Source organism: Treponema sp. (assembly GCF_051883275.1).
Lineage (GTDB): Bacteria > Spirochaetota > Spirochaetia > Treponematales > Treponemataceae > Treponema_D.
Genome location: NZ_JBJETK010000051.1, coordinates 1 through 48,456 on the forward strand (window position 1 = coordinate 1; position 48,456 = coordinate 48,456).

The 48,456-nt window shown below is 41.9% G+C and carries 40 protein-coding genes and 1 tRNA gene; 21 read left to right on the top strand and 20 right to left on the bottom strand.

Going from position 1 to position 48,456, the window contains the following annotated elements:
- Positions 1 to 312: 312 nt before the first annotated feature.
- Positions 313 to 876: a 6-pyruvoyl trahydropterin synthase family protein gene (locus ACI4L0_RS08340; protein ID WP_439799708.1), complete on the top strand. Its 564-nt coding sequence runs from the start codon at positions 313 to 315 to the stop codon at positions 874 to 876.
- A 166-nt stretch (positions 877 to 1,042) separates the two neighbouring features.
- Here ACI4L0_RS08340 and ACI4L0_RS08345 read toward each other — a convergent pair whose 3' ends face one another.
- From ACI4L0_RS08345 to ACI4L0_RS08355, 3 genes are all read right to left on the bottom strand, one after another.
- Entirely contained in the window at positions 1,043 to 1,426 is a 384-nt protein-coding gene (locus ACI4L0_RS08345) for a PIN domain-containing protein (RefSeq protein ID WP_439799709.1), read from the bottom strand.
- The gene (locus ACI4L0_RS08350; protein WP_439799710.1) at positions 1,416 to 1,634 is read right to left on the bottom strand and encodes a hypothetical protein; all 219 of its coding nucleotides are present in this window, start codon (positions 1,632 to 1,634) and stop codon (positions 1,416 to 1,418) included. Before ACI4L0_RS08350 ends, ACI4L0_RS08345 begins: the two co-directional genes overlap by 11 nt.
- A 75-nt stretch (positions 1,635 to 1,709) precedes the next feature.
- Positions 1,710 to 2,060 (bottom strand): helix-turn-helix domain-containing protein, encoded by a 351-nt coding sequence (locus tag ACI4L0_RS08355; protein WP_439799711.1) that lies wholly within the window; start codon positions 2,058 to 2,060, stop codon positions 1,710 to 1,712.
- Between the two features lie 308 nt (positions 2,061 to 2,368).
- Between ACI4L0_RS08355 and ACI4L0_RS08360 the strand changes: the two genes are divergently transcribed.
- The 5 genes from ACI4L0_RS08360 to ACI4L0_RS08380 all read left to right on the top strand — a co-directional run bounded on the left by ACI4L0_RS08360 (position 2,369) and on the right by ACI4L0_RS08380 (position 4,724).
- Positions 2,369 to 3,100 (top strand): DUF4417 domain-containing protein, encoded by a 732-nt coding sequence (locus ACI4L0_RS08360; RefSeq protein WP_439799712.1) that lies wholly within the window; start codon positions 2,369 to 2,371, stop codon positions 3,098 to 3,100.
- Complete coding sequence (locus ACI4L0_RS08365; protein WP_439799713.1) at positions 3,087 to 3,434, top strand: hypothetical protein; 348 nt, start codon at positions 3,087 to 3,089, stop codon at positions 3,432 to 3,434. The genes ACI4L0_RS08360 and ACI4L0_RS08365 overlap by 14 nt, the downstream gene beginning before the upstream one ends.
- On the top strand, positions 3,431 to 3,775 hold the full coding sequence (locus ACI4L0_RS08370; protein ID WP_439799714.1) for a hypothetical protein: 345 nt from the start codon (positions 3,431 to 3,433) through the stop codon (positions 3,773 to 3,775). Before ACI4L0_RS08365 ends, ACI4L0_RS08370 begins: the two co-directional genes overlap by 4 nt.
- 230 nt (positions 3,776 to 4,005) lie before the next feature.
- Positions 4,006 to 4,290: a type II toxin-antitoxin system RelB/DinJ family antitoxin gene (locus ACI4L0_RS08375; RefSeq protein ID WP_439799715.1), complete on the top strand. Its 285-nt coding sequence runs from the start codon at positions 4,006 to 4,008 to the stop codon at positions 4,288 to 4,290.
- 2 nt (positions 4,291 to 4,292) lie between these two features.
- A complete protein-coding gene (locus tag ACI4L0_RS08380) occupies positions 4,293 to 4,724 on the top strand; it encodes a putative toxin-antitoxin system toxin component, PIN family (protein ID WP_439799716.1) in 432 nt (143 codons plus the stop codon).
- Between the two features lie 17 nt (positions 4,725 to 4,741).
- Here ACI4L0_RS08380 and ACI4L0_RS08385 read toward each other — a convergent pair whose 3' ends face one another.
- Positions 4,742 to 5,083, bottom strand: coding sequence for a helix-turn-helix domain-containing protein (locus ACI4L0_RS08385; protein WP_439799717.1), 342 nt, complete (start codon positions 5,081 to 5,083; stop codon positions 4,742 to 4,744).
- Positions 5,084 to 5,217: 134 nt separating this feature from the next.
- On the opposite strand from ACI4L0_RS08385, the gene ACI4L0_RS08390 reads away from it, so the two are divergent.
- The 3 genes from ACI4L0_RS08390 (at position 5,218) to ACI4L0_RS08400 (ending at position 9,800) form a co-directional block, all read left to right on the top strand.
- Positions 5,218 to 6,810: a site-specific DNA-methyltransferase gene (locus ACI4L0_RS08390; RefSeq protein WP_439799718.1), complete on the top strand. Its 1,593-nt coding sequence runs from the start codon at positions 5,218 to 5,220 to the stop codon at positions 6,808 to 6,810.
- A 1-nt stretch (position 6,811) separates the two neighbouring features.
- Positions 6,812 to 8,845 (top strand): DEAD/DEAH box helicase, encoded by a 2,034-nt coding sequence (locus tag ACI4L0_RS08395; protein WP_439799719.1) that lies wholly within the window; start codon positions 6,812 to 6,814, stop codon positions 8,843 to 8,845.
- Between the two features lie 394 nt (positions 8,846 to 9,239).
- On the top strand, positions 9,240 to 9,800 hold the full coding sequence (locus tag ACI4L0_RS08400) for a rubrerythrin family protein (RefSeq protein ID WP_439799720.1): 561 nt from the start codon (positions 9,240 to 9,242) through the stop codon (positions 9,798 to 9,800).
- A gap of 71 nt (positions 9,801 to 9,871) precedes the next feature.
- Here ACI4L0_RS08400 and ACI4L0_RS08405 read toward each other — a convergent pair whose 3' ends face one another.
- The 3 genes from ACI4L0_RS08405 to ACI4L0_RS08415 form a co-directional block, all read right to left on the bottom strand.
- A complete protein-coding gene (locus ACI4L0_RS08405; RefSeq protein WP_439799721.1) occupies positions 9,872 to 11,038 on the bottom strand; it encodes an FprA family A-type flavoprotein in 1,167 nt (388 codons plus the stop codon).
- A gap of 88 nt (positions 11,039 to 11,126) precedes the next feature.
- Positions 11,127 to 11,990 carry an AraC family transcriptional regulator gene (locus ACI4L0_RS08410; RefSeq protein WP_439799722.1) on the bottom strand — a complete coding sequence of 288 codons (864 nt, stop codon included), beginning with the start codon at positions 11,988 to 11,990 and terminating at the stop codon, positions 11,127 to 11,129.
- A gap of 15 nt (positions 11,991 to 12,005) precedes the next feature.
- Positions 12,006 to 13,346: an MATE family efflux transporter gene (locus ACI4L0_RS08415; RefSeq protein WP_439799723.1), complete on the bottom strand. Its 1,341-nt coding sequence runs from the start codon at positions 13,344 to 13,346 to the stop codon at positions 12,006 to 12,008.
- A gap of 306 nt (positions 13,347 to 13,652) precedes the next feature.
- On the opposite strand from ACI4L0_RS08415, the gene ACI4L0_RS08420 reads away from it, so the two are divergent.
- Positions 13,653 to 14,930 (top strand): lipid II:glycine glycyltransferase FemX, encoded by a 1,278-nt coding sequence (locus ACI4L0_RS08420; RefSeq protein ID WP_439799724.1) that lies wholly within the window; start codon positions 13,653 to 13,655, stop codon positions 14,928 to 14,930.
- Between the two features lie 251 nt (positions 14,931 to 15,181).
- Here the strand turns inward: ACI4L0_RS08420 and ACI4L0_RS08425 are convergent, their stop codons facing one another.
- From ACI4L0_RS08425 to ACI4L0_RS08440, 4 genes are all read right to left on the bottom strand, one after another.
- On the bottom strand, positions 15,182 to 15,466 hold the full coding sequence (locus tag ACI4L0_RS08425) for a PG0541 family transporter-associated protein (protein WP_439799725.1): 285 nt from the start codon (positions 15,464 to 15,466) through the stop codon (positions 15,182 to 15,184).
- Positions 15,459 to 18,602, bottom strand: coding sequence for an efflux RND transporter permease subunit (locus tag ACI4L0_RS08430; RefSeq protein ID WP_439799726.1), 3,144 nt, complete (start codon positions 18,600 to 18,602; stop codon positions 15,459 to 15,461). The genes ACI4L0_RS08425 and ACI4L0_RS08430 overlap by 8 nt, the downstream gene beginning before the upstream one ends.
- Before the next feature lie 2 nt (positions 18,603 to 18,604).
- Entirely contained in the window at positions 18,605 to 19,510 is a 906-nt protein-coding gene (locus ACI4L0_RS08435; protein WP_439799727.1) for an efflux RND transporter periplasmic adaptor subunit, read from the bottom strand.
- Between the two features lie 216 nt (positions 19,511 to 19,726).
- Positions 19,727 to 21,088, bottom strand: a complete 1,362-nt coding sequence (locus tag ACI4L0_RS08440) for a TolC family protein (protein ID WP_439799728.1) — start codon at positions 21,086 to 21,088, stop codon at positions 19,727 to 19,729.
- Between the two features lie 211 nt (positions 21,089 to 21,299).
- Here ACI4L0_RS08440 and ACI4L0_RS08445 point away from each other — a divergent pair, with 211 nt between their 5' ends.
- Positions 21,300 to 21,746, top strand: coding sequence for a MarR family winged helix-turn-helix transcriptional regulator (locus ACI4L0_RS08445; protein WP_439799729.1), 447 nt, complete (start codon positions 21,300 to 21,302; stop codon positions 21,744 to 21,746).
- A 44-nt stretch (positions 21,747 to 21,790) separates the two neighbouring features.
- Here the strand turns inward: ACI4L0_RS08445 and ACI4L0_RS08450 are convergent, their stop codons facing one another.
- Both ACI4L0_RS08450 and pepF read right to left on the bottom strand, forming a co-directional pair.
- Positions 21,791 to 22,438: a hypothetical protein gene (locus tag ACI4L0_RS08450; protein WP_439799730.1), complete on the bottom strand. Its 648-nt coding sequence runs from the start codon at positions 22,436 to 22,438 to the stop codon at positions 21,791 to 21,793.
- Positions 22,439 to 22,509: 71 nt separating this feature from the next.
- Entirely contained in the window at positions 22,510 to 24,309 is a 1,800-nt protein-coding gene (gene pepF / locus ACI4L0_RS08455) for an oligoendopeptidase F (protein WP_439799731.1), read from the bottom strand.
- Between the two features lie 133 nt (positions 24,310 to 24,442).
- Between pepF and ACI4L0_RS08460 the strand changes: the two genes are divergently transcribed.
- The 4 genes from ACI4L0_RS08460 (at position 24,443) to ACI4L0_RS08475 (ending at position 30,270) form a co-directional block, all read left to right on the top strand.
- Positions 24,443 to 25,768: an SH3 domain-containing protein gene (locus tag ACI4L0_RS08460; protein WP_439799732.1), complete on the top strand. Its 1,326-nt coding sequence runs from the start codon at positions 24,443 to 24,445 to the stop codon at positions 25,766 to 25,768.
- A gap of 95 nt (positions 25,769 to 25,863) precedes the next feature.
- Complete coding sequence (locus ACI4L0_RS08465) at positions 25,864 to 27,798, top strand: ABC-F family ATP-binding cassette domain-containing protein (protein WP_439799733.1); 1,935 nt, start codon at positions 25,864 to 25,866, stop codon at positions 27,796 to 27,798.
- Positions 27,799 to 27,938: 140 nt separating this feature from the next.
- Positions 27,939 to 28,919, top strand: a complete 981-nt coding sequence (gene galE, locus ACI4L0_RS08470) for a UDP-glucose 4-epimerase GalE (RefSeq protein ID WP_439799734.1) — start codon at positions 27,939 to 27,941, stop codon at positions 28,917 to 28,919.
- Positions 28,920 to 29,043: 124 nt separating this feature from the next.
- Positions 29,044 to 30,270 (top strand): M20 family metallo-hydrolase, encoded by a 1,227-nt coding sequence (locus ACI4L0_RS08475; RefSeq protein WP_439799735.1) that lies wholly within the window; start codon positions 29,044 to 29,046, stop codon positions 30,268 to 30,270.
- 30 nt (positions 30,271 to 30,300) lie between these two features.
- On the opposite strand, the gene ACI4L0_RS08480 is transcribed toward ACI4L0_RS08475, so the two are convergent.
- Positions 30,301 to 30,372 (bottom strand) — tRNA-Val (locus ACI4L0_RS08480).
- 156 nt (positions 30,373 to 30,528) lie between these two features.
- On the opposite strand from ACI4L0_RS08480, the gene ACI4L0_RS08485 reads away from it, so the two are divergent.
- Complete coding sequence (locus ACI4L0_RS08485; protein ID WP_439799736.1) at positions 30,529 to 33,405, top strand: PD-(D/E)XK nuclease family protein; 2,877 nt, start codon at positions 30,529 to 30,531, stop codon at positions 33,403 to 33,405.
- Positions 33,402 to 37,181 carry a UvrD-helicase domain-containing protein gene (locus tag ACI4L0_RS08490; RefSeq protein ID WP_439799737.1) on the top strand — a complete coding sequence of 1,260 codons (3,780 nt, stop codon included), beginning with the start codon at positions 33,402 to 33,404 and terminating at the stop codon, positions 37,179 to 37,181. Before ACI4L0_RS08485 ends, ACI4L0_RS08490 begins: the two co-directional genes overlap by 4 nt.
- Positions 37,182 to 37,300: 119 nt before the next feature.
- Here ACI4L0_RS08490 and ACI4L0_RS08495 read toward each other — a convergent pair whose 3' ends face one another.
- The gene (locus ACI4L0_RS08495) at positions 37,301 to 38,047 is read right to left on the bottom strand and encodes an acyl-[acyl-carrier-protein] thioesterase (RefSeq protein WP_439799738.1); all 747 of its coding nucleotides are present in this window, start codon (positions 38,045 to 38,047) and stop codon (positions 37,301 to 37,303) included.
- A 144-nt stretch (positions 38,048 to 38,191) separates the two neighbouring features.
- On the opposite strand from ACI4L0_RS08495, the gene ACI4L0_RS08500 reads away from it, so the two are divergent.
- On the top strand, positions 38,192 to 39,340 hold the full coding sequence (locus tag ACI4L0_RS08500; RefSeq protein WP_439799739.1) for a hypothetical protein: 1,149 nt from the start codon (positions 38,192 to 38,194) through the stop codon (positions 39,338 to 39,340).
- 40 nt (positions 39,341 to 39,380) lie between these two features.
- On the opposite strand, the gene ACI4L0_RS08505 is transcribed toward ACI4L0_RS08500, so the two are convergent.
- The 5 genes from ACI4L0_RS08505 to ACI4L0_RS08525 form a co-directional block, all read right to left on the bottom strand.
- On the bottom strand, positions 39,381 to 40,097 hold the full coding sequence (locus ACI4L0_RS08505) for a tRNA-uridine aminocarboxypropyltransferase (protein WP_439799740.1): 717 nt from the start codon (positions 40,095 to 40,097) through the stop codon (positions 39,381 to 39,383).
- 65 nt (positions 40,098 to 40,162) lie between these two features.
- Positions 40,163 to 40,375: a 30S ribosomal protein S21 gene (rpsU, locus tag ACI4L0_RS08510; RefSeq protein ID WP_439799741.1), complete on the bottom strand. Its 213-nt coding sequence runs from the start codon at positions 40,373 to 40,375 to the stop codon at positions 40,163 to 40,165.
- 122 nt (positions 40,376 to 40,497) lie between these two features.
- Positions 40,498 to 41,193 (bottom strand): helix-turn-helix transcriptional regulator, encoded by a 696-nt coding sequence (locus ACI4L0_RS08515; protein ID WP_439799742.1) that lies wholly within the window; start codon positions 41,191 to 41,193, stop codon positions 40,498 to 40,500.
- On the bottom strand, positions 41,190 to 42,230 hold the full coding sequence (locus tag ACI4L0_RS08520) for an HD domain-containing protein (protein WP_439799743.1): 1,041 nt from the start codon (positions 42,228 to 42,230) through the stop codon (positions 41,190 to 41,192). The genes ACI4L0_RS08515 and ACI4L0_RS08520 overlap by 4 nt, the downstream gene beginning before the upstream one ends.
- A 147-nt stretch (positions 42,231 to 42,377) precedes the next feature.
- On the bottom strand, positions 42,378 to 43,604 hold the full coding sequence (locus ACI4L0_RS08525; protein WP_439799744.1) for a CobW family GTP-binding protein: 1,227 nt from the start codon (positions 43,602 to 43,604) through the stop codon (positions 42,378 to 42,380).
- A gap of 292 nt (positions 43,605 to 43,896) precedes the next feature.
- Between ACI4L0_RS08525 and ACI4L0_RS08530 the strand changes: the two genes are divergently transcribed.
- The 3 genes from ACI4L0_RS08530 to ACI4L0_RS08540 all read left to right on the top strand — a co-directional run bounded on the left by ACI4L0_RS08530 (position 43,897) and on the right by ACI4L0_RS08540 (position 48,019).
- Positions 43,897 to 45,957, top strand: coding sequence for a methyl-accepting chemotaxis protein (locus tag ACI4L0_RS08530; RefSeq protein ID WP_439799745.1), 2,061 nt, complete (start codon positions 43,897 to 43,899; stop codon positions 45,955 to 45,957).
- A gap of 107 nt (positions 45,958 to 46,064) precedes the next feature.
- Positions 46,065 to 46,493 carry an RrF2 family transcriptional regulator gene (locus ACI4L0_RS08535; RefSeq protein ID WP_439799746.1) on the top strand — a complete coding sequence of 143 codons (429 nt, stop codon included), beginning with the start codon at positions 46,065 to 46,067 and terminating at the stop codon, positions 46,491 to 46,493.
- 182 nt (positions 46,494 to 46,675) lie between these two features.
- Complete coding sequence (locus ACI4L0_RS08540) at positions 46,676 to 48,019, top strand: MATE family efflux transporter (RefSeq protein WP_439799747.1); 1,344 nt, start codon at positions 46,676 to 46,678, stop codon at positions 48,017 to 48,019.
- Positions 48,020 to 48,456: the final 437 nt, after the last annotated feature.

A 48,456-nucleotide genomic window follows, 5' to 3' on the forward strand; every position in this document is an offset into this window, starting at 1 on the left:
GAGTTCCCTACTGTATTGTCCTTAAAACAAACAGCACTTCCGGGAAAGCCACAAGGAAAACATATTCGCTTGCATGCAGCAATCCTGTTACTATTGCCGGATAAGGGCAGATGTTTTTAAACCGAACACAGGCAGCCTTGATTTAACTATCAGGGCTGCCTGTGTTGCAAGGAAAAGCTCCGGTCTTTTTTTTATAAAAAACGCAAAAAAAAGATTTGAAAATTAAAAAAAACGCTTATATACTTTTATCAGCAGGTTTTGTTTTGTTAAAATCTGCGATTTATTCCATACATATTGAATGAGGAGGAAATTATGAGAAGCATTACGACTTTGGATTTGCAGTATGCACACCGTTTTTACGGTTTTAAAGGTGAGGCTCAGTATCTGCACGGACACACAGGTAAGCTTACTATCGAAGTTGAAGATTCGGTAGAATCCGGTGTAAATATGGTTTTTCCGTGCAATGAAATTCAAAAAACAGCATGGGAAGTCCTCAAGAACTTTGACCACGCTTTGATTTTGCGCGAAGACGACCCGCTTTTGCCTGCAATTTTAAAGGTTTACGAGGAACAGGGAATAAAAAACGGCGCGCCGACCAACAAGATGAAAGGCCCTGCGTTCAAAACGGAACTTGCAACCGCTTACCCGGACTGCCGGCTTGTAGTTACAAAAGAAACGATGACAGTAGAGGGAATGATTAAAATCGTCTATGACCTCTTAAAAGACAAGCTGAACATTGCAAAGCTCACTTTCACAAGCGGAGTAAACGCCGCCTCGCAGGAATACGACGTAACAGGAACAAAAGACAGATGCCCTCTATGCGGCATCGCCCTGAACGAAAACGGCGTATGCCCTAAGTGCGGATATAAAAAATAGTTCCCTACACTGCCGTGCTCTTCTGCGGATTTTCTGAAGCTCCCTTTAGGGCACGGGTAAGAGTATGGCATAAAAATCTGGCTGAATAGATTTTTTCTTGACTTTGCCTTAAACTTTCCATTCGCTCATTTTTGATACGATTGTCTTTACGAGTTCTTTTTGGTTATTATCTGTTTTCGAGTAAAAGCCCTTTTATAAACGAAAAATGTTTATCTGCTGTAACAAGAGTCAAATTATACGCCATTGCACAGGCAGCAATCCATATGTCATTTTCTGGAATTGGATGTCCTTCTTGTTTTAATTGGTTTTTTATTTTTGCATAAAAAGGAGTCACAAAGGAATCTGGTTTTATTTCTTCAAGTTCGCTGCAAAATTCCTTGTAGACCTCAGCATTCTCTATTTTTCGAGAGGAACATTCTGCACCAAAAAGAAGTTCTCCAAGCGTTGTGGAAGAAAAATACAAGTTTTCCTCTTCAAAAATATCATCAAGGTTATCTTCATCTTTGATATAGCGGATAATTACATTTGTATCAACAAGTTTACCATTCACTTTTATCCACCTTGCGACCTTCAGTTATGGCTTTTTCTATCAATTCGGAATCCGATTTACTGACTTTGCCTACAAATTTTTTTAAGTTTCGCTTGGGACTGTTAAATTCATCAAGAAAAGTGATGATTACACGCTGGTCTTTTTTTACTGCAACATTACCTTCCGTTATGTAATTCTGTCCGTCAAAATAACCTTTTACAGAAACCATAGAACCACCTCCTGAGTTTTTATTTAGTATAGCATATTTACAAAGAAAAATCAGTGCTTTTTGTTTGTGTCCAGTTTACTTTTTATCCAAAGCATCAGCAAGTTTTATAAGTAAAGACAGATTCTCGGGAGAAAGATTTTCACACTTTTTGATTAATTTATGATATTTTCGATACAGGCGGATTTGTTCTGAATTTTCAATCTTTGAAGAGTCTTCATTAACATTGGTTTTACCTGTTAGCAAATAATCAATAGATACTCCTAATATACTCGCTATACGCATTGCAAGTATAACAGAAGGTTCACAGTTTATTTTATTGCCTTTTGTAAAAATACTTACAGAACACTCTGCTTTTTCAGCAAGTTCTTTTCTTGTCATTCCTTGGTAGGCTAATTCCGTATCAACATTTTGCCAAAAATAACTCATAGCTCAACTATAAAAGAAAATATTCAAATAGTCAATTTATATTTGAAATATTTCAAATAATTGTATATACTCCTTTTCATAAGGACTAAAACAAAAAGGTTCTTAAAAAGTAAAAAACCTTTGTACGGTACGATTCTAGAAAAAAAGTACCGATACAAAGGTTGGTTCTCAAAAAAGGATTTCTTGAGAGGATTATAGTTACCAGCCATAAATCCTTCTCATAGAATACCGCCTTTTTTGAGAATATTCAAATGTTATTTACATAGATCCGCCATACACGGAGATGTGTAAAAAAATGGAGGTATGCTATGCATATTGATTCAATAATTGATGACGGCTTTAACGCTGAACTTGTTGAAAATGCCGTCTTCTGTGGTTTTTTGGAGATACCTGCAATAAAAAAACCGGCAGAGTTTATTCTTCCAAAAAAAATGATTCCTTTTAGTCAGTGTAGAAAGTCTAAAGATTTTTCTGAATTTGTATGTTTTTACGAACATGATATTAATTTCAGAAAAATCCTAACAAAGACAAAGGAAGAAATATCATTTTTGAAAAAGTTCCAAGGTGTCGTTTCTCCTGATTGTTCTCTCTATTTTGATATGCCGCTTGTATTGCAAATGACAAATGTTTATTTAAACAGACAGGTTGCACACTATATGCAGGAACAAGGAATTTATGTCATTCCAAATGTTCGATGGGGTGATGAACGGTCTTATATGAGAAAAATTCCAGGCGAACTTCCATTTGCTTTTTTAGGAATTGAAAAGCAAAGTATTGTTTCCATTGGAACTTACGGATGTATTCAAGGAACGCAAAAGCGTTTTTATTTTAAGGAAGGTCTTCGTGCTCTTATTGTTGAATTACAACCTGAATATGTAATTGTTTACGGTCCGATGCCATTAAACATATTTGGAGATTTCAAATATCTGACAAGATTTATTCATATTCCTGATTGGACTTCTACTATGCATAAGAAGCAAGTTAGTTCTTATAATTATGCAGATATACTATGTTTAGGAGAGAAAAATGGGAACTGGTAATTCTGGAAGATATTATAATACCCATGGTGCAAGAAATTCCTTGCCACGAAAAAAAGCTCAGATTAATCACATATTTGCAGTAAGACCAGGTCATCTTGCCAATACAAGCAAAAACCGGAAGACTTTGCTAAATCTGATAAATACAAAGTCTGCCTATAAAGGTACTGATAAAGATGGCTGTAGATGGTATATTAAAAGTGCAAAAAATGGCGGACAATATTGGGCAAAAGTTTATAAAGGTGTTTTGAGCGATGGTGGTTATAACCGTACTCCAAAACACTGGGATAATGATACTGGACTATTTAAAAATCCATTTAAGCGAGGTAACAAATGACAGATTTTGAATTATTTTCATTGATTTATTTTGCACTTGATTCGCAATATGATGAACAGAAAACGAAAGATGAAGAATTAGGGCAGTTTTTGAGTGAAATCAATCCTTTTTTATGGAAAGAGGAATCTTCGGCAGACCCGGCATATTTTGTGGAATTTCAGCAATTTATGAAAGATAAACAAATCGGAGACGATTATGGCTATGCACTTGCTTTGGAATACCTGATGACCGAACAGTTTTATGAAGGAATCCCGCAATATCTTTCCAAAGTTTCTCAAGAAGAATGGATTGAATCTGCAAAATCTTATTTACAAGAACCGCACAAGGGTGACGGAAAATAATTTTGTAGCAAAGCGATGTTATTTTTTGTCTTAAACTTTTCATTTGATTGAAAGACTTACCAGAAGAAAAAAAACAAACGGATTTGTTCGCATCTAACGATGCTCACGAAAAAGCGAAGAATGTTAGTTCTGAGCAAATCCGTTTGTTTATCATTAAAATATTTTTAATAGAATAAAATCTAAAAGTATGTTAAAGTAATACTAATAAATACTTTTTTGGAGGTATTGCTATGGCAAATTCAAGTTTGGTGCAGGTAAAAATTGATGCTGAAACAAAAACAGATGTTACAAATATATATGAATCTCTTGGTTTGGATTTACCGACTGCAATAAGAATATTTTTCAAAAAAAGCATCGCCGTAGGTGGTCTTCCCTTTGACTTGAGAAATGATTCCTTATCTGAAAGATGGAATGTTTACAATGAAGCACGAAAATCCATACAGAAAAACAATGTTCCCGAAATGTCAATTGATGAGATAAATGCAGAAATTGAAGCTGTTAGGGCAGAAAAATAAATATGAAAAAGTATGTCGTAATAGATACTAATGTACTTGTTTCCGCTTTGATTACCAAAAATGAAAATTCTCCAGTTGTAAGAATTTTGCGTTTTCTTGCAGTTGGAAATATAATTCCTGTTTTTTCTGAGGAAATCATAAGGGAATATAATGATGTATTAAGACGCAAAAAATTTAAACTTCCTGAAAATATAATCATAAATCTGTTAAAAGACATTATGGATAATGGTCTTGAAATTACAGAAATATCAGAAGTAGAAGAGCAAATGCCTGACCCAAAGGATGTTGTATTCTATGCAGTAACTTTGTCAGCTCAAGACAGGGAGGCATTTCTTGTAACCGGGAACGGCAAACATTTTCCCAAAAAACCTTTTGTTGTAACACCAACAGAATTAGTAGAAATAATGCAAAGTGAAAACGAATCTCTACAATAAATTTGCATGTCTTTACCTTAAACTTTCCACCCGCTCATTTGCGTTATGATTGTTTTTACGAGTTGTTTCTGATTTTCGCCAAGGGTGTCGAGTTTTGCAATCAGGTCTGAATATTCTTTGTATTTTTTGATGTCGATGCCTTCGTTTTTTAGTGTCTGGCTTTGTCCTGTTACAAGGTATTCCACGGAAACGTTAAGGACTTTTGCGATTTTTACGGCGGTGTCGGCGGAAGGGGAGGAACCTAACTGAATTCCTTTTCCGATATTTGCAAGATTAAAACCAACTTCTGTAGCAAGGGCTTTTCTGTTCATTCCCTTGTATTCTAATTCTTCATCAACGCGTTCCCAAAAATTACTCATATTTTTCATTTTTAGGAAATTGCCAACTTTTTCACTTTAAATTAGGTAAATACCACAATTTTCTCTAAAGGTAGGTAATTACCAATCCGATTTAAAAAAGTAGGTAATAATCTTAATCCATTCCGAGAAAAAATATGAACGAAATCAAACAATCACTTATTGAAGAAATCAACAGGCGCGTGCAGGATAAAATTCTTGAACCGTCAAATGCCAGTCTTCTTATAAAACTTATTCAAAATGCAGAATCAAAAGACGAGGCGATAAACATTGCGGCATTGGGAACAACATACAAGCGTACGGGTCTTCATTTTGACAAACGGCTTGAAAAAATGTCTGAAAGCATTCGTTATTTCCGCAAAAACGAAAAACTTTCTTTTTATACTGACGGCGCAAAACCTGTAAACAAGCTGATTATCGGCGACAACTACGAGGTGCTCCAAAACCTTTTGATTCAGTACAGGAGCGCAATTGATGTGATTTACATTGACCCGCCTTACGGAAAAGACAGCATGGGCGATTTTGCCAGAACGAACTATGAAAACGCCATTACCCGCGACAATCTTCTTTCCATGCTTTATCCGCGGCTCATTCTTGCAAAACAGCTTTTGTCTGACGAGGGCGTAATTTTTTGCAGTATAGATGATAAAAATCAAGCTTATGTTAAGTGCCTGTTTGATGAAGTTTTCGGGGAGGAGAATTTTGTATGTTCTGCTCCTAGAAAAACTGGTGCAGGAGCTGCGGCTGTTAATGCAGACTATGAATTAAGAAAGCCGTATGATTATGTTTTATGTTATTTGAAAAATAAATTTTCTTTTAAATTTCAAAAAGAAGTTGTTGGAGAAAAAGAATATAATTATAGCGATGAGAAAGGAAGATATATGACAGGTTCTTTGCAAGCAACTGGTTCAGATGCAACGAGAAAAGCAAGACCAAAATTATATTATCCAATATATCTGCTTAATGATGAAACTTTATCAATTAAAGAAAGCGCAAATGTTAAAAAAGTTTTCCTGCCGAACAAAGTGAATGGAGAAGATGGTCGTTGGATGTGGAGTAAAGAAAAATTTGAAATATCAAATAAAGATTTGTTTGTAAAAAATGATAAAATTCATAGAAAAATTTATTTTGATGAATCAAAAGACCAAACTATATATAAAGTACATAAAGCATATTTTGATGAAACAAAATATCAAAATTCAGTAGGAACAAAATTGCTAAAAGAAATTTTCCCAGAAAAAGTTCCTTTTGCAAATCCAAAGCCTGTAGATTTAGTAAGTCATCTTATAAAAATATCTTCCAAATCTTCTTCCACAATCCTCGACTTCTTCGCAGGCAGCGGAACTACAGGGCACGCAGTCCTCGACTTGAACAGGCAGGACGGCGGGAACAGGACTTTTATTCTCTGCCAGCTCAACGAAAAAACTGACATTAATCCAAACGGAATTGCTTACGATGTAACGGCAAAACGACTCAAGCGAATCATGACTGGCGAATGTTATGACGGCACAAAAGATTTTCCGTGGATAAAAGACAACACTCCTTACGGCGGAAATCTTGATGTTTACGAAATCGGCTCGGTTGCAAATTTTGAAACGGCAGAAGGAAATACTGCTTTTGACGTAATCGACGAAACACTTTATGGAAAAGAGAAATTTAACTCGCTCAAAGAAAAAATTGACTGGGTATGCCAGAATTTTGAAAAAACACAGAAAAAGGTGGAAGAATAAAATGCTGCAGGAAGCAAAAGATTTACAGAAAAATGCCGTAACAAAACTTACAAAAATCCTTATGAATGTGGCAGGCAGCAAAAAAGAAATCACATTTAAAGCACCCACAGGTTCTGGCAAAACTTACATGATGGCAGATTTTATGAACCGCGTAATTTCTGCAAATAAGGACGCTGTTTTTATAGTTTCAACGCTTTCAAAAAGCAACCTTGCAGCCCAGAATTTTAATTCATTCAAGGAACTTTCAGAAAACGGAACTTTTACAGCTATCAATCCGTTTTTGATAAATTCAGACTCAAGCGGAGAAGGAAGTCTTTTTATTCCTCTGGAATACAATGTTTATGTTCTGCCCCGCGACTTGTACAAAGATTCAAGCAAGCTCAAAAAAGAAGGAACTTTTGTCAATTTTCTTTCTTCGCTTACAGGTGACACTTTTATGAAAAGTCCTCTAAAAAAAATCTACCTTATAAAAGATGAATGTCACATTGCAACAAGCAACCTTGACGAACTGAAAGAATATTTTGGTGCCGTTATCAATTTTTCTGCAACGCCAAAACTTTCAAGAAAGCAGGAACCTGATGTAGAAATTTCAAATACTGATGCAGAAAATGCAAAACTCATAAAAAAAGTTGAAGAGTGCGATAAAAACGATTCCCTTGATTCTGCGCTTCAAAAGTTTGAAGCAATCCGCAGTGATTACATAAATCTGCTTGATGTAAATCCGTGCTTTATAATTCAGATTTCAAACAAGGAAAAGGCAGAAGAGGAACTTAAAAACACGATAATGCCTGCACTGCAAAATCATCAGGAATTGAAATGGGTTTATATAAACGATAAAGGCGGCGAAACAAACGATTCAGGATTAAAAAAACTTCCGCTTTTTAAATGGAAAGATTATATGAAGGGAAAAGCATCTTCTGTTTCCGTAATCATATTTAAAATGGTAATTTCAGAAGGCTGGGATATCCCGAGGGCGTGCATGCTTTATCAGATTCGAGATTCAAAAAGCAAACAGCTTGATGAACAGGTTATGGGACGCGTAAGAAGAAATCCACGGCTGCCTGATTTTGAAAACTTGAGCGAAGAAGCAAAACACCTTGCCTGTACCGCCTGGATCTGGGGAATTCTTCCAAAAAAAGAAAATCTCCCGCGACAGGTAAGGCTTTGTACAGATTATGAAATTGAAGAAAACTTCCGCATAACGCCTGTAAAATTACAGGGGCTAAAAAAAGCACAGAATCCGGACTTGAAAAAAATTTTGGATAATTTGAAAGACGACAGTCTGACACACCCTTCAATTTTTGAAATGTACCGAAATTTGCAAAAACAGGAAAATGACATCCAGTCACTTTGCTACGAGTATTCAGACAGCTACAAAAAATGGACTGTTTTTGTCGAACATTTGGGCGAAATAAAATCATCATACGAGAAATACATCTGCGATTACGAAAAAAGCATGGTCACCTGCGATGAAGTTTGTTTCCCGCTTGAAAGCTGCTTTGTGGAAAATCAGAACAGCCTGACGCTTGACGACTGGATTTGGTACAGAAAAGATTTTTGTACTGATTTTTCATTTGACAGCGAAGCCGAAAAAAAATGGGCGGAAGTACTCAAGGACATTCGTTCATCTTCAATCGGAACTTGCACAAAAAAACAGTCTGAACTTTTTGAAACGAGCCGCTTTTTGTGGGGCAAGAATTTTCCTCTGAATTCCCAGATAAAATTTGAATATTATCTTGACGGCATTCATTCTTCATATCCTGATTTTGTAATGAAAGATAAAAGCGGAAAAATTCACATTTTTGAAGTAAAAAGCGTAAACAAATCGTCCTCTCTGAATATAGACGAAGAAGAATACAAAAATAAAGTGAATGCCCTCAAAGCCTGTTATAGGGAAGCATCAAAAAAGACAGGACATATTTTTTACCTTCCTGTTCTGGACAAAGCACAATGGCAGATTACGCGTTTTTCCGACGGCAAGGGCGAAACAATTACAAAAGACGAATTTATAAAATCTTTCCTAAGGAAACACTGAATAAATCCTACCCGAGGATTTTTCAGTGTTAACCTTGCATGTTGCTAATTGTCCGTAAGTCAATGACTTACGGCAATTTGACGGGAAGTGCTGAGTAATCGCTTCAAGTGTTAATCAGCACTTTCCTAAAATCATAAACCTGAAGAAAGATTTCTCTTTAAAAACCCTGTGATTCGTCCGCACAAAATTACCCAAGTAATTGCGACAATTTAAACTTCTCATATACATAACAAAATATACAGAATATTCCTTTATTTACCTTTATTTATTCCTTTATTTTTATCATCAAATTCATTATAATCAGAGTTTGTAAAAATAACTTTTTATTCACAAAGTTTGCGTTGCAAACTGGAATAGTTAAACTTCCTGATTGACTTTTTATAGGAGTATACAAATGGGTAAATACACGGGAACTGAATCAGAAAAAAACATTCTGGCAGCCTTTGCAGGCGAATCACAGGCCAGAAATAAGTACACATACTTTGCGCAGGTTGCAAAGGCAGAAGGCAACGACAAAATTGCCGATGTTTTTACAAAGACTGCCGTAAACGAAGAAAACCATGCAAAAATGTGGCTTAAGGAACTTGAAGGAATCGGAGATTCAAAGGCAAACCTTACGGCTGCGGCTGAGGGCGAAAATTACGAATGGACTGATATGTATGTAAAATTTGCGGAAACTGCTGACAAAGAAGGCTTCCCTGAACTTGCAAAAAAATTCCGCGCAGTCGCTGCCATTGAAAAACGCCACGAAGAACGCTACCGCTCACTTTTAAAAGAAGAAGATGCCGCATCTGCACAGCTTAAAGACAGTTCTGTAAAAGTATGGGAATGTCTCAAATGCGGTCACATCGTAGTAGGTCCTTCTGCTCCTGAATACTGCCCGACTTGTGACGAATACAACGCATACATTCAGGTTACGGAAGATAACTACGACTTAGTCCGCACCTGGGGCTAGATGCTAAGGAAACACTGAATAAATCCTATAGAGGATTTTTCAGTGTTAACCTTGAATGTAACTTTTTTTTATCACAGGCTGTCAGTCAGTTTTTCTGCAAGGACTTCAAGCTGTCTGACAGTTTCATCTGTTACGGCAATTTTGACAGTCACTTTTTCGTCAATGATTTTAATGTCTTTGAGCGGTTCAAGCATTGCCGTCATTCCTTTTACGGCAGCCGGTGCCCAGGAACAGTTTTCTATTAAGGCAACCGTCCGCTTCTGGAAATTCCGTTCTGCAAGATGAGAGATAAATTCACGCATCTTCGGGAAAATACCGCCGCAGTATGTTGTAGTCGCAAGAACAAGCTTGCTGTACCGGAATGCGTCTTCTACACATTCATAAGTATCTTCGCGTGCAAGATCGGCAATAGCAACCTTAGGACAGCCTTTTGCTTTAAGGAGTTCCGCAAGTTTTTCTGCTGCCTGTTTTGTGTTTCCGTATACCGAAGTGTAAGCGATGAAAACGCCTTCTGTTTCTGCATCGTATGATGACCAGGTGCTGTAATAGTCGATGTAAGTTTTGATTTCAGAATCAAGTACAGGCCCGTGCAGGGAACAGATTTTCTGTATTTCCAGATTTGAAGCCTTTTTAAGAAGTGCCTGAACGCTGCTCCCGAATTTTCCGACTATTCCAAAATAATAACGGCGAGCCTCGCATGCCCAGCCTTCCGGGTCTTCCTTGTCATTTGCCCCGAACTTTCCGAAAGCATCTGCGCTGAACAAAATTTTTTCTGAAGATTCATAAGTCATTATTACTTCCGGCCAGTGAACGTTTGGCGCGGTAATGAAATTCAATGTGTGGTTTCCAAGTTCAATTTTAGAGCCTTCTGCAATTACAATCTGACGGTCTGAAAAATCTGTGCCGAACATATTTTTCATCATTGTAAATGCCATTTTGGAAGCGGCTATTTTTGCCTCCGGGAATTTCTGCATAAATGAAAGGACGTTTGCAGAATGATCCATTTCCATGTGCTGAACAATCAGGTAATCAGGCGTTTTTCCTTCAAGAACGCCGTCAATGTTTTTAAGCCATTCATCGCCAAAGTTCCGGTCAACGCTGTCCATTACTGCAATCTTGTCGTCAATGATTACATAAGAATTGTAAGCCATTCCAAGCGGAACTTCAAACTGTCCTTCAAACAAATCTATTTCGTGGTCATTCACGCCGACATACTTTACTGAATCTGAAATTTTCATATTGCCCTCATCAAAAAAAGTGTATTAAGAAGTTTTTTATTATAAAATCATTCTATAACTATTTTTGATGAGTGTACAGGCTGCCTTTTTATTTAAGCGGAAAACAAATGTCAATTTCCATATATCCGTCTTCCCGTACATTCCGGTATATGTCGAATATCGGCCTGTCATCAAGCTGATTGCCTGTTTTTGAAAGCCATCTGCAAAAAATTTCCTGATAGACCATAAACAGAAACTGCGGAAATCCCTTAAAGTGATATACTGCATATTTTCCGCCTTCAAATGTATGAGTTAAAAGTCCGCTGTTTTCTTTTTGCGTAAGGCACTCGGGAGAAATTGTCTGGCACAGTTCATACATACATCTGTTTTCATCAGTAATGCTCGGGTCATCAATGGTCGCTTCAATATAGAGCGTACTGTCAGAACAAAGATGTTCATACTTTTTGATGAAGCGGCACCATTCTTCCGGAAGGTCATGATAATTGCCTTTCTTTCGCTCGTACACAACAAGATATTCTGGAAGCTGCTCGATTGTTATCAGTTTTTCCGCTTCTTCAAGTTCGTCCATTGATATGCCGTGAGAAAAAGAGCTTTGCTGAACCATCTGTTCGCTTTTCTTTCTGAAATCCGCCGGCGATAAATTAAGATGCTTCTTGAATGCCGTTGCAAAATTTGACGAAGAATATCCATAGTCTGCGCCTATTTCCGATATGCTCTTTCCCTTTTCGACTTTGAGCCTCCAGGCACTTCTTTCAAGACGGACGCGCTTTATAAACTGATACAGAGCCTCGTCAGTGTGCTCTTTAAACATTCGCATAAGATGATACTTTGAATAGCAGCAGTGATTAGCAACATCATCAACGGTAATCTCTTCTTCTATGTGGTCAAAAATATAGCTTATCGCTTTATTGATGACCGCACTTCTTATTACATCATTATCTTTTTCTTCCATTCGTATCACCTCGTATCACCTTCCGTTTTTGTCACCTGCTTTCAAAATTTTCTTTTCCCTTGCAATAAGGTAAACAGAAACAGCGGCAGTTAAAACTTCTGTTGCAGGGGCTGTAAGCCATATTCCCGTCATTCCCCATAAAGCAGAGAAAATGAATGTAAATGCAAGCAGAAGCACAATACCGCGCAGGGACGATATAAGCGCAGAACTCTTTGCATCACCGCAGCTTGTAAAATACATTGAGTTTATAACATCATAACCCATAACTAAAAAAGTAACAGCATAAATCTTAAATCCGTCTGATACCATCTCTGCAACAGTATCACTGCAGCCGAATACTGCGGCATAGTTTTTTCCAAAGAAGATAAAGAATGCTGCAAATACTGCACCGAGCACAAGAAGTATCTTATTCGTTATTCTGCGAATCTGTATTGCACATTCATATTCTCCTGCGCCCCAACAAATGCTTACAAGCGGTGATATTCCCTGCCCGAAGCCGATAGTTATCATATTAAATCCGTAGACTGCAAAGCCAAGTATCGTAAATGCGGCAACACCCTCTGCACCAGCATATTTCATAAGTACATAGTTGAATGCAAACATTGATACAGCCCCTGCCATTTCGCCGATAAATTCTGATGAACCGTTTATAATCGTTTCCCTGTTTACGTCCTTATCAAAACTGAAATGCCTGAATTTTATGCTTACTGACGGTTTTATAAAGTACGCAAGCTGAACGATTACTGCAAATATCTGAACTATAAGAGAAGCTACGGCACTTCCCTTTACTCCCATTGATAATTTTCCCACAAGAATATAATCAAGTACGACATTCAGAATGCAGCTTGCAATGCTTACAAGCATACATACCTGCGGTTTTCCATCTGTCCTGATAAACATTCCGAGTATTGTTCCCATAATCATCAGGGGATAGTTAAAAAGCATTATCCTGTAATACTCGTTGAAATAACCTGACAGTTCGCCGTCCGCTTTTAGCACATTCAGAATCGGATTGAACAGCAGAAAAACCGCAAACGATGTTAATATGCAGATAATCAGGGCCGTAACGACAGTCTGCGAAAAAACTTCGGAAGCCTTGTCTTTATCTTTTGCACCGAGAAGCCTTCCGCATATAACAGAACCGCCCACGCCTATGCACAGTCCTACGCCCAGGTAAAAATACAGTACCGGAAGTCCAAGGTTTATAGCCGCCAGTGCGTTTTCACCAACATAGTTTCCGGTAAAATAGCCGTCTGTTATTGTTATTGCAGTCTGCAAAAGCATTGCAATAATGCTTGGAACAGAAAACATAAGTATTGTTTTAAGCTTGTTTTCTTTGATTGTACTTGTTTCCATAGTTACATTTCTCCATTAAAAAGTCAAAAAGATTGTTTCAACAAACTTTTTGACTTTTTACGCTGTTCTGTAATGTAATGAAGAACAGCAGTTGATAAGGAAGTTTGCAACGCAAACTTGTGAATAAAAACTTTGACGCTATTTCAGGCAAAGTTTTTATTACACTCTCCATTAAAAAGTCAAAAAGATTGTTTCAACTTCCGATTACACACATTATAGAAATGCAGTTGATAATTTTCTTCTGAATTTGTGCTGTCTTTGTATATGTTGATTATTTCTTCCTTTATTGTTATAGTCGGAAACATTATGGTTACAATTCAAAGCGTCCGTCAGGAAGATTTCCCTGAACAGGACAATTTATTTCAGACTGCCTTCTGGGGCAGATTTAAGACAGCTTGCGGACAGCAGGCTGTATTTTTTTTGTGCGGATATGAGCGCGACGATGCAGACAGCACAGCCGCTGCACGAATTGACTTTCCGCTTATGGTTCTCCTTAGAAAAACAGCCGCAGGATTATACGCGTATGCACCTAAAGCACCGTCCGTAAAAATCCCCGAAGGAGAATACGGAATTCTTCTGGAACAGACCGCTCTTGCCGTCCGTCAGTTTTTACCGGAAGAAACAGTCTGCATCAGGTTTGACACACAGTGGAAATCGCCCTACGGAAACGCCGCAGACTTTCCTGAACTTCCCCGGAACGAAATGCGTGAACTTCGGATGAATTACAATACCCGGACACATTCGCTTCGCAAAACACGGCGCGATCACCTTTGCCCTGATACAGTCATCATAAACTTAAAGCTTTCTCCCGAACAGCTGCTCAGGAATATGAGGCAGACAACGCGAAACTGCATACGCCGCGCCTACAAAGAAAACGTAATCTTCAGCGAAAAGCCGAAAGCCTTTCTGCCTGAATGGCACAAACTGTACCGTTCTACCGGAAAGAGAAAACAGTTCTACACTGAAAATCTTGAATATTTTATACAACTCATAAACCGCCCGGAAGGACCTGGACGTCTTTTCTTTAAGCCGGTTGCAAGTCCGCACGAAGACAGCGGAAAAGGACCTCCCTCAGACGCTTTCTCACACAATAATTTTTTTGCATACAGTCAGAATCAAAACGGCGCATTAAAAAACAATCAGAACAAGACAAATGAAATCCTTTCTTCAAATCCGTCTTCAATGCCGGTTACGGCGCAAGTTCCAGAACCTTCATTTCATATTCTTGCCGCAGAAAAAAACAACATTCTTCTTAGCGGAATGATTTTAGCAACGTGCAGAAAAACTGCGTACTATATGTTTTCCGGTTCTAACCCGGACTATTCAAATCTTATGGCGGGATACGGTCTGCAATGGGAAGCAATGCTTCTTGCAAGAAAAGCCGGCTGTACAAAATACGACCTTCTGGGAATTCCGCCGAATGGGAAACCGTCACATTTTATGAACGGACTGTACACCTTTAAGACAGGCTTTGGCGGAGAAGTTACTCGTTACTGCGGCTGCTGGGATTACCCATACCGCCCGGAACAGTACGAAACATTTGCCAACTGCGAAGAATTCCGCGATGTAAATGCAGGAACATAATAACATACTGACAGAATGACGGATATTTGCAGTTAAAAAAAAGCGGTCTGCCTGCCCTTCACCTGTTTTCCGTACCGATCAGCCGGCTAAAAACTACTTAAAAGGAATTATTTTTTTTCGGAGCATAATTCCTTTTACACAAAGGTATAGGACAAAACATCAGATTTTTCCGCCTGCCCGATATGTACTCAAGATATTAAAACAGGCAGACCGCCAGATTTTTACACAATAATTTTTTTCTCTCCGGAAACTCACCCCCTGTCGTGCAACACAAAAATCTTTATCCCTTCGTCCGGGAACTTTTCCTTAATGTACTGTACTACAGTACGCACTGTCTTTTCCTGCTCGTCACTGCAATATGCGATGATTATTACGTTCGTTTCCGGCCAGGTTGTCGTTCCGAGTTTGCGCGATTTTTTGCCGCGCCCGTGAACAAGCGGAATGACCGTGTACAGAAAGCCGGGAATTGCCGCTTCCAGATTGTTCACGATTTTTTCCTGCATAGACTGATTTGCAATTATTTCTACCCTAATCATTCTTTTTCTCCAAAAGTTTTACGAGTTCCTCGTCCATTTCAAAATCCTTTTTGTCGTCTGCCTTGCGGTTGAAGAGCGAGTACAGAACTGGAATTATGAAAAGCGTTACGATTGTACTTGAAGTAAGTCCGCCGATTACGCAAAGACCGATTGGCTGAGTCATACTTGAATTCTCGTCGCCGAAGAACGCCATCGGAATCATTCCCAAAATCGTCGTGAGTGTCGTCATCATTACAGGACGGAACCTCGAAGCGCCGGCATCTTCGCACGCGTCAAGAACTTTCATTCCGCGCCGCACAAGAAGGTTCGTCTGATCTACAAGAATAATTCCGTTGTTTACGACAATTCCGATGAGCATAACGACACCAATCATCGAAACCATACTGAACGACTGCCCTGTAATCAGATGAATTACGATGACGCCGACTATCAAGAACGGCAGCGTGAACATATTTATGAACGGCTCTTTGAACGACTCGTAAGTTCCTGCCATTACGCCGAATACGAGAATGACCGCAAGAATGATGATGATTACAAACACCTTCATCATATCCATCGTGTCTTTCCAGGAACCTTCAAACGACACGGTAATTTCTTCAGGCACAATCATATTTTCTTTCATCACCTGCTTTATGTTCCCTTCAACTTCGCCGGCGCTCGCATTACCAAGAAGGTTTGCCGTAAGGTGCACGATTCTGTTTTTGTTTTCTCGGCTGATTGAAACAGGGCCTACGCTCCGTATGACTTCCGCAAAGTTTGAAACTGCATAACGTCCGTTCGTTCCTGCAACGTAGATTTTTTCAAGGTCTGGAATGTCGCCGCGGTCTGAATCGCACAGAAGGACTACGACGTCGTAATCATCTCCGCCTGCCCTGTAAATCGTTGCGGTCTTTCCGTTTATGCTGTAGTTGATTTCGTTTGCAATCGTGTTGACAGAAATTCCGAACGATGATGCGCGGTCGCGGTCAATTTTAATTTCAACCTGCGGCAATCCTTCTTCAAGGTCAATTTCAATTTCCGAAACTTCAGGCACTTTTTCTTTCATCAGCGCTTTGAGTTCGTTTGCGGTTGCAAGAATTAAATTCAAATCGTTGCCGGAAAAAGCCACGTCAATGTCGCTTCCTGTCATCTGTTCCATCTTGCCTTCGTCAAAAGTGAACGTTGCAGTCGGAAAGTCGTCAAAGTGGCGGCGCATTTTTTCTTTTATCGAATCGGCTGTGTCAATCTGTTTTGCCGCGTCAGGAAGCGTAATCGTAATCGAACCTTTGTACGAAGTGTCCGCGCTCAAAGACATTCCGCTTGAAGAACCGATTTTTACGACGATGTTTTCGTAGCCTTTGATTTCGCTTTTTGCAATTTCGTAGAACTGGTCAAGGACGTTTTCCGTTTCAGAAAGTTTTGTTCCAAGCGGAAGTTCAACGTTCAGTCCTACGCTCGTGTCGTTGAAGTCTGACATAAACGAAATGTGAAGCTGCTTGAAAAGCAAAATCGAGCCGGCAAGAACCGTAAAAGAAATAAGAACTGTAGAGAACCGATGTCTGAGCACAAAACGAAGTCCCCTGCGGTACTTTCCTGTTACCCAGTTAATTGCGTTTCCGACCGACTCATCACACTTTTTTAAATATCTATTATTAATCGGAGTTTCCTTACGGTTATCAACCTTCAGGAATTTTCCGGCTAAAACAGGAACTAAGAACATTGCGACAAAAAGAGAAGCCAAAAGCGCAATGATAATTACTACCATCAATGTCGTAAACATTTCGCCGAGCATATCAAGCTGCGTCTTGTATACAAAGAACGGAATGAAAACACAGATTGTAGTCAAGTTGCCGGAAACGACCGAAGCCATAACTTCCTGAGTTCCGATGGCTGCAGAAACAGAAGCACTTGTTCCGCGCTCACGATAAGAATAAATGCTTTCGATTACGACGACGGAAGCATCGACGACCATTCCTATTCCCAAAATCAAGCCTGTCATCGTAATCATATTCAGCGTAACTCCCGTAAAGACCATAACGAGAACCGTAATCATAACGCTGAACGGAATTGAAATCGCCATAATGAGCGTACTCTTAACGCTCCGCAAAAACAGGAAGAGAACTAAAACTGTAAGCACGAATCCCTGCAAAATTGATTCAATCAAAGAACGAAGCGTATCGCGCACAGATTCTGAATCGTCAGAAATTATGTCAATCGTAATTCCGTCAGGGAGAGTTTCTTCAATCTCGGCGATTTTTTTGTAAACGGCATTTGCAACGTTCACTGTGTTGCTTCCGCTCTGCTTCTGGAGCTCGATGTATACGCCGGGCTTTCCGTTTATGTACACTTCGCTCGTAAGGTCTTTGTAACCCATAAACGCTTCTCCGATGTCAGAAAGTTTTACGTCGTAGCCGTTTACAGTTCCCACCACTGTATTGTTGATTTCGTCAATCGAAGAAAACTCGCCTGTGGTGCGTACCATATACTTTCGGGTTCCCTCGTACACGGAGCCGCCGCCCACTTCTATGTTCTGCTGGGCAAGCGTTCCAACGACGGAAGAAATCGTAAGTCCGTAGGCGTCAAGCCTGTTCTGGTTGAGTTCAACGCGCACAATCTGCTCACGTCCGCCACGAACCGAAGCCTGCGCAATTCCCGCCGTCTGTTCCAGCTTGTCGGAAATCACGTCGTCTGCAAGGGTGCGAAGTTCGTCCGCACTTCTGTTTCCGTTCAGGGCAAGGGTCATTACAGGAATAGAACTTGAATCAAACTTGAAAATCTGCGGAGTGTCCGCATCGTCAGGAAGATTTCCCTTTACCATATCCAGCTTGTCGCGAATGTCGTTTACCGCAACGTCAATGTCAGTTCCGTAGTTGAACTCAAGCGCAATCAGCGAAGAACCTTCCGAAGACTCCGATGTCATTTTGTGGAGGTTGCTCACGCTTATAAGTCCCGACTCAAGAATTTCCGTAACCGATTTTTCAACTGACTCAGGACCGGCGTTGTCGTAGCTTGTGTAGACCATCGCAATCGGCATATCCATATCAGGCATCAAGTCAATCTGCACGTTCCCCAGAGTAAACACGGCGATTATCGCAATAAGGGCGAATACGCAGATTGTAAGGACAGGATGCCCAAGAACTTTTTTTGAAACGCTCATATTTATTCCTCTCTTTCACTAATGTCCCTGACTTTTACGCCGTCGGTCAAAACTTGCATTCCGCTGACTACTACTTTTTCGCCTTCGGCAAGTCCGCTCAAGACTTCAAGGCGGGCATCTACTGTAACGCCGCCTGTAATTTCTTTTTGGGTTACGCTCATGTCGTCGTTCAGGACGAAAACGTATTTTTTTCCGGCACTTGTTATTACACAGTCATTCGGAATCGAAATAACGTCTTTATGAAGGACTGTGTTCAGCTTAATGCGGACGTACATTCCGGCGTTTATTCTTTCGTCGTTTGTATCAAACAAAAAGTAGACTTCTTTTGTGCGCGATGTTTCGTCGACTATCGGGCTTATTCTGAAAATATGCGCAGGGAATGTTTCGCCTTTGTAGGCTTCAAGGCTTACCTGTGCCGTAAGTCCGTTTTTAAGTACGCCGATTTTCCCTTCGGGGATTTTTGTTTCTATCTGAAGTTTGTTGATGTTTCCGATTCTTGCAATTTCAGTTGAAGTTCCGACTGTCGTTCCCTGTGTCAGAGGGAGCGATGTAATGTAGCCTTCAATCGGCGCGTACACCGGGCTTTTGGCATAAATTGAACCTGGCACTGACGGATCGACTTCTGCAATGAGCTGATTTTTTTTGACGTAGCTTCCGAGCGTTACGGGAACGTTTACAAGTTTTCCGCTGATGTCGGGATAAACTGAAATCGTATTGTCCGCCTTTACGTTTCCGCTCAAAAGCAGATATTCCTGCAAGTCGCCTTTTTTAAGTTCCTCGCTTTTTACCGTGTAGACAGTTTCCGCCTGAGAAGGCAGTTCCATCTTGCGCTTTGGAATGCACGCAATCACCGCAAGTACGGCGGCAGCAACAATTATCATCACAATCCGTTTTTTCGTAATTTTCATTTTTTCTCCATATAAATAGTAAAGTTTAGTTTTTTAATCATTCGGGCGGCTTTTTGAACGCTCCGCTTCCTTCGCAGAGCTTCGGTCGCAGGCCGTTCAAAAACCAGGCTTTCCGGGGTTCCGCTGTCGCTCCATTCCTCCGCTTTGCTCCGGAACAGGCAAGCCTGCCCCTCCAATCCTTGCCGCGGCACAGGAGCGGTAGACCTCACCCTGCTCTTAGTTTTCTTTCTTCATAAAAGTTCCCGACGGAACGGAAAGCGTATTTTCAAGTTCAAGGACATTGCTCAAAAGATTGTACTGCTCCGACCTAAGCTGAAGTTCTGCAGAGCGAAGTTTGTCAAGCGAAGTCTGGAGCGTAAGCAAATCTTTTGTTCCGCGCTGGTAGGCTTCTTCTGTCATCGCATACGATTTTTTTGCAAGCTCCACATTCATTCTGCGCGCCTCAAGCGTTTTCTGCGAAAGGGCGATGTCGTCAAGTTTCTGCGCCGTAGAAGTTCGCACGGTTTTCTTCAAGTCCTCAAGCTGAACTTCGTAGTCCTTAATCGTGTCGTCAAGGCTTGCAACTGCATCACGGCTTGATGACCCGGGAATCCAGCTGTCAATCGGAAGCGATATTCCAACCGAAACGCTCCAGTCTGGTGTTTCAGTTCCGCTTTCTGCTTTCCTGTCGTATGTGTAGATTTCAGGATTTACAGAGGCGCTCACGTTAAGCGACGGAAAAAACAGCGAATTGAATTTTGCAGATTTTGTGTAGCGCGCAGTTTTTAAATCCTGCTCAAGTTTTTTGATTGACGCAGATTTTTCGATGCAGTCGTCAAGCAGAGAATAATCCGCAGGCAAAACTAAATCCGCATCGTCAAGACTTCCAGAAAGTTCAACTTCCGTTCCCGGCTCAATTCCGATTGTGTCAAGGAATTCGTGAAGTCCGTTATTAAAAGAGGCAAGCGCGCTGTCTACATCAGGCCGTGCGGTTTCAAGATTTACCTGCGCCGTAAGTAAATCAAGTTCAGGCACAACTCCCCTGCTGAATTTATTTTTTGTCTGGTCATACTGCTTCTGGTACGAGTCAAGCGTGCTGCGGCTTGTTTCAAGGCTCTGCTTTAAATACAAAAGCCTGTAAAAACTTTTGCGCACGGCAGTTTCCGTGCTGCGCACAGTATCGTCAAAAGAAATTTTGCCTGCCTCGTACGTTGACTTTAACGCCTTAATCGCATCGGAAAGCCCCGCATCCAGAGAAAGAGATGCCGTTCCGCCCACAGATACGCTTACAGTGTCAGACTCTGAATCCTTCCACCCTTGTTTTTCCGCCGCTGACCCCGTAACGGAAACAGCCGGAAGCACTTTGTTCCAGGAATGACCGTATTCCCTTTTTGACTGTTCAAGTTTTATTGCCGACCGCTGAATGTCAATGTGAGTTTCAAGCGCACACTTTACCGCTTCATCAACAGTCAGGACAAGTTTTTCCTGCGCAAAAATGCCCTGCAAAGGTCCCCAGGCAAAAAACAGAACAAAAAATAAACGAAAAAAGTTACTTCTAAAAACTGAAGTCTTTAGAAGTTCCCAAAAGACATTTTTCATGTCATTTCCTCCAGAGAACGCAAAACCGTTCTCGTTGTATATATATGTAGTACGATACAGTAACTATAGCACACTACACTATAAAAGACAACGCATACTGTAGCAGGTTACAGTAAATTTCATTTTTTTTGAAAAAATTTTCTGCAAAACGCCAGGAACGGACAGTTCAATTTTGTTGAAAATAAACAAAAGCGCGGATATACTTTTCTATATGGACGAAGAATTAGTTTTAGACATCGGATTTTTATTAAAAAACATAAATGACAAGATGGAACGGCTTGCAAATGCGCAGTTCAAGTCAATCAGACTGACTTTTTCGCAAGTTCGCGTTATGACTTTCATTTACCATAAGGAAAATTTTACGACTACGCAGAAAGACCTTGAAGTTTTCCTTGACGTTTCGCACCCTACAATAAACGGAATTCTGAAGCGGCTTGAAGAAAAAGAATTCATCACTACGGAAATGACAAAAAAAGACGGGCACCTTTCAAAAACAGTCCGGCTTACAAAAAAAGGCGAAAACGTTTTAATTGCAAGCGAAAAGGAAAAAAATCTGCACGAAAAAGCGCTTTCTGCCTACCTTACAAAAGATGAACGGAACAAGCTGATTGAACTTCTGCTTAAAGTCCAGAAATCCGCATCCGAAATGGAAGAATAGCGGAAGCTTGAAAATTTATTTCCGCTGATTTTTTTTGGAGATTGTTACTCTGAAGTTTGTATGCTCTTTATTTTATAATACGCGATTGCCATTTCATCTTCAGTGTAGCTTTTTGCCATCGCCTGATAGTAGATAGCGAACCGGCCGGGTGTGATTTCAATATTGAAAAAAGTGTGGACTTTTTTTCCGTTCAGATACAGCATTGCCTGTCCGTCTGTGCGCATCTCAAGTTTGACGGTGTTCCATTCCAGGGGATTTATGTTTGCTTCCTGGGCAGTCAGGGTTTTTATGATTTTTATTGTGCTCTCGCTTTTTGTGCTTCTTGCAATTTGGAACTGTCCGTTGCTGCAAACCATAAAGAACCATGACTCGCAGTTGTCGCTTGTGTCAAGAAGCTCAAACCCTGCGCTCTTCATGTTCTCTTCGATTTTTACCAGTCCCTCGAATCCTGCTACCTCTTTTCCGAATGAAGTCTGAAAAATCCAGTTGCGGAGTGTTCTTCCGCTGCAAGTTCCTTTAGATACAACTGCGTTTATTACTGTTCCGCTTTCGCCGGAAACTGAAGTAAAATCCTGTACGTTGCAGAATGTATATGCTTTCTGCGAAACATCTACCTGCGAATAGCCGTCTTCCGATGAATATCCGCAGCCAAAAAAAATAAGTGAAGCAAATAAAAAAAATAAAACCCGCATTGTTATACCCAAAACCTCTGAAAAAAAACTACAGCGTGAAAATTCATCTGTAGTGATTTTTCAATTTTGTTTTATAGAAGTTCGTTTTCAAGCTGTTCCACAAGCTCCCTGAATGTGTCGAGCGCAGACTGCACTGGCTCTGTGCTTTCCATGTTTACACCGGCAACTTTCAGGCTTTCAATAGGGTAGCGCGAGCCTCCCGACTTCAGGAATTTAAAGTAATCTTCGCGCTCCTTGTCTGAGCCGTTCACAACTTTTTTTGCCAGCGCAAGTGAAGCTGAAATTCCGGTTGCGTATTTATAAACATAAAATGCATTGTAAAAATGAGGAATCCGCAGACCTTCCATGTCGCTTGATTTTTCAAAATTCATCACCGGCCCGAAGTATGTTTCAAGCAGCTTGCGGTAGATTGAGCGGATTGCATCGGTGCTGAGCGGATTGTTGTTTTCCACTGCCTCGTGACAGGCAAGCTCGAACTCCGCAAACATTGTCTGGCGGTGAAGGGTAGCAAGAATGTCATTTGCGCGCATGGAAAGAAGATATTTTTTCATTTCGTGGTCTTTGGCATTCTTCAGCAGATATTCAAAGACAAGCTCCTCGTTGAATGTGGACGCGACTTCAGCCTCGAAAATTGTGTATTCATAGGACATGAACGGATTGCTGCGGACACTGTACCATGAGTGCATTGAATGTCCGCCCTCATGCGCCATTGTGTATACATCGCGCAGTGAAGTGTCCTTGTAATTTAAAAGAATGTAAGGATATCCTTCGTAGCATCCGCTTGAAAATGCCCCGGAATTTTTTCCCTTGTTTTCAAAACGGTCAACCCAGCCGCCTTTCAAGCCGGAGCAGAGAGTGTCTGTGTATTCAGTTCCAAGAACAGACAGAGCGTTGCGTACTATTTCAACAGATTCGTCGTATGAGATATTTGTCTTGACGGACTGCACAAGCGGAACGTAAACATCATAGTGCCTCAGCTCTTGAACACCCAGAACTTTTTTTCTTAGCTCGTAATATCTGTGGAGCGTATCAAGATTTTTATGAACTGTTTCAATGAGATTCTTGTAAACGCTTACTGGAACTTTGTCTGAATAAAGCGCGGCTTCAAGAGAAGATTTGTAGCCCCGGGCGCGCGCATGGAAAATGTCATTTTTCACTGAGCCTGAATACAGGGCTGCAAGCGTGTTTGCGTGGCTTTCAAAAACTCCGTAGAATTTGTTATATGCCTCTTCGCGGATGCGCCTGTCCTGGTTTTCCTCAAAATCGCTCCAGGTGCTGTGTGTGAGCGGAAGCTGTTTCCCTTCAACTTCAACAGTTCCAAAATTCATGTCGACATCATTTAAAAGCGAAAATACATTCGAAGCTGTCTGCGCACTTTCTGACTGGAGAGCCATGATGCGCTCTTCTTTTTCACTAAGGATGTGCGGCTTGGCATGAAGAGCTTTCTGGATATAAACGCGGTAATCTGAAAATTCGCTCTGGCTTATCCACTTTGTTATTTTTTCATCCGGAATAGAAAGAAGCTCCGGTGTGAAAAAACTTGTTTCCGAGCAGGCTTCTGTGTATGCCATCATAACGCGGTTGTGCATTTCCTGCGCCGCGCTGTCGCCCTGGTCGGCTTCGTTGTTTAAACTTGCATAGTGATAGACTTTTTCAATCATGCGGTCAAGAGCTTCGTCTGCCTTTAGAGCCTCAAGAAGAATGTTGCTGCTTTCCGCAAGTCTGCCTTTGTAAGAGGCGAATTCTTTTACAAGCAAAGGAATCTTTTTAAGATCTGCTTCCCACTCCGCATTTGTTTTATAAAGCTGTGTAAGATCCCACTTGTATTCAGCTGGAACATCTTTTCTTAATGGAATAGTTTCGTTTTTCATGATTTGATTTTTCAATTTTATTGAATTTCAAGGATGAATTCAAGTTATGAAAAATTCCCGGTGAGCTGCTTTTGGCGTTTTTGCGTTTGCTGTTTTTGTAGAACTTTATGCGGAAATTTTGTAGAATGTCCGCATGAAAAACAAAGTGTTTCTTTTTGCGTTTTCTCTTTTTGTGATGTTTTTTTCTTCATGCTCCGGTGTCATCGGCTATGGAGTTGTTTTATGGAATGTAAGTGAAAAGGAAATTCCGGATGGAACGGTTGTTCCTGTTTACCTGAAGTCGAATATTTCAAAGGTCTATGTAATCGGAGTTCCCGGCACAAAAGAAAAAATCGAAATTCCCCTGTGGAAGCTTTCAAACCCGGAGTCAAAATCCAGGGCTGTAAAATATGCAAAAAAATATTCTGAGTATACAGGAAAATACGCCTTTTGCATTTTTGACGGTCTTCCTGTGCGCGCTGACAAGGTGAATACATCAAAGCAGGTTTACCGCCTCAAGAAAAATGAAGTTGTCCGTGCGCTCTACAAAGGAAACGGAGTTGCTCCCACAAGCGGCGGAAATCCTCTTCCCGGCGAATGGCTCAGGGTTCTTACAGACGGCGGAATTGAAGGCTGGTGCTTCAGCTACAACCTCAGGCTTTTTGACATGAACCGAGACGGATCATACGGGGCAGGCGCGGAAGTTGTTGAAGTCCAGCAGAAAGACGAAACCCTCGACAAAATTTTGTTCACCTACTGGTACCCTGAATATTATCGCCCGATGATTTCAAAAAAGCAGATTGACCTGGAATACATTCTTCCCGGCTACGGATTTGACAGCGGCTATATTTCAGGCACAACAAAAATAAGCCTTCCGAATTTAAATGTTTCCTTTCCGTATTCTGAATTTGAAAAGATGGACAACGGAGACTACAGGGCAAAGGACGCTCCTGTTGAAATTATTCCGCGCAGCTCAAAGTACATAATTGTAAGATATATAGATGACAGCGGAAAGCCGAGGAACTATACTTTTACTTCGCTTGAAGACGATGTGCGGATAGAAGAGCTTATATCGGAAGAAAAGAGCAGGCGCCAGGGGCTTTATAAATCCATTCAGGCTCTTGGCCCGGATTTTAAAAGCGGAAACTACGGAACGCTTTCGTTCAATGATAACAATATTTTCAGGTGGAGCGGATTTATGAAGCTTGTTCCTGCTGTGATTCCGCAGGGTGCAAAGGGAATCGGCTTTGTGGAAACAAAATATTTTCTGGACGGTACACTCAAGTCTTCCTGGGACGGAGTTGTTACTTTCCATTTTGAAAATGCGAGCCGCGAAGTGAATTTCCTTTACAAAAAGGAAGTCAACGGACTTAGGCTTGCCTATGCGAACATTGTTGAAAAATATGACGACAGCTTCGGAAGAAAAACTGTGTCGGTTTCGCTTCCGGCGAATTCCATGGTTCTCTTTTTTCAGAAGTAGGGCAGCCTCGGATTAGGGAGCCTGTAAAATCATTAAAATGAATTTTCAGGATTTCCGTTATTCAGCTCAGCAAAAAAAAACACCGGATTTGATTTATGGCATTTATTCAATTTTCAAAAGTTTCCCTTGCATTCGGCGACAGGGATATTTTAAAGGATGTTTCTGTAAATTTGCAGGCAGGAACAAAGGCGGCTCTCACAGGAGCGAACGGAGCTGGAAAATCCACTCTCATAAAAGTCATGGCTGGAATCATAGAGCCGGACAAGGGGGAGCGTGTCGCGCAGAAAAAATGCCGCATTGAATATCTTCCCCAGAGCGGGCTTGTTCATTCCGGGTGCACACTGAAGGCGGAGGCGGACAAGGCATTTGAGTGGGGCTACAGAATTCAGGCGGATGCGGATTCTCTCGGCGAGCTTTTAAAGTCGAATCCTGAAAATTCGCAGAGGCTTGCGCTTGAGCACGCAGAGCTTCTGTCCGAGCTTGAAAACAGCGGATGGTACAGGCGCGATGCGCTTGCTGAGCAGGTTCTGCTTGGACTTGGATTTGAGCGCGCTGACTTTGAAAAACGCACTGAGGAATTTTCCGGCGGCTGGCAGATGCGCATTGCTCTTGCAAAGGCTCTTATGTGCTCGCCTGATATTCTTCTGCTTGACGAGCCTACAAACTATCTGGACATTGAGGCGCGAGGCTGGCTTGAAAAATTTCTTGCTGACTTTAAGGGCGGCTTTTTGCTTGTGAGCCATGACCGCTATTTTCTTGACCACACAATCTCTGAAGTCTACGAGCTTTTCAGCGGAACACTTAGACGCTATCCCGGGAATTTTTCGCACTATGAGGAAGTCCGCAAGGTTGAGCTTGAATCGCTGATTGCTTCCTATGAGCAGCAGCAGCAGGAAATTCAGCACCTTGAGGAATTTATAAAGCGCTTTGGCTACAAGGCGACAAAGGCTGCCCAGGCGCAGGAACGCCAGAAGATGCTTGATAAAATTCTTGAAAATAAAATCGAGCTTCCTGAAAACCTTAAGAAAATTCATTTTTCATTTCCCGCGGCTCCACATTCCGGAAGGCTGGTTCTTACAATCGAGCATCTGGGAAAAAGCTACGGCGGCCCAGAAGTGATCCGGGACTTGAATCTTGTTGTGGAAAACGGCGAGCGGCTTGTTGTGGCGGGAAGAAACGGAGCTGGAAAATCCACCCTGCTTAGAATTCTTGCCGGCGCGGATTCTGATTTCACCGGAAGCTTCAAGCTTGGAGCAGGAGTTTCAGTTGGATATTTCAGCCAGGACAGCGCGGAAAAAATAAAGGGCAGCGAAACAATTCTTGAGCGCCTTGAGAGAAATGCGCCGCTTGAGCTTATTCCAAAAATCCGTGATATGCTCGGAGCGTTTCTGTTCCGCGGCGACGATGTGTTCAAAAGCATCGATGTTCTTTCGGGCGGAGAAAAATCCAGAATCGCCCTGCTTGAGCTTCTGCTCAGACCTGTGAATCTTCTTATTCTTGATGAGCCTACGAACCATCTTGATATGCATTCAAAGGATGTTCTTCTTGAGGCTCTGAAATGCTTTGGCGGAACTGTTGTTTTTGTAAGCCACGACCGCGGTTTTATAGAGGAGCTTTCCACAAAGGTGATTGAGCTTCGCCCTGGCAGCTGGCGCGAATTTTCAGGCGACTACAGATATTATATGCAGCGCATTGAAGCTGAGCAGTCCGCTGAATCTGCGGCTTCGGAAATTCTCCCTGAAAAAAAGACCGAGCAGAAATCCGTGACCAGGCTTTCATGGGAGGAGCAGAAAAAGCGCGAGTCAGAGCGGCGGAAAATTCAAAAGGAAGCGGACAAGTATGAAGAGCTGATACGCGAGGCAGAAGAAAAAAAATCCGCCCTTGAAAACCAGCTGTCCCTGCCGGAAGTGTATTCAAACGGCGAGGCGGCAAAATCAGTGCAGGCCCAGATTGCGCAGATTTCTTCTGAGCTTGAGGAGCTGAATTCAAAGTGGCTCAGCGCGGCGGAAAAGCTCGAGGAATTTTTGTGAGCGGCTTTGAGTTGTGCAAATTGTTGCGCAAATTTTTTCATACAAATTGAAAAATCATGGTTATTGGGGTATTATAAATGAAGCCTAGGATGGCTCTGGGTGATTATCCAGTGCCGGCGATAATAGCGCAGGAGGAACAAATGAAGGTTTTAGTGATTGGTGGAGCCGGATATATCGGAAGCCACGTTGTCAAGGAGCTTATGGCAAAAGGCCATGATGTTACAGTTTTTGACAATCTTTCAAGCGGCCTTATTCAGAATCTTTTTAAGGAGAATGAATTTATCGCAGGTGATATTCTTCATCCGGAAGATTTGGACAAAGCATTTGCACTTGGTTTTGATGCCTTTATTCATCTTGCGGCATTCAAGGCTGCCGGCGAATCTATGGTTTACCCGGAAAAATATTCAATAAACAATATCAACGGCACTTTGAATATTCTTAACGCGGCTGTTGCCCACAACTGCCTCAACATGGTTTTTTCTTCCAGCGCAGCAACTTTTGGCGAGCCGCAGTATCTTCCTATTGATGAAGACCATCCGAAAAATCCTGAAAACTACTACGGATTCACCAAGCTGAAAATTGAAGAATTCATGGGCTGGTATGAAAAGCTCAAGGGGCTGAATTTTGCGGCTCTCAGATATTTCAACGCGGCCGGCTATGACCCTGAAGGCGTGATTTACGGGCTGGAAAAAAATCCTGCGAATCTTCTGCCTGTTATGATGGAAGTTGCCTGTGGAAAACGGGAAAAACTCAAGGTGTTTGGCAGCGACTATGACACAAGGGACGGAACCTGTATCCGTGATTATATCCATGTTACAGATCTTGCGGTGGCTCACGTTCTTGCGCTTGAGTATATAGCTAAAAACAAAAAGAGCCTTACCCTGAATCTTGGAACAGGAAACGGAATAACGGTTACAGAAATGCTTGAAGCGACCCGCCGCATAACCCAAAAGGAAATTCCTGCTGACTATGTTGAGCGGCGTGCCGGAGATCCTGCGCAGCTTACAGCTTCTTCAAAGCGCGCAAAGGACATTCTTGGCTGGGAACCGAAGTTCAGCGATGTGGACACCTTGATAAGCACAACGTACAGCGCATATAAAAAATATTACAGCGAAAATTAATTTTCACAGCGGCCGTCTGTTTTTGCAGGCGGCTTTTTTTGTGCGCCATTTATGTTGAAAAATTTAAACCTATGCACGCTTGAAAAAAAACAAAAAGTTTTGCGGGTAATCCGCCGGAGGAAAAATGAAGTCTGATTTTGGAAAACTAAAAAACTATATAGAAAAAAACACAGTGCTCATGACAGAGCTTGAGTCGCTTTTGACATCGATTCCTGCTCTTGCTCCCGAAAACGGCGGAGACGGAGAAGAGGAAAAGTGCGCCGCCCTTGAAAAATGGCTTGCTGAAAATGGCATTACAAACCTCAGGCGTTACAATGCTCCGGACAGCCGTGTTTCAGCTGGTTTCCGCCCGAATCTTGTTGCTGAAATTCCCGGAGAAAATTCCGAGTGCGCTGTGTGGGTCTGTGCGCACCTTGATGTTGTTCCCGCCGGCGAGCTTTCCCTGTGGAACACAAATCCGTGGCAGGCTGTTGTGCGCAACGGGAAAATTTTGGGCAGGGGAGTGGAAGACAATCAGCAGGGGCTGTGCAGCGGTGTTCTTGCTGCGCTGAGTTTTGTAAAGCAGGGAATTGTTCCAGAGCGCACAATCAAGCTTCTTTTTATGGCGGACGAAGAAGTCGGCTCTAGGTACGGCATGAATTTTCTGATAGAAAAGCACCCGGAAATTTTTGGAAAGAATGACAGGATTCTTATTCCCGACGGAGGAGATCCGCTCGGACAGACTATTGAAGTGGCTGAAAAAAATATTCTGTGGCTTAAATTTCATACTGTTGGAAAACAGGCGCACGGCTCTCGTCCTGACCAGGGCTGCAATGCAAAGCTTGCCGCATGCAGTCTTGCCCTTAAAGTTCACGGGCTTGAGTCTGTATTCAGCGAGCAGAATCCAATGTTCGAGCCGTGCCGTTCAACTTTTGAGCCGACGATGCAGTATCAGAATGTTTCCGGCGTGAATATAATTCCGGGCGATGATGTTTTCTGCGCTGACTGCCGCATACTTCCTGTTTACAGTCTTGATGAAGTACGAAAAGAAGTTGCAAGAATTGTGAGCGAAACAGAAAAAGAATATGGAGTGAAAATTCAGGTTGAGGAGCTTCAGGCCGAACAGTCAAAGGCGACATCCCCTGATTCACCTGTTGCGCAGGAGCTTTCCGGTGCGATTCAAAAAGTGCATGGCATACAGCCGCGGTTTATTGGAATTGGCGGCGGCACTGTTGCGGCGGGTCTGCGGAATTCAGGAATCGATGCGGTTGTCTGGTCTACAATGGATGAGCTTGCACATCAGCCGAATGAATATACTGTAATAGAAAATATCGGAAAAGATGCGCTTGTGATTGCATATATGGCTTGCTGAATTTCTGCACAGAATTTTCAGGCTGGAATTTAGGCGGTACTGGATTTGAACCAGTGACTTCTACCGTGTGAAGGTAGCACTCTACCACTGAGTTAACCGCCCGTAATAAAATTTTTTATGGAAATCTTGAAAAGCTGAAATTTTTCGAGATGGCTTTATTTTATTAAAAACAGTTTTCTGTGTCAACGGCTGCAAAAACTGATGATGCTGATTTTTTTTTCGCTTTAAATATTCTATCTTCTATGTTAAAATCTTTTTATGAATATCAGCGACAAGACAGTTTCACAAGTTGTTGCAGCCAATATCAGCAATATAAATTCAATTTTTGTTTTTCCAACAGATGTTGCCCAGACAAGCTGGATACAGTGGGCTATAAAAAATCCATCTGAGTCTGGTGTCCGCGCTTTTAATCTTGACCAGTTTACCGCATGGGACAAATTCAAGTCCGCATATCTGAAAGCTGCCGATGAAAATCTTGTTTGTATTCCGCCTGTTGTTAGAAAAGTTTTTGTTCAGAATATTCTTCTTGAAAACAGCGAAAAACATTTTTTTAAAAGAATTGTTTCGTCTGCGCCTGAATTCAAAGACAATGTGCTGGGCTTTGCAGATTGGATTGCAGGAATTCTTCCTTCCCTGAAACTGTGGAATTCTTGCTTTGAAAAATCCATGGCAAAGAAAAATCCAGACGAAGAGGACTTGGACTACAAAAAACTTTTTGAGCTTTATTCTGATTTTTTGAGCCGAAATAATTTTTATGAGCCGTCTTATCTTGATTCGGATTTAAAAAAAACGGACAGGAATATTTTTATTTTTTACCCGGAGCTTCTGGAAGATTTTTCTGAATTTCAGACTGTGCTTTCTGCGGCGGAAAATGTAACCCTTGTCAATATTCCTGACAACATTCCAAAAACGGCCTGCTGCTTTTACAGTGATTCCCGCAGGGAGCTTCGCATGCTTGCCCTCAGGCTTCATCAGCTGCACATTCAGAATGTTGACCTGAGAACTGTTGCCGTCAATGTTCCCGACCTGGAAACTTTGCGTCCGTATCTTGAGCGGGAGCTTTCTCTTTATTCTGTTCCCTACACAGTGCGCGCCGGAGTTCCATTTACAAAAAACTGCGGCGGAGATATTTTTCAGAAAATAAAGGAATGTGCTTCTTCGAATTTTTCCTATGACAGTGTGCGTTCGTTTTTGCTTGACGGCTATATTCCATGGAAAAATTTTGAACGCAATGAGCAGCTTGTAAGAACAGGCAACGAAAAGCGCTGTGTGTGCAATTACGTTGACGGCGATAAAACAACTGATGTCTGGCTTTCTTCTCTGCAGAACGAAAACGGGGAGCTGGATTTTTATAAGAATATAAAAAAGGCTGTCCTTGAGTTTGAAAATGCCTCCAGTTTTCAGAAGTTGAAATTCGCATGGGATAATTTTAAAAGCACTTTTATTGATGAGGCGAAATTCAGCGAAGCGCAGTATCAGAACACTGATAAAATTTTAGGGCGCATAATCACCGAGCTGAATTCATTGGTTTCGATTGAGCATGATTATCTTTTAAAGATTGGCTGCAAAGTGAATTCGCCGTTTGTTTTTTTTATAAACGAAATAAACAGAAAGTCATATACGCCGAACGAAAAAAAATACGGAGTAAACATTTTTCCATACAGGCTTTCTGTGTGCGCGGACTTTGAATATCAATTTGTAATAAACGCAACCCAAAAAGATATTTCAGTGCCGTTCAGAAAACTTGGATTTATAAATGATTCAGAAAAACGAGCGAATCTTGACCTTGGCGAAAAAGATGCCTCCGCTGATTTTATAAGAGTTTACTGTGCACAGCAGCGGACTTTGAAAAGCAAAAAAGTATTTTTTTCTGCTTCTAAAAAGACATTTTCAGGTTCGGCGATTATGCACACTGCGCTTGAGCCTTCTGCGCCGGACTGCGGTGAAGAAAAAATTCTTGAGGAGCTTGATTTTATAAACAATGAAAAAAACGATTTCCGCAATGAAAAAAAATCTGAACGCATATTTACAAAAATGCAGCAGGATTCTTTCTTTTTATGGAAGTCTGTTTTTTCATCGGGAAATTCTTCCTGCATGTCAGAGGAGCTGAAGAAAAAAATAAATGCCGAGCTGAAGAACAAAGGAAAAAATTGTTCCGAGCCGGACAAGATAAAAATTTCTCAAACAGAGCTAAAAAGTTTTTTTCCGTGCCCAAGGCATTTTATTTTTACAAAAGTTTTGAACCTGAAGGAAGATACTCTTGATGTTGACCTTATAAAAAACTACGAGGCAGGCGTTTTTATTCATAAGATAATCGAGCTTGTATGCAAGGCATTTCAGGATGAAAAAGTTTACAAAGGAAAAATACCTGTCTTCTGCGATGAGAATTCCAGGGAGCTGAAAAACCTTGTGGATTTGTCGTTTGAGCAGGCCAAGCTGCACACCGGTTTTTCAAGAAGTCCTCTTGCGCTGAGTGTTATTGAAAGCCAGAAAAAACTTATATGCGAAAATGTCTTTGTGTTTTTCAAGCAGTTCTGCGCTCTTCCTGAGTCCAGCGACGAAAAGGAAAATAAAAATTTCGGCGGATATTTTATTGAAGGTCTTGAGCTTGAAAAGGAAACTTCATGCGGCAGCGGTGAATTTGATTTTTTTGGAAAGATTGACTGTGTCCTTTCAAATCCCGATGAGCCGGACGAACTTTTTATTGTTGATTACAAGAGCGGTTCTGTTCCTTCTGTAAAGGACAGTGTTTTTAACGAATCCTCTCTTCCTGCGCTGAAAGATTTTCAGATGGCTTCGTATGTTAGACTTTTGGAAAGCGAAGGCAAAAAAGTTTGCTCTGCATTGTTTTATAAATTAAAAAGGGAAAACAGCGATAATTTTTCTGTTGTGCAGGTCATCTCAAAAAATCCCAAAAAAGAAAACACAGACAGAGAAGGCTTTGAAAACACTCTTGCAGAACTTGAAATATGCGCGGAGTATTTTTACGGAAAGGCGAAAGAACTTGACTTTGTTCCCGTCAGTTTTCAGGTGGACAAAAGTCATGGTGTGAATATTTTCAGGGACTGCATGAACTGCGGTTTCAATTCAATATGCAGAACGTCATTTGAAGTTGCAAAAAAGGAACTTGTATGAATTTTGATTATCAGTTTTTAAATGAGCCTTTGTCAGAAAATCCTGCTGATTCAAAAACGCCTGATTCGTTCCAGATAAAGGCAATAACAAAAAGGGACAATGCAGTTGTTTCCGCTGGTGCTGGCTCTGGAAAAACTGACGTGCTTGCGCTGCGCTATGCTTTTCTTTTGATGACTGATGAAAATCTTCATGTGCGGAATATTCTTGCGCTTACCTTTACAAAAGAGGCCGCTTCTGAAATTTATGACCGCATATATAAAAAGCTGAATGCCTTTGTAAAGTTTCTTGATGAAAAAAAATATGCATTGCAGGTTCGTCTTGCAAAAAGGGCGCTCGATGAATTTGCGGATGCGCGAATTCAAACTCTTGATTCATACAGCGGTTCCATTGTGCGTCTTGGTTCCAGTCGGTATGGAATCCGCCCTGATTTTACAACCGGCTCTTCCTCCTGCGACCGAATTGTTGAAGATGCGGCTCTTCCGTTTGTTTTAAAGCACAGGGGCGAGTCTTGTTTTTCTTTTTATTCGCAGCCGGGAAAAATTGAAGAGTTCGCTGAAAAGTGCTTTGCTTCCCCGATTTTGGAATATACTTCTGTTGCCACAAAGAGCGGTTTTTTTTGCGAGCATTTTCAGATACAAAAAAATCAGATTGCCGAAGCATGGAATTCATTTTTCAATATTGAAAACGCAGAGTCAGTTTCAGTCAGCCTTGAAGAAATAAAACGTCTGCTGGAAACCATCGACAAAAAAAATGCCTTTACAGATGAAGTCCAGCTGGTTTTTGATGATGGTTTTGATTTTGAATCTTTCCCGGTTCTTGATGCGGATTCGTTTCTTGAGGAAAATGCAGATTTATTGTTTCAGAATACTGACCGTGTCTGTTCAAAATTGAAGGCACTGTGTTCTGTTAATATGCAAAAGGGCGGAAACAAAGAAACTATAAAAGCAATAAAAAATGAAATAAAAAAAATAAAGGCTTTGTTTCCGCAGATTTTGGCGGTTTCAGTTTTTCTAAAAAATCTGAAGGTGCAGAAAAGAATGTTTGAGCTGATGGATGAATTTCTTGACGAAGTGAATACAGCCAAGCGCATTTCCGGAAGCCTTTCATTTAAAGATGTCAGCGATTTGTCCCTTAGAATTTTAATTGAGCAGCCCGATATAAGAAGACAGCAGAAAAGCCTCATAAAAAAAATAATGATTGATGAATTTCAGGACAACAACAAAAAGAACAAGGAGCTTCTTTATCTTGTGTCTGAAACTGATGGCAGCGAGCTTCTTCTTGAAAACAAAACTGAAAATGAATTTTTTGCGGAGCTTGAAAAACATATTTCCCCCGACAAGCTTTTTTTTGTGGGCGATGAAAAACAGTCTATATATAAATTCCGCGGCGCGGATGTGAGCGTTTTCAATAATCTAAAACATTCCCTTAGAGATTCATCCGGGCTTGAAGACGGCACCAATCTCAGCATGACAAACAACTACCGCTCTTCCGCTTCTCTTCTTTATTCGTTCAACATGATGTTTGGAAGCAACGAGCCGCCGCTGAATAAAACTGAAATCCCGTCTATTTTTTATTGCACGGACAGTTTAAAAAGCTACGAAGCGGAATACAGCCGCAATGCAACAAAAAAAGACTGCGAGATAATTCCAGTTGACAAGGATACTATTCCTGTTCATCTGTGTCTTTTGCACAGCGGGAAAAATTCAGACGGAACATCATTTGCAGACATTGTAAAAAGAGGCGAATGTCTTAATGAGGATGAAACACTTGCATATTTTATCGCCAGAAAAATTTCAGAGCTTGCAGAAAGGGATTCTGATTTTAACAGCTATGCCATTTTGGATAATTCGCGCTCTGGAAGATTTTATCTTAAGCGTTACCTTTCGCTTTTTAACATTCCTTATACAGTCGACCGGCAGACCGATGTTTTTTCAGAAGGCATAGCAAATGATTTTTACAATTTTCTGCGCTTCTGTGTTTATCCTTCGGATTCCAATGCGTTTGCGGCATTTCTTTCTTCCCCTTTTGCAGGACTGAGCATACAGGGTGTTCAGAACATTTTGGCTTCCTCAATAAAAAAACAGCGTGAAGGCGGAATTCAGTTTTTGCCTTTTGAAGATGACGAAAATCTTTTTCTGTCTGATTCTGACATGGAAAAATACACCGCCGCAAAAAAACTTTACATGGAGCAGAGGGAGCTTATTCTTTCCCAGAGCCTCACAAAGTCGCTTGAATTTTTGTGGTACAAAACCGGCTATTATTTTGAAACGCTGCTGAACAGAAATCTTTCGCTTTATGCAGAGCAGTTTGATTTGCTTTATGAAACTGCGCGGCAGGCTGAAGCTGACGGAAAAAGCATTGCATGGTTTGTGGATCAGCTTGCGGCTTCAAAGAAAAAGGAAGTGTCGTCTTATGCCGGCGATGAAGGAATTGAGCTTGATATGAAAGGCATTGTCTATCCTGTTGAAAAGCCCGATGCCGTTAGGATTATGACAATCCATCAGAGCAAGGGACTTCAGTTCAAGCATGTTTTTATTGTTGGAATATGGAAAAATCCTATTGCGCAGAAAACTGGAAAATGTTTTTTTGATGAAGACGGCTTTGCAGGAAAAGAGCCTTCGGGCGTGTCCTTGTGCGCTTACGGTGAAGGCGGAAATTATTTTTCACTGCGGCAGAAAGAAGATTCCGCGCAGAGAGAATTTGCCGAGCAGAAAAGAAAAATTTATGTTGCAGTTACAAGGGCCGAAAAAGATGTCTATCTTGTCGGAAGCCTTGCAAGAAGCGATTCTCTGAAAAAATTTGATGAATCAGACGATGCCGAAAAAGACTTTAACGATTCTATTTCCCTGATGCACCGCCTTTCCCGTTTTTACTACCAAAAAGAAATTTATGCTGACAACGATTTTTCTTGCGGCGAATACTGCAATTCTCCTTTGTTCAGAAAACAGGGTGCGCCTTTTGATTTTATAAAAATAAATCCGGTTTCATCTTCTGTGCGCTCACGGGAGCATTTGAATTTGGATATGCTCCGACATGAAAAAATAAACCTGTTTACTTCTTTGTATGAAAAAACTCCGTTTGAGATGCAGCCTGATTTTCCTGCTGAATATTCAGACAAAACAGAAACTCCGAGCGGCCTGGAAAAAATTCATTCTCAAACAACAGTTGTGTGCAGAAAAGATTTGAAAAAAAATCCGCTCTATGATTCAGTTGATGCCTTTCTGAAAAACGAGCAGGAAAATTCTGATGAGCAGGAAGACTGTGTTTCAGCGGAATTTGACTACAGCGATTTTGGAAAGCTTGCGCACTCCTGCCTTGAAAGCCTTGTCGCCACAGGAAGCGGAAAAAGCGCAGAGGACTTTCTTGACGGAACAGTGCGGAAAAAACTTTCTGAAAATGTGGAGCGCAGGGAAATACTTTTAAAGACCGTTCTGTCTATGTGCGCCGCGTTTGAAAAAAGTCCGCTGGGAAAAGAAATGCTGGACGCAAAATCAAGCGGCCGTCTGTGCAAGGCTGAAAATAAATTCAAATTCCTTTTGGACAATACGATTTTTACAGGTTCCATGGATTTGGTTTTTCAGGATGGCGGCGGAAATATTGTTATAGCGGACTATAAGACTGACCGCGCTGCAAAGCCTGAAATGTACATTGCCCAGCTTTCATGCTATCGAAAGGCCGCGGCTGAAATTTTCCATGTTGAAATGAAAAATATAAAGACCGTTCTGTACTATCTGCGCTACGACAGTGAAGTAGATATTTCAGATTACACGGAGTAATTTTTGTGCTCCGCAGTTTTTTTGCATTTTGAAAAGTTAATAAAGCACTGAATACTCCCGCGCGGATTATTCAGTGTTTACAGTATAGCCGCTGTTCTGTTCTAAGCTTGAAAGTTTTCCTAATACAAAAGCTGCGCCTCAAATGAAAGCGAGCCTGGAATTTTTCCTGCAAGCGTTGCCATGTCATTTTCCAGTGCGCCGAAAATTTCAATGGTGTCATTCAGCATTGCTTCCTTTGCAAAATTTATTTTGAATTCCCTGGGTTTTTTAAACTGAAGCTGGCACGGAAGCGTGTCCTCTATAAATGCGGCATAGCGTGCATTGTTTGTGTGGCCGTTTGCATCCAGGTCGGAAAATTTTATTGTCCTTGTTCCCCACAGCTCTGTTTTTTCAGGCACGGAAATTCTCCCCGGCTCTTCGCTGTCAACATCAATCGGAAGAACTGAAGGCTCCCGGAGAGTCAGTTTTTTTGTTGGAAGAATTTTTCGCTCGTTTATATCAACAAGAAGCCACGAAGATTTTCCTGAAACCATTATATTTTTTTCGCTGTCAAGAATTTTATATCCGCGCATAAGCTGAAGCGCCTGCGGTTTTCCTTCCCACGTTTCAATTTCTATAAACTGATTTTCCTGCGGCCATTTGTGAATTCTGAACGAGCACCGGGAAACTAAAATTCCGAATCCATGCTCCTTTAGAAATTCCCTCGACATTCCTCGCTGCCTGAAATCTTCAACCGCGGCATCAGAAGTTATTTTTAAAAGCTCGTGAAGGCTCATTGTTTTGTCCGCGCTGCACTGGCTGAAATAGACATTTGACTGTATGTGAAAAATATTTTTTTCTTCTTCAAAAAATGCTTTGTATTCCATGAAAAAAAGTTTAATGAATTTACAGGAAATTTGGAACTGCGCCCTGCAATTTTTTTTATTTTGCGGTAATAAAGTTTTCAGCTGCCTGAAAATTCTGCGCGCACTGCCAGTGCCTTGTTTTTTCTGACAGCGAAAGGGGTGTTTATGAAAATCAATCTTATCAGAAAAATGTCGCTGCGGTGGTTTTGCATGCGGACAAAAAGGCTTTTATCCAAGTGCCGCGGAATTTTTGTTTCCGCTGGAATTTTTTTTGCTGCGGTTATTGCAGTCTGTCCTATCTCGTGCCGTTCCAGCGTGGAAGGACTGGAATTCTTGTCGGGGGATTTTTCTGTTCCAAAGGTAACAAACTTCTGCACGGTTTCATCCGGCTCTGCAAAAATGGATTTTTCCAGAGAAGTTGAAATTCGCACTGCTGAACTTTTTTCTTCTGACAATGAAAGCCTGGGCGAAGTTGAGTGCGGCTACAGCGAAGATTCTGTTCTGTTCACATTCGGCAGCGAAACCGCAACGGGGCTTGACTACAAGATGGAAGGCGTTGCTGTTGATTCATCGGGGAATTCCCTGACGTTCAGCGTTGGATTTAAAGGCTTTAATGAAAATCCAGCCCGGGCGGTGATAACAGAAGTGCGAAATGACTACGGACAAAAAACTTCAAATAAGGTAAAAGTTCACCGCAGCGAATTTGTTGAGCTTTATATTCTGAAGGGCGGAAATCTTTCCGGCTTTGAAATCATAGGCGCCGCAAACTCAGAAAAGACAAAATTCGTTCTGCCTGCTGTTGAAGTCCGCACCGGGGATTACGTAACTTTGCACCTTAGAACTATAGAGGCGGAAGGGCTTGACGGAGAAGGCATGGTCAGCGAGCTTGGCGAAAATCTGGCGCTTTCCACCCACGAAGATTCATGCGATGAAGCCAGGGATTTATGGAATGCGGAAAACAGCAAAAAGCCGTTTGCAGACAATGATGTTGTTCTTTTCAGGGATTCAAACAGCGGAAAAATTTATGATGCTGTTGTCTTTGCAACTTCTGAATGTACGGCATGGAGAAAAAACTCCCAGGATTTTTCGTCTGAGCTTGCAGAAAGCGGAGTGTGGCCGGGCGGAACTTCAATCAGCGGCGCGGTGTGCTGTGACAATCTGAGTCCTACAAAAAGCCTTTCGCGCCAGAATCTTGAAGCCGTGATTAAAGCATTTGAAGCCGGAGAGCCTCTGCCGAATGGAAAGGACTGCTGGATACTTGCAAAGAGCGCAACTCCGGGCTATAAAAATTCATCTGTGGCTTATGTAAAATAGCAGCAAATGCAGGCTGTTGCCTTGACTATAACTGGCAGTTTTAGTCAGTCTGGAATTCAGGAATTTCTTTTTTGCGGTTGTACTTCCAGTCCGTTGCGTGCGAGCTTGGGATTTTGCCTTCTATGCGGTCGTTTTCCTTTTGCAGCTGAAAAACTATCATCTGCTTGAATGTTGTCATGAGCGGCTCGGGGGAATTTTCCTTGTCCACAATTCCGGCGGTCTGAAGTTCCTTGATAAGATAGTAGCAGCTTTCTATTGTTGAAACGCAGTATTCCTTTGGCTCGTGCTTGAATGTAAAAATGCTTTTGTAGCTTCCCGTGAACGAAAATGCCGGCAGAGAATGAAGATTTGTGCTGTACCTGAGCATTTTTTTTGAGCAGAACCAGGTTGAGTCTATTATTATGACAAGAAGCTTTTTTCCCTGAATGTTTTCTTTGAATCCTTCCTTGGCGCAGTTCCAGGCGTCGGGCGCGGGATAAAGCAGAACAGGATAATACTGCGGATCGGATAAAAGCTGCTCAAGCCGCTTGTTTTTTGAAAAGTCAATTCCAACAAGAATTTCGCTTTCAGGAAGACATAGAGAGGCGAGCCGCCCTGTTCCTGTCCGCTGCTTTTTTGCTTCCTTCGGGTGCATGAGAAACACAAATTTTATTCCACAGTTTATGGGAGAAGTGTATTTGCAGTAGCATGAAGAAACCGGGCGCAGGCACTTAAAGCAAAGCTCCCTGTAATGCTCGCTGTCATTTTGAATTTCCATAAAGTCCCCTGGAGAAGCTGTTTTAAAATGCAAAAACCCCGGAAAACTCCAGGGCTTTAACTCAATCAGTATGCCGACTTGGAATCGTGCGGCTTGTGATTTTTCTTCAAAAGCTTGCGAGCTAATGACTTGTTCTTGCGATTGAGGATTGTAGAAGGCTTTTCGTAGTATTCACGCTTTTTGTATTCGCGGATAATACCTTCTTTTTCAACCATTCTCTTGAAACGTTTGATAGCCTTTTCAAGGTTCTCATTGTCATCAACATTGATTGTTGCCATTTCTTTTTTCACCATCCTCACCAACGAAATATCGCAGGGAACTTAATTATGAATAAAAAAAAGAATCGTGTCAAGGCTGAAAATGCACAGTGAAGAAAATTTCAGCTTTGGAACTGCAAAAATCATCGCCCTTTTCTTATTGCGCCGGGGGAAATTCCGAATTTTTTCCTGTATGAATTTATAAAATACGATGAATTGGAAAAGCCGCATTCTTTTGCAATGTCCTGAATTTTCATTCCGGTAAAAACAAGAAACCTTTCTGCCTCTGAAAGCCTGAGGTGGCTCAGGTAGCCTGAAATTCCAACGCCCATTTCATAGCGGAAAATTCTTGTAAGGTAGTCTTCGTCCATGCCCACCTGTGAAGCAAGGTTTTTCCTTGTGATTTTCCTCTGGAAATTCTTGTTCATGTAAAGAATTGTGTATTTTACAATAGCCCCTGTTCTTGCAGGAAGCACCGCCTGTTTTTTTGTCATCAGGGATTTCAGCCTTTCAACAAATTCCTCCGTGCATGAAACCGTTTCGTTGCATATAATCACATTGGAAAAATCCGAGATTGAATTCAGGTTGTTCAGTTCCTTGAACGACTCCGCGATGATTAAAACCGGCACAAAGACAAGCCGCTCTATTTTTCTGACTTCGATAATGTCCGTGTCCTGTATGCTGTCAAAGACAATCAGGTCTGGCGTGAACCGCGCCGCTATTGTGGAAAGAAAACTCGCCGATGAAATCACTTCCGTTTCGTTTTCTTTTGCAAGAATTTTCAGAAGAGGTGTCTGGCTTCCTATAAAAATTATTTTGCGCGGCTTCCACGGTGTCATAGAAATTCCACGCAGCCAAAATTTGTGTCATTGAATTGAAGATAACGCTCCACTTCATTTTTTGCTTCATCGCTGACCTGGCAGATTCTCTTTGCTCCGGATTTTGTCATGACAAGCGGATTTATATACCTGCGCTTTACGCTGAGGCTCACGCAGTAAAACCCTTCAATCGGCTCGCTTGAGCGGATTATTTTTTTCATTCCCCTGAATGTCCGGAAGTGGGCTGAAAATTCATGCTGCGGCTGCTCCTTTGAAAACTGTGTGAACCGCTCTATGATTTTGCTTTCAGGCAGACTGTAAAGCTCCTCTGGCTTGAGGATGCCGTTTTTTTCAGCAAGCGAAATAATATCCGCCATGAGCTGCATTGCAATCTTGTCTTCGTTGCGCTGAAGAATCATGCCTGTCTGGTGAAATTTCTTTGTGTATATAATGCCCTGCCGGATGTCTGAAAATCCAAGCTCGGGAATTCCTTTTTCGTTTTCCAGAACCTGAATGGCGCTGTAGTTTTTCTGTATTTCGCGCAATGTCCATATTTTATCCAGTGAAGCTCCGCTCGGGTACATGTATTCCAGCCGGTCTGCGCTCAGCCCCGGAAGCTCGTTGTCTGCCACTGGATATTGGTGGTAATCCATGACTTGCAAAAGCGGAATTCCGTCCTGATCAAGAAGCTCTTTCAGTTCCCGGCAGCTGCTGATAATATCTGCGTTGCCGTTTTCTGTGCTGCTTTGTGTGAGCGCATCGCCGTTCTTGAAGTCTAAAACATGGCTGAATGCAGGCGTTGAAACATCGTGGAGCAGGGCGGCTATTGTCTGCGCTTTGCTTCCTGTAAAATTCCACACGATAAGGGCTGTTCCTATTGAATGAGAAAGCCTTGAATAAAAGAAGCTGTTATGGAAAAGAGGAGTCCAGTCTGTTCCGCACAAAAGCCCGACACCGCCGAGCCTTGAAAGAATCGGAAGGCGGACGTAACGCTTCAGAAAAGCCGGATATTCCCTGCATAGAATCGCATGGTATTTTGCTGTGAAATCCTTATACATCGTATTTCCTTTAGGAAGTGCTGGCTGGCACTCAAAAACTTTTCTGCGGCAGGAAAGCCGGGAGCTTTTAAAGTGCCAGGGGTTTGCTGGAAAACCTCAAAAAACTAAAGCGCAGTGTCTTGGGCCGCAATGCAGCAGCTTAAATCATTATTTTGCAAGACAGCGGTCCAGTTCTGCGGAAATTTTTTCCTTGTCCAGGTTCTGGCCGATTATGCAGAGCTTTATCATTCTGTCGCCGGCATCCTTGTCCCATTCTTCCTTTATTTTTGGGTTTGCCTCAAGAATTTTTTTCTGCTCGGAAGGCGGACAGGCTGCAATCCACTGTCCTGAATATCCTGCCTGAATCTGTCTGCCTGATGTTTCAAAAACCCATGCCATTTCCGGCTCGTCGGCAAACCACATAAGCCCCTTGCAGCGGATGATATTGCGCGGCCATTTGCTTGCGTATTCATCCAAAAGCTGGCGGTCAAACGGTTTTCTTCTATAATAAATGAATGTTCCTATGCCGTATTCATCTTCGCTTTCGCCTTCGTGCCTGTGCTCGTGATGATGGCAGTGGCAGTGCTCGTGGTCTTCGTCATGATGGCAGTGCTCATGGTCATGTCCGTGTTCATGTTCATGATGATGTTCATGGTGCTCGTGCTCTTCTTCGTGGTGATGCTCATCCTCAACTTCGTCCTCTTCAAGATGCTTGCACCAGCCTGCGCTCGCATAAACGTCGTCAAAGTCAAATGAGCCTGTTCCCATTATTTCCTTTACATCAACATTTCCGCGGCTTGTTTCAATTATCTTCACTCCCGGATGAAGAACTTCAATAACCTTGCGGACTTTGCCGAATTCTTCGTCTGTAACAAGGTCTTTTTTGTTTATAACAAGCGTAGAACAGAATTCAATTTGCTGAACAAGAAGGCTCTCTATGTCTTCCTCTTCAATGCTGTCCTTTTTAAGCAGCTTGTCGCCTCCTGCAAATTCGTCAACCAGGCGCGCGGCATCCACAACGCCCACAACATTGTCAACTTTTCCGTTCTTGATTGTTTCAAGCTCCTGTACAATAGGCATTGGCTCGCACACTCCGCTTGCTTCAATCATGATGTAGTCGAATTTTCCGGTTTTTATGAGATTTTCAATGTTCTGGGCAAGCTGGGTTTTTAGCGTGCAGCAGATACAGCCGTTTGTAAGGGGAACAATGCTTGAAGTGTCGGTGATTTTTGCGCCGTCTGCAATGAGCTTTTCGTCAAAGTTCACTTCTCCTATGTCATTTACGATTACCGCGACCTTATAGCCTTCCTGGTTGGAAAGCACCTTGTTTAAAAGCGTTGTCTTTCCTGCTCCCAAATAGCCGCACAGCAACGTTATCGGTGTCTGTTTTTTCATATAGCTTCCTCTTTTGTGTTTGTGAATTTTTATAGAAAAATAATACAATATTTTCTGCAAAAATACAAACTTGCAGGGAACCACGGGAACTCTGTTGCAGAGCTGCCCGCCCGTAATTTTAAATATTTTTTTTGCATGCCCGGATTTTCCCTTGTTTTTGTTTTAATTTGGATTTATTATAGAAAAAAGAAATCTCTAAAAACTGAAGCTTTTCCTGATTTGGAAAAAATTAAAAAAAACTCACTTTTTGAGGTGGCTTTAAAAATGAAATCTCTTTAACGGGAGAAAACTTATGAAGAAAAAGAATCTTTTTGTTTCGCTTGGTTTGCAGACTCTGCTGATTATATTTGTGCTTATGTCTGTTCAGCTTGTTGCGGTTTCATTTTTTGTGCGGAAGAGTCTTTTCAAATCTTCCAAGAGCAACTATCAGGAATTTGCAAGGCTTTATTCCGAGGATGTTTCTGCCGAACTTGAAAAAACAAAGGCAAAAATGGATTTTTATGTAAAGGCTCCCGTGTGCCGCACAAAGGATTCCAGCCAGATTATTTCATATATTATTGACAACGCCTCTGTGCGTGAATCTGAATTTGACTATGTTGCCTTTGTTGACAGGCAGGGAAATTTCAATTCCGATATAAAGACTTATGCTTTTGTAAAAGACCGCGACTATTTCCAGGGGATTATAAATGAAGGCCGGGATTCCTATATTGACAATCCTGTGCTGTCCAAGGTTTCTGGAAAGCACGTGATTCATATCTGCCGCGCTGTGAAAGTCGGCAATGAAACAATCGGCTTTTTTTCCGGGAACACAACGCCTGAAAAAATCAGCACCATTATTGAAAATATTTTTGTCGGCAAAAGCGGCTGTTCTGCTCTTGTTTCCGGCACAGGCGAAATGATTGCAACTTCCGGCGAAAAAAACTTTATACAGTCGATTCTTTCTTCTGAGCAGGGAAAGGCTCTGGCTTTGAGCCGTGATGATTCCGGCTATGGAATTGTAAGGACAGAAAAAGGTGAATACAGTCTTTTTTATTCGCATATAAACGGCACTGAGTGGAAAAATTTTTTGGTTGTTCCTTCTTCGCAGATTTTCGATCTTCTTGATGTTGTTGTCGTTATACTCTTTATTTCAAATATTGTAATCGGTGTGCTTTTGATTTCTTCCGTGTGCGCAAGCATTTACAGAAAGACAAAGCCGCTTGTTTTAATTGAAGCTTCAATCAATGAAATTGCATCTGGAAGCGCTGACCTTTCCAAGCGCATTGTCATGAAGAATAAGAGCGATGACGAAATCGGGCGCGTTGTGGACGGCTTTAACGGCTTTATGGAAAAGCTCCAGAACATAATAAAGGTTATAAAGAGCCTCAAGGACGAGCTTCTGAAAGTCGGCTCTGACCTGGATGCCGGAACACAGGACACAGCTTCGTCTATAAGCCAGATTGTTTCTAATATACAGAATGTGGAAGGCTGCATAAATTCCAACTCTGAATGTGTGGAGCAGACATCCGGCGTTCTGGACAATGTTACATGCGGCATTGACAGCCTTAACAGCATGATTGAAAGCCAGTCCGCAAGTGTCGCGGAAGCTTCAGCCGCTGTTGAGCAGATGATCGGCAACATAAATTCAGTGAATGTTTCAGTCGGAAAAATGGCTGATTCCTTTGATATTCTTGGGCGCAAGGCACTGGAAGGCGTGGAAAAGCAGGAAAACGTGAATTCCAGGATTCTTGTTATTTCAGATGAGTCCCAGTCGCTCCAGGAGGCAAACTCCGTTATCTCTGGAATTGCCGAGCAGACAAATCTTCTTGCCATGAATGCGGCCATTGAAGCTGCCCATGCAGGCGAGGCTGGAAAAGGATTCAGCGTTGTTGCTGACGAAATCCGCAAGCTCTCTGAAATTTCTTCCGAGCAGTCACGCACAATCGGCGAGCAGCTTCAGAAGATAACCGCTGATATAAATGAAATTGTAACTGTTTCAAAGACAGCCTCCGAAACTTTTTCTTCTGTGTATTCCGAAATGGTGCAGACCACAAGCCTTGTAGCTCAGCTTCGCAATGCAATGCAGGAGCAGGGCGAAGGCTCCCGTCAGATTTCCCTTGCGCTTACGCAGATGAATGAAAACACAGTTCAGGTTCGCGAATCTTCCCAGAAGATGACAGACGGAAGCAAGGAGATTTTTTCAGGCATAAAGAATTTGCAGTCGTCAACACAGGGAATGAGCCTTGGTATGGATGAAATGGCTGACGGCGCAAGAAGAATACAGGAAACAGGAAAGGCGCTTTCCGAAGTGTCCGCTCTCATGGCGCAGTGCATAAAAAGGCTTGGAAAGGAAGTGGACTTGTTCGAGGTGTAGCCGCAAAGCGTGTAACCTTCCGCACGGATAGTCGTCTTTTTAGAGTTGTCCGAGGTTTCCTATAAAGAATCTTTGTGCTATGATGGGGAAAACAAGAGGTTTCAGTTATGTTGATTTCAACACGGGGACGCTATGCGTTGAGGGTTATAATAGAGTTGAGCTCACGCCGCGGAGAAGAATATGTTCCGCTGAATGTAATTGCCGAAAACCAGGATGTGTCCCTGAAATATCTTGAAAGCATTGTTGCTCTCCTTGTAAAGGCAGGGTATGTGGAAGGGCTGCGCGGAAAAAAGGGCGGCTACCGGCTCACAAAGGATTCCAGCGAGTATTCCGTGGGGGAAATTCTAAAACTCACGGAAGGCTCTCTTGCTCCTGTCAGCTGCCTGGAAGAAAATGCCGCGCGCTGTCCAAGAACCGCCACTTGTAAGACTCTGCCCATGTGGGAAAAACTTAATGCCCTTATTTGCAACTATCTATACAGTGTAAAAATCTCTGACCTTATGGAGCCTGCGAGCGTGAGCGACTGGGTGATATAAGATTTCCAAGTTTCCAAGGATATTGTTTTTTTATGTTTCCCTGAAATTTCAAGTGTAACAGGTGTTTTTTTATAGACAGCCTGTTGCTATTTGTGCTATTCTTCTTGGCTGCTGCCTGCTGGCGCGGCGGTGATAGGGCAGCGGTGAAAATTCAGCCGGATGTTTTTCTATGGGGGGTTATTATGGACAGGCAGTTTTACAGGGAAGCACTGAAAATGCTTTTCCCCGTTATCATTCAGAATATTTTCGGCGCAATGATGTCGTCTGTTGACGTTGTTATGCTCAACAGCCTGGGGCAGGATGCGATTTCCGCAGGCTCTCTCGCTTCGCAGTATACGATGATTGTCTTTATGTTCTATTACGGAATCAGCTCGGGTTCTATTCTTCTTGCCGCCCAGTATTTTGGAAAAAAAGACTATAATGCGCTCAATATAATTGAAGGAATCGCGCTTAAATGCTCTCTTGCCGTTGCCGCTCTTTTTTCCGTGGGGGCGGGGCTTTTTCCGCAGGTTCTTATGCGTGTTTATACGCCGGAACCTGTCATCATAGAGGAAGGCTCAAAGTATCTGCGGATTATCTGGGTGTACTATCTTCTGTGGGCGCTTTCCAATACGTATTTTACTATATTAAGGAGCGCCGGAAAAGTTACGGTGGCCACTGTTTTTAACGGAATAGGATTTGTGCTGAATATTGTGCTCAATGCGTTTTTTATCTTTGGGCTTTTTGGATGCCGGAAGCTTGGAATCAGCGGAGTGGCTCTTGCAACCTGTATTTCCCAGGCGGTCTGTGTCGCAGGATGCTTTGTGGTTTCAAGGTTCAGCCCGAATGTAAAGCTCAAGCTTTCGTATATGTTTTTAAAAAGCGGTGTGCTTGCAAAGGACTTCTTTAAAATGTCACTTCCTGCTCTGCTGAATGACGTTTCATGGGGCGCGGCTTTTTCCGCCTATGTCGCGATAATGGGAAGGCTTGGCTCTGACGTTGTTGCGGCGAATTCCGTTGTCTGTGTTGTCCGCAATTTTGCCACGGTGTTCTGCTATGCTGTTGCAACTGTGGGCGGCGTTATGGTGGGAAATCTGATTGGTGCGGAAAAATTCAGGGAAGCGGAAAAGGGGGCTTCTGCATTTCTGAAGATTACAGTTGTAACCGGCATGATCGGAGGACTTGTGGTGCTGGGCGCTATTCCGCTTACGCTCAGATACGCTTCTCTTTCCGAGCAGGCGATGTACTACCTCAAGCAGATGCTTTTTATCAATGTCTACTATATAATGGGAACTGCTGTAAACACGCTTCTGATTGCCGGCATTTTCCGCGCCGGGGGCTGCACAAAATTCGGGCTTATATGCGATACGATTGACATGTGGGGCTATGGTGTTATTGCAGGAATTCTGACAGCGTTTGTGTTCAAGCTTCCTGTTGTGTGGGTTTACTTCTTCCTGTGCCTTGATGAATTTGTAAAATGGCCGTGGGTCTTTTCGTTCTACCGCAGCAAAAAGTGGCTTAGAAACATAACAAGAAACACTTATTAGAGATTCCGGGGTTTTAAGCTGGGGCTGCACATAAACTCAAGTCATAGTGTCGTGCAAAATTTATATTGTCATTCCAATTTCTACTGTCATTCCGAATTTATATACTGTCACCCCGAACTTGTTTCGGGGTCTATGCACTGTGTACAGGGCAGATGCTGAAACGAGTTCAGCATGACATAGGGTGTCTGTCATTCCAAACTTGTTTCGGAATCTGTGTACTGTGCACAGAATAGATGCTGAAACGAGTTCAGCATGACTTTACCGTCATTCCGAACTTGTTTCGGAATCCATGCGGTTACGACACACGGATGCTGAAACGAGTTCAGCATGACTTTACCGTCATTCCGAATTTATTTCGGAATCCATGCACTGTGTACAGCATAGATGCTGAAACAAGATGTCATGATATAAATATCTGAAATGTGGTACTCTGACTC

What these genes read in the sequence shown, in the direction of transcription:
- ACI4L0_RS08490 (WP_439799737.1), top strand. Translation starts at nt 33,402, where the DNA reads ATGAATTTTGATTATCAGTTTTTAAATGAGCCTTTGTCAGAAAATCCT.
- ACI4L0_RS08355 (WP_439799711.1), bottom strand. Translation starts at nt 2,060, where the DNA reads ATGAGTTATTTTTGGCAAAATGTTGATACGGAATTAGCCTACCAAGGA.
- ACI4L0_RS08365 (WP_439799713.1), top strand. Translation starts at nt 3,087, where the DNA reads ATGGGAACTGGTAATTCTGGAAGATATTATAATACCCATGGTGCAAGA.
- ACI4L0_RS08460 (WP_439799732.1), top strand. Translation starts at nt 24,443, where the DNA reads ATGAAAAACAAAGTGTTTCTTTTTGCGTTTTCTCTTTTTGTGATGTTT.
- ACI4L0_RS08405 (WP_439799721.1), bottom strand. Translation starts at nt 11,038, where the DNA reads ATGAAAATTTCAGATTCAGTAAAGTATGTCGGCGTGAATGACCACGAA.
- ACI4L0_RS08360 (WP_439799712.1), top strand. Translation starts at nt 2,369, where the DNA reads ATGCATATTGATTCAATAATTGATGACGGCTTTAACGCTGAACTTGTT.
- ACI4L0_RS08465 (WP_439799733.1), top strand. Translation starts at nt 25,864, where the DNA reads ATGGCATTTATTCAATTTTCAAAAGTTTCCCTTGCATTCGGCGACAGG.
- ACI4L0_RS08515 (WP_439799742.1), bottom strand. Translation starts at nt 41,193, where the DNA reads ATGACACCGTGGAAGCCGCGCAAAATAATTTTTATAGGAAGCCAGACA.
- ACI4L0_RS08500 (WP_439799739.1), top strand. Translation starts at nt 38,192, where the DNA reads ATGAAAATCAATCTTATCAGAAAAATGTCGCTGCGGTGGTTTTGCATG.
- ACI4L0_RS08340 (WP_439799708.1), top strand. Translation starts at nt 313, where the DNA reads ATGAGAAGCATTACGACTTTGGATTTGCAGTATGCACACCGTTTTTAC.
- ACI4L0_RS08505 (WP_439799740.1), bottom strand. Translation starts at nt 40,097, where the DNA reads ATGGAAATTCAAAATGACAGCGAGCATTACAGGGAGCTTTGCTTTAAG.
- ACI4L0_RS08535 (WP_439799746.1), top strand. Translation starts at nt 46,065, where the DNA reads ATGTTGATTTCAACACGGGGACGCTATGCGTTGAGGGTTATAATAGAG.
- ACI4L0_RS08375 (WP_439799715.1), top strand. Translation starts at nt 4,006, where the DNA reads ATGGCAAATTCAAGTTTGGTGCAGGTAAAAATTGATGCTGAAACAAAA.
- ACI4L0_RS08410 (WP_439799722.1), bottom strand. Translation starts at nt 11,990, where the DNA reads ATGGAAGAAAAAGATAATGATGTAATAAGAAGTGCGGTCATCAATAAA.
- galE (WP_439799734.1), top strand. Translation starts at nt 27,939, where the DNA reads ATGAAGGTTTTAGTGATTGGTGGAGCCGGATATATCGGAAGCCACGTT.
- ACI4L0_RS08485 (WP_439799736.1), top strand. Translation starts at nt 30,529, where the DNA reads ATGAATATCAGCGACAAGACAGTTTCACAAGTTGTTGCAGCCAATATC.
- ACI4L0_RS08400 (WP_439799720.1), top strand. Translation starts at nt 9,240, where the DNA reads ATGGGTAAATACACGGGAACTGAATCAGAAAAAAACATTCTGGCAGCC.
- ACI4L0_RS08430 (WP_439799726.1), bottom strand. Translation starts at nt 18,602, where the DNA reads ATGAGCGTTTCAAAAAAAGTTCTTGGGCATCCTGTCCTTACAATCTGC.
- ACI4L0_RS08445 (WP_439799729.1), top strand. Translation starts at nt 21,300, where the DNA reads ATGGACGAAGAATTAGTTTTAGACATCGGATTTTTATTAAAAAACATA.
- ACI4L0_RS08495 (WP_439799738.1), bottom strand. Translation starts at nt 38,047, where the DNA reads ATGGAATACAAAGCATTTTTTGAAGAAGAAAAAAATATTTTTCACATA.
- ACI4L0_RS08450 (WP_439799730.1), bottom strand. Translation starts at nt 22,438, where the DNA reads ATGCGGGTTTTATTTTTTTTATTTGCTTCACTTATTTTTTTTGGCTGC.
- ACI4L0_RS08370 (WP_439799714.1), top strand. Translation starts at nt 3,431, where the DNA reads ATGACAGATTTTGAATTATTTTCATTGATTTATTTTGCACTTGATTCG.
- ACI4L0_RS08440 (WP_439799728.1), bottom strand. Translation starts at nt 21,088, where the DNA reads ATGAAAAATGTCTTTTGGGAACTTCTAAAGACTTCAGTTTTTAGAAGT.
- ACI4L0_RS08425 (WP_439799725.1), bottom strand. Translation starts at nt 15,466, where the DNA reads ATGATTAGGGTAGAAATAATTGCAAATCAGTCTATGCAGGAAAAAATC.
- ACI4L0_RS08525 (WP_439799744.1), bottom strand. Translation starts at nt 43,604, where the DNA reads ATGAAAAAACAGACACCGATAACGTTGCTGTGCGGCTATTTGGGAGCA.
- ACI4L0_RS08475 (WP_439799735.1), top strand. Translation starts at nt 29,044, where the DNA reads ATGAAGTCTGATTTTGGAAAACTAAAAAACTATATAGAAAAAAACACA.
- ACI4L0_RS08530 (WP_439799745.1), top strand. Translation starts at nt 43,897, where the DNA reads ATGAAGAAAAAGAATCTTTTTGTTTCGCTTGGTTTGCAGACTCTGCTG.
- ACI4L0_RS08350 (WP_439799710.1), bottom strand. Translation starts at nt 1,634, where the DNA reads ATGGTTTCTGTAAAAGGTTATTTTGACGGACAGAATTACATAACGGAA.
- ACI4L0_RS08385 (WP_439799717.1), bottom strand. Translation starts at nt 5,083, where the DNA reads ATGAGTAATTTTTGGGAACGCGTTGATGAAGAATTAGAATACAAGGGA.
- ACI4L0_RS08380 (WP_439799716.1), top strand. Translation starts at nt 4,293, where the DNA reads ATGAAAAAGTATGTCGTAATAGATACTAATGTACTTGTTTCCGCTTTG.
- pepF (WP_439799731.1), bottom strand. Translation starts at nt 24,309, where the DNA reads ATGAAAAACGAAACTATTCCATTAAGAAAAGATGTTCCAGCTGAATAC.
- ACI4L0_RS08420 (WP_439799724.1), top strand. Translation starts at nt 13,653, where the DNA reads ATGGTTACAATTCAAAGCGTCCGTCAGGAAGATTTCCCTGAACAGGAC.
- ACI4L0_RS08435 (WP_439799727.1), bottom strand. Translation starts at nt 19,510, where the DNA reads ATGAAAATTACGAAAAAACGGATTGTGATGATAATTGTTGCTGCCGCC.
- ACI4L0_RS08415 (WP_439799723.1), bottom strand. Translation starts at nt 13,346, where the DNA reads ATGGAAACAAGTACAATCAAAGAAAACAAGCTTAAAACAATACTTATG.
- ACI4L0_RS08390 (WP_439799718.1), top strand. Translation starts at nt 5,218, where the DNA reads ATGAACGAAATCAAACAATCACTTATTGAAGAAATCAACAGGCGCGTG.
- ACI4L0_RS08540 (WP_439799747.1), top strand. Translation starts at nt 46,676, where the DNA reads ATGGACAGGCAGTTTTACAGGGAAGCACTGAAAATGCTTTTCCCCGTT.
- ACI4L0_RS08395 (WP_439799719.1), top strand. Translation starts at nt 6,812, where the DNA reads ATGCTGCAGGAAGCAAAAGATTTACAGAAAAATGCCGTAACAAAACTT.
- rpsU (WP_439799741.1), bottom strand. Translation starts at nt 40,375, where the DNA reads ATGGCAACAATCAATGTTGATGACAATGAGAACCTTGAAAAGGCTATC.
- ACI4L0_RS08520 (WP_439799743.1), bottom strand. Translation starts at nt 42,230, where the DNA reads ATGTATAAGGATTTCACAGCAAAATACCATGCGATTCTATGCAGGGAA.